Raw genomic sequence first — 56,569 nt, 5'->3', positions numbered from 1 at the left:
GTCTCCGGGGATCGTATCCAGGTCGGTACCGGCGGCTTGTGCCAGCGCGCGACGGAGGATGTGCTCCGCGTTTGTCGGAAGCGGCATTGCTGTCAGGTCCTTCCTTCGGCTATCCGGCGGCGGTGAAGCGGCGCATCAGGTCGGTGGCGAGGGCGACCGGCAGCGGCGTCGCGGCAATTCCGGACGGTTGCCCGCGGGCGGAACGAGTGCCGCGTATTCGTCTCCGGTATCTCCCCGGTCGTATTCCGGCGCATTCTCGGAAAATTCCGGTGGGCAGCCGGATCCTGACGGGCAACCGGAAGTACGGCGGCCTCGCCACCGCCACCTGCGACGCGGGTCGCGCTCCATCCGGTCCAGAAGGCACCCGGCACCGCGTAGCCGGGCCCGTCCGGGCGCGCCCGCTGGCACGCCCGGACGCCGCGCCGCAGGCTGGGCCGGGTACCCGGGACAGCCGGGCAGCCGGGCGGCGGAAGGTGGTCGTGGTGACGGTGGTGCGAGGGCTGCGTGTCGCGCTGGTGGGCCTGTTGACGCTGGCGCTCGGCGGGCCGGCGCCGGCGGCGGCCTCGCCGCCCGGGTGGGCGGTCGTGGTGGTGGACCAGGCGTCCCGGCGGGTCCTGGTGCTGCAGAGCGCCGAGGAGCTGATGGCCTACCAGGGGCCGGACCGCCTCCCGGTGGTGTGGTCGTGGAGCGCCGACCGGGACGCGCGGCTCGCGGACCTGGCCCCCGCCCGCAGCTGGTCGAATCCGTCCGAGGCGAAGAGCCGGGTCCGTCAGGGGCGCCGCTTCCTGCTGACCACGGCCTCCGGCGGCCTGGCGGCCGTCGTCGACACCGCGACCGGCGAGCCGTACTGGGCCACCGATACCGGTGGAGCCGCCAATCCGCACAGCGTGGAGCTGCTGCCGGACGGCAATGTCGCCGTCGCGGCCAGCACCGGCGGGTGGGTCCGCCTCTACCCCGCCTCGCAGGGCCCGCGCAGCGGTACCTGGGCGACGTACCCGCTCGGGGGAGCCCACGGCGTCCACTGGGACGCGGCCACCCGGCTGCTCTGGGCGGTGGGTGACGACGTGCTGACCGCTCTGCGGGTGGGCGGCACGGCGGCGGCACCGGTGCTCACCGCCGTCCGGACCACGCCGCTGCCCGAGCCCGGCGGACACGACCTCGCGCCCGTCCTCGCTGCGCCCGTCCGCGCGACGCCCGCACCCTCCGCGCCCGGCGGCCGCTTCTGGGTGAGCACGGCCGCGCACCTGTGGCGGTACGACCCGGCGACGGACCGGTTCGACCAGGTCCGCCTCGGCGACGAGGAGGCCGGGCGCGACCTCAAGAGCGTCGGCGACGAACCCGGCACCGGCCGACTCCTCACCGCGGCCCCCGACCACGCGGGCCCCTGCGACTGGTGCACCTCGGTGCTCACCCTGCACCGCCCGGACGGCACCCGCACGCTGCGCGGCACGCACCTCTACAAGGCGCGCTGGTGGACCGGCCGGTGACCGGCGGCTGTCGCGTGCGGGGCGCCGTCGGCCGGCGAACAGCCGTTCCACCGGGCTCTCCCCGGCCGGTGAGGACGACGGCCACCGGGTCTATATCGTCGGCCGTTATCACGACCGCTTCGTGCGTGCCGGGGACGGACACTGGCTGTTTGCCGCCCGAGAGGTCCTGACGATCGGTGAGGAGGCGGAAGTCCGGCCCGCAGAGAAGGAGTGAAGTCGCAGGTCAGAGGCGTTGCGCGGGGTGGCGGGACAGGCCGGGCCGGGCCGGTCGGCATTCGGGCGGCGGCGCGGATATTTATACCCCCGCACATACTCCGATAGAGGTCAGTTTCCCGTCGAGTTCCCCAAACGTGCGGAGCGCCGCCCGCGCTGGGATAGCGTCCTTTCCGCCGAGGGGCTTCGAACCACTCCGGCGGATTCGAACACATCCAACAATGCTGTAGTTGTTTTGGGAGAAGACTGTGCGCAATTGCCTTTCCGAGTTCCGGCCGGACACCGTCGACGATCTGCAGCTCGCTGTGGAATCGCTCGCGGCGTTCCCCGCCCGGGGCGGTGCCCGGGGGGCCGATGTCCGCGAACGCCTGGCAGCGGTCGCCGAACTCTGCCGTGCCGTTGACGGAGTGCTCGACAGCCTGGTCGTCGAAGCGGCCGCCGAGGCGGCCGAGGAGGGCTGGACGGTGGCCCGGATGGCGTCCGAACACGCCGTCTACTACGCCCGGTTGCGGCGGGCGCTGCTCCCCGTCGCGGTCGGCGGCCAGGGCGATGCCGGGCTGAGGCAGCGGTGAGCGCGCTGACCCGCACCGCGCATGTCCTGGCCTGCCCCACCCGGTGGAGCGACGTCGACGAGAACGGCCACATCAACAATGCCCGCCTGGTCGGCTATGTCCAGGAGGGGATTTACGACCTGTTCTGCCACCACCCCGTCGCCGCCCGGGAGAACCTTTTCCCGTCCGGATTCCTGATCGCCCGGCACGAGATCGACTATCTCGAACAGCTGTACCACCGGCCGGAGCCGCTGCTGGTCCGGCTGACGGTGGAGCGGCTGGGCCGCAGTTCCGCGCAGGTCGTGGTGGACGTCTGCCGCGATCCGCTGACCTACATGAGGGCGCGCACCGTGGTGGTGGCCCGGGACCGTGAGTCCGGTCGCTCCCGTGCGCTCAGCCCGTCCGAGCGGCGGTTCCTCTCGGCGTTCATGCCGGAAGGGCGGCCGGTCGAGCTGCGGCCCGCGGCTTCGCCGCAGCGGGTCCCGGTGCCCGCGGCGCGGACCGGGCCGCCCACCCAGGTCCCCCGCGCGCGCAGACGCTGCAACGCCCCGGCGCTCTAGGGTCGTTGGCCCCACCTGGGCCGGCCGGTCCCGCGTCGCGCGACCGGGGCGCCGGCGGTGGTCAGCCGACGGCGGGCCCGTCGCCGCTCCGGCCGCCGGTGGTGGCGCGGAACAGCTCCGCGCCCGGCCCGGTCAGGTGGACGGGCCCGGCGCCGGGGCGCGGATAGGCCGACCGGCCCCGCCGCAGCCGGGAGAGCCGGAACTCCTCGGCCGGTGAGGGGAATCGCTCCTCGATCCCCGCACCGGCCGGAGCCGCCGTGAGGACCTTCGGCTCGTCGGTGCGGAAGGCCGTCACCGCCACCAGCCCGTCCAGGTCGACGTGCTTGGCGGTGAGGCCGCAGTGCGGCACATTGTCCGGGTTGGCCGTCAACTCGACGCCCACGCCGTGCAGATAGGCGTGCGGCACGTCGGCGTCGAGGAAGAGGGCCTGGCCGGCGCGGAGCCGGACGTGATTGAGCAGCAGCGCGGCGACCAGGCCGGGGTCGCCGGGGCAGTCCTGGGCGGCCCGGGCGTACGCGGCGCAGGCCCCGGCGAACGGGCCGCCGCCGTCGGCCACCCGCCGCAGCGCCCCGGTGACGGCGGCGAGGTCGGCCGGGCCGGGGCGGACGTCGTCCAGGACGTGCCGCAGCAGGGCGGGCAGCACCTCCCCGGCGGGCCGGTGGCGCAGCGCGGCGGCCCAGGGGGCGAGCAGCGGGACGGCCGGCTCGTCCAGCAGCCGGGCGGTGGACCCGGCCGGGCGGAATCCGCAGAGCGCCTCGAAGTCGCCCAGGTCGCAGATCAGTTCGGGCTTGTGCCCGTGTCCTTGAAGGTGCGGTGCGGGGCGTTCAGCGGAATGCCGCGGGCCTCCTCGGCGGCGAACCCGGTCCGGGCCTGCGCACGGGTGGGGTGGACCTGGAGGGAGAGCGCCCGCTCGGCCGCCAGGACCTTGAAGAGGAACGGCAGTTCCGGGCCGAAGCGCTCCAGCGTCGCGGGCCCGAGTTCGGCCTCCGGGTCCTCGGCGATCAGCCGGTCCAGTGGGCGCGGGCCGTCGCCCTCGTCCAGGCAGGACGGCGCCGACGGGTGGGCGCCCATCCACGGTTCGGCCTGCGGGGCGCCGGTGGGCGCGGTGCCGGTGAGTTCGGGGATCGCGGTGACGGAGCCCCAGGCGTAGGGCTTGTCTGACACTTCGCGTCGCATCAGCGCGCGGCGGGAACTGTCAGACAAGCTCTAATCGCGGACCGGATTGGCGAGGTAGGCGAACGGGGGTCGGGTGGGGGCGGGCACGCCGTTCTCTCGTGACGATTCGTCAGATCGTGTTCAGGAGTTGTGCGGTGAATCGAGGTCGGGGTCAGGAAAGGCCGGCCGCGATCCCGGCGGCGCCGATCAGGCCGGCGTCCGTGCCGAGTTCGGCGCGGCGGACGTCGAGGCCGCGGATGTACGGAAGCGCCGCGTACCGGTCGAGATGGCGGGCGAGCGGGGCGAACAGCGCCTCTCCGGCCGCCGCGACGCCGCCGCCGACGACCACCCGGTCGAGGTCCACCAGGGCGGCGGTGGCGGCGATCCCGGCGGCCAGTGCCTGCGCCGCCCGGTCGAAGGAGGCCAGGGCGACCGGGTCGCCGGCCAGGGCGTCGGCCGCGACGGCGCGCGCCGAGCGGTCGTCCCCCGAGGGGCGCCAGCCCCGGGCGAGGGCGCGCCGGGCGATCGCCGTTCCGCTGGCGATGCCCTCCAGGCAGCCGCGCGAGCCGCACGGGCAGGGGTCGCCGTCGAGGTCGACGCTGATGTGGCCGAGGTGGCCGGCGTTGCCGCTGGGGCCGGGCCGGACGGCGCCGTCCAGGACGAGCCCGGCGCCGACGCCGGTGGAGACCACCAGGCAGAGCGCGTTGTCGGCGCCGCGCGCCGCGCCCCGCCAGTGCTCGGCCGCCGCCATGGCGACACCGTCCCCGGCCAGCGCCACCGGCACCCCGAGTGCCGCCACGGCCGGGTGGGCGGCGGCCTCGGCGGTGAGCGGAAAGGCCCGCCAGCCGGGGATGTTGACCGGGCTGACGGTGCCGTGCACGAGGTCCACCGGGCCCGCGCTGCCGATGCCGACCGCGCTCACCCGCGCCCAGTCGCCGTCCCCGGCGAGGTGGTCCAGGACCCGGTGCACCACGGCGAGCACCTGCCCGGCGGACTCCCGGGCCGGGGTGGGCAGTTGGATCCGTCGGCGGAGCTCCCCGCGGTCGTCGACGAGTGCTCCGGCGATCTTCGTGCCGCCGATGTCGAGGGCGGCGAACAGTGCGGGGCGGGGCGGGTTGACGGTCATCGCGGGGTACTCCAGGAGGGGGTGGGACGGGGGCGGCGCCCCTGCCGCGCGGGCAGGGGCGCCGTACGACGGAACCGGGAACGCCGGACGGCGCGACGGCGTCAGGCGGCCGTGCCGCCGGGGGTGAGGCGCAGCGTGACCAGCTCGAAGGGACGCAGGCCCAGCTCGATGCCGCCGTCCGTCATGGTGACCTCGCCGCGGGTGCCGTCCCACGGCCGCTCCAGCAGGTCGCAGGGCACCGCCCCGGCCGGCGGGAACGAGGTGGTCAGCCGGCCCCGGGCGCGGCCGCCGTTCGCCTCGTGGACCCGGACGATCAGGTCGCCGCTGCGGTCGTCGGCCGGCTTGACGGCGCTGACCACCAGCGCGTCGTCCAGACGCCGACCTCCAGCGGGACGGACTCGGGGTGCACCGCCGGGCGGATGCGCCCCTCCAGGACGCTCTTGAGGCGGGACTCGACCAGGGTGCGGTCATCGTGCATGGCAGCGGGCTCCGTTGCGTTACTGAGGGTGGTGGGTCACGGGGGAGTCGGACGTCAGCGTACGTCGTCGGGGCGGACGACCTCGGTGATCCCGCGGGCGGCCAGGTGCCCCTGGCCCGCCGCGCGTTCGGCGAGGACGGTGGCCGGCCGGGCGCCCGCCTCGGTGAGGCGCATGAATGCCTCGAAGACCGGGCCGGCACTCCTCCCGGGTACTCAGCGGGTCCCGGGTGCTCAGCGGGCGAGGCGTCCGAGCAGCGCGGAGGCGGTGGCGATGCCGACGAGTGCCGCGAACGTGAGCACGCCGAAGTCCAGCCCGAGGTGCGAGGGCGTCCCGACCAGCAGGCCGCGCAGCGCGTCCACCTCGTAGCTGAGCGGGTTGACCCGGCTGACGGCCCGCAGCCAGCCGGGCATGACGGCGACGGGGTAGAGGGCGTTGGAGGCGAAGAACAGCGGCATGGTGATGGCCTGCCCGATGCCCATCAGACGGTCCCGGGTGAGCACGATCCCGGCCACCGAGACCGAGAGGCAGGCGAAGAACGCGGACCCGAGCACCACGGCGAGCGCCACCCCGGCCAGCCGCAGCGGGTTCCAGGTCATCGAGACGCCGAGCAGGGCCGCGATCACCACCACGACCACCGCCTGCACCAGCGCCTTCACCCCGGCGGCGAAGGCCTTGCCGGTGACCAGGGCGGCCCGGGGCGTGGGGGTGACCAGCAGTTTGGTGAGCACCCCGGCGTCCCGCTCCCAGATGATCATGATGCCGTAGAAGATCGCGATGAACATCGCGGACTGCGCGATGATCCCGGGCGCGAGGAAGTCGAGATAGGGGATGCCGCCGGTGGGCACGGCCCGGATCCGGGTGAAGGTCTCACCGAAGATCAGCAGCCAGAGGGCGGGCTGGACGGCCCGGGTGTACAGCTCGGTGCGGTCGTGGCGGAGCTTCTGCAGCTCCACCGCGCAGAGCGCCAGCATCCGGGCCGGCACCACCCGCCAGGCCGGCCGGGCCTGCGGCGGGGTGAGCAGCAGATGCAGCCGTCCGGTGGCCGCGTCGGTGGCCTCGGCCGGGTCAGCCGACCCGGGACGCGGTGGTGCGGGTGCGTCGGACATCGCGGAACTCGCCTCCCTCTCCGGCGGCGTCGCCCAGACCGCTGCCGGCGTAGTGACGGAACACGTCCTCCAGGGACGGCAGACGCCCGCCCGCCCGGGCCAGCCCGGCGCGCAGCTCGTCCGGGGTGCCGACGGCCCGGACCCGGCCGCGGTGCATCAGGCCGATCCGGTCGCAGTGCTCGTCGGCCTCCTCCATGTAGTGGGTGGTGACCAGGACGGTCATCCCGGCGGCGGTCCGTACCTGGTGGATGCGGTCCCAGACGCTGTCCCTGGCGATCGGGTCGAGGCCGATCGTGGGCTCGTCCAGGATGAGCAGCCGGGGCGCGCTGACCAGCGCCTGGGCCAGCTCCAGCCGGCGGACCATGCCGCCCGAGTAGGTGCCCGCCAGCCGGTCGGCCGCCTCCGTCAGGTCGACCGCGGCGAGTGCCTCGGCGACCCGGGCGGCCCGCTCGCGGCGCCGGACGTCGTAGACCCGGGCGAACAGTTCGACGTTCTCCCGGCCTGTGATCGCCGCATCGGCGGACAACTGCTGGGGTACGTAGCCGAGCTGGCGGCGGACGGCCATCGGTTCGCGGGCGCAGTCGTGCCCGAGGACACGGATCATGCCCGGCCGGACCGGCAGCAGGGTGGTGATGGCGCGGATCGCGGTGGTCTTCCCGGCGCCGTTCGGGCCGAGGAGGCCGAACACCTCGCCGGTTCCGACCTCCAGATCGAACCGGTCCAGCGCGCGGGTGGCGCCGAAGGCGTACTCCACCCCGATGCAGGAGACAGCGGCCTCGGCGGTACCCGGACCGGTGGTCATGGTGGGTCTCCTTCCGTTCACAGCCCGTTCGTCCGCAGCCCGTCCGTTCGCAGCCCGTCCGCGAGCCTGCGCAGCGCGGGCAGTGCCGCGTGCAGGGCCTCCCGGTCGGCCTCGGGGAGCAGCGCCACCCGCTCCTCCAGCAGCGCCCGGCGGCGGGCGTCCCAGGCGCCCAGCCGGGCGGTGGCCTCGGCGGTGACGGCGAGGTGGACCGCCCGGCCGTCCTCCGGGTCGGCCTCCCGGGTCAGCAGCCCGGCCCGGACCAGCTGGTTGACCAGGGTGGAGACCGAATTGCCCGCGAGGCAGAGCTCCCTGGCCGCCGCGGACACCCTGATCCCGGGGCTGCCGGCGACCAGTCGCAGCAGTTCCACCTGTGCGCCGCGCAGCCTCGGCGTGGTCAGTCCGCGCCGCAGTCGCCGTCGCATCAGCCGTTGGACACCGGCCAGCAGATCACCGAGCTCACCGGTGAAGCCCTGCCCGTCGGCGACTCGGGAGAGTCCGGGTGGTCCGGGTGGTCCGCTTGGTCCGGTTGATCCGGGCGGTTCCGGGTACGTCACACCATCATTTTAGCTCTCAATGAGAGCTACCTCACAGCCCCCAGCGTGGCCGGGGTGGGCCCGTCGGGGCGGACGGTGATGCTGTAGGCCGCGCCCGTGGGCGTGTGCCGGAAGCGCGGGGTGTGCCGGGGCAGCAGGAGTTCGAGCAGCGCGGTGGTCTCGCGGAGGGCGAACTGGGCGCCCAGGCAGGCGCGGGCCCCGAGGCCGAACGGCAGATAGGCGCCCGGCCGGGCGGGGCGCCGGCCGGGGGTGGTGAAACGGCCGGGGTCGAAGTGCTCCGGGTCCGGCCAGAGACCGGGGTCGCGGTGGGTCAGGTACGGACAGACCAGGACGTCGGTGCCGGCCGCGATGCGGTGGCCCGCCAGGGTGTCGTCCTCGACGGCGTGCCGGGGGAGCAGCCAGGCCGACGGGTACAGCCTGAGCGTCTCGCTGACCAGGGCCTGGACGGCCTCCCGGCGCTCGGGCGAGCCCTCGGCGCCCGCCTCCAGCGCCCGGGCGCGGGCCTCGGGGTGCCGGTCGAGGAGGAGGAAGAGCCAGGTCAGCGTGGTGGCGGTGGTCTCGTGCCCGGCGACCAGCAGGGTGACCAGCTCGTCCCGGATCAGCCGGTCGGTGTACTCGGGGTGCTCGGCACCGGCGTCGAGCAGGACGCGCAGCACACCGGGGCCGTCGGGCCCGGCCGGCGCGCGGCGGGCGGTGTCGATGGCCTGCTGGGCGACGGCGTCGATCCTGGCGAGGTCGGCGGCGACGGCGTCCCGGGCGTCGGCGCCGTCGGCGGGCAGGGTCGGCAGCGCGGCCACCACCGTGGCCACGGAGGCGAGTTCACGCTCGGCGTGGTCGTCCAGGGGGTGGCCGGTGAGCGCGCGCCAGATGGTGTCCAGGGCGAAGCGCCGCATCTCCTCGCCCACGTCGAGGGGCCCGCCGGTGCGCGCGTACCCGGACCAGCGGTCGGCGGTGCGGCGGGCGGCGCCGGCGATCCGCTGCTCGTAGCGGCGCATCCCGGGCCCGGTGAACTGCGACTGCAGCAGCCGTCGTTGACGCTTCCAGGCGTCGCCGGTGGCGGAGAGGACGCCGTCGCCGACCAGCATCCGGGCGCGGTGGGAGCGTTTGACGTACCGGTCCGGGTGGCGGCCGAGCACGTGCTGGACCGCGTGCGGGTCGGTGACCAGGACGGTGGGTGCCGGTCCGAGCCGGAACGCCGAGACGCCGCCGAGCCGTTGCCGGGTCCGGGCCAGCAGCTCGACCAGTTCGGCCTCCTCCGCGCGCCACTGCTCGACGGCCTCGGCCGCCAGCTCGGGGACGGGCGGTGCGGCCGGGGTGCGCTGCGGTTCCGTGTCCACGGGCTTCTCCTCCTCCGGCCGGCGGCCGGTCCGCCTGGCGGTCCGCCGGACCGGGCCGCCCGCCGGAGTTCCGGAGAACCCCGCCTGACGGACCGTCGGTTCGGCGGACCGACTCTATGCCGGCCGGCCCCCGGCCGTGGCCCTGCGGCCCGGGGACCGGCCCGGCGGTGCCCGGCGGGTCCGGCCGCAGGGGTCTCGCGGCTACCTGTCGGCGGCCGCCGACAGCGGTGCGGGTGCGGCTTCCGGGGCGGGGTGGTTACCGGCTCCGGCCTTCGGTTCCTTGAGGAAGAAGGTGAGGACGAGGCCGACCAGGTAGATGCAGGCGAGCACCCAGACGGTGCCGCCGGCGCCGATCGGGCCGACCAGGGCCGCGACGGCCGAGCCGGCGAACTGGCTGAGCCCGGCGCCGAGGTTGAGGATGGCGACCGCGCTCGCGACGTGGCGGGGGGCGAGCATCGGCATGATCGCGGACAGCGGCACGAACGCCCCGAGGGCCAGCCCGTAGACGATCGCGATGCTGATGGTGACACCGAAGTTGGGGCCGGTCGCCTGCGGGACGTAGTAGAGCGCGAGCACCGTCACGAAGCAGCCGAGTCCGCCGCCCCAGGCGATGGTGTTGATGCCGCCGATCCAGTCCGCGACGTAGCCGGAGAGGAGGTTGGCCGCGACGTTGGCCAGCAGCATGGTGCCCCAGATGGTCTGCCACTGGGCCGTGGAGAAGCCGACGTCGCGGGTCATGTGGGTGGTCAGGAACACCACGAAGGCGTAGAAGGACAGGGTGTTGATCAGCCGGACGACACCGCCGATGCCCACCCGGGGGTGCGTCCTGACGATGGTCAGCGCGCTGAGCATCCTGGTCAGCGACTCCTTCGTCGAGGCCGCCGCCGGTGCGGCGGCGCGGGCGCGGACGAGGAAGACGACCATGGCGCCGCCGGCGCCGACGAAGGCCAGCGAGAGCCAGAGGGTGGCCATCTCGCCGATGGCGGGGATGACCGCGCCGGCGAAGTAGGAGCTGATGACGCCGAGGCCGGTGGTGGAGGCGAACCAGTACCAGCTGACGGCGCGGCTGAGCTTGTCCTCCGGCGTTTCCAGGGCGATCCACACCAGGAAGCCGTAGGCGAAGAACGGGTAGCCGAGTCCGCGGATGCCGAAGGTGAGGAGCATGAGCGGGTAGTTTCCGGCGGCCACGCCGACACTCAGGAAGAGCACTTCGAAGACGGCCCAGATGCCGAGGCCCAGCAGCATGACCTTGCGGGGCCCCCATGCCTCGGCGAGGGCGCCGGAGAGCCAGGCGGCGACGGCGACGACGAGGCCGTACACCGTCCACAGCAGGGCGACCTCGCTGCCGGAGAGCCCCCGGGACTCCAGGTAGGGGGAGAGGAAGCCGGACTCGATGCCGTCGCCGACCATGAACAGCATGACGGCGAGGTAGCCGAAGGCGAGCGGGCGGACGATCCCCTGTCTTTCGAGGAGTCCGGGGCGGGCCGCGGCGGTGTCGGCCGCGGTGTGAGAGGTGGGGGTCATGTGTCCTCCGGGGCACGTGACGAGCGCGTGAACATTTGATCAAAACTCGAACCAAAGTGCATGTAATATGAGCTCCACCCCTCCCGCTGTCAAGGCATCGGCGGGCTCTCTTTCGCTGGTCGGCGTGGTGCCCGCCCCCTGTTCGCCGCCCTCTTGACCGTCGGCCGGACTGAGGGCAGGATCTGAACGGAGGATCAATGGAGCGAACAAATGATCACAGGCAGCCACCGCTGGGCAAGATCGCGCGGTTGTACTACGAGCACGGCCTGACCCATCAGGAGATCGCCGATCTCTGCGGACTCTCCCGCATCAAGGTCACCCGGCTCCTGGCGGAGGCCCGCCGGGTGGGCATCGTCGAGATCACGGTGCACAGCGACGACCACCTGTTCGTGGGGCTGGAGTCGGCCCTGGGGCGCGCCTACCCGCTGCGCCAGGCGTGGGTGGGGCCGACCTTCGAGGACGAGGCCCGCGCCGCCCACTCCCTGGGGGCGGTGGCCGCCGAGTGCGTCAGCGCCCTCCTGGAGGACCGGGCGACCGTCGCCGTCGGACTGTCGGCGTCCGTCGCCACCATCCCCAGGCACCTGCGGCCGGGAGCGGCCCGGGACGTGAACTTCGTCCCGCTCACCGGGAGCGGCGGCGGAATCTCCCGCGCGGCCAGCTCCCACGAGCTGGCCCTCGCCTTCGCCGCCGGCGCGGGCGGGTACGCCTACCACCTGCCCGCCCCCCTGCTGGCGCGCACTCCGCAGGCGGCCCAGGTGTGGCGGGAGGACCCGGCCGTCCAGGAGACGCTGGAGCGGGCCGTCTCGGCCGATGTGCTGGTCGCGGGGATCGGCGGGAGGACCGGCCTGCTCGTGGAGAACCTGAGCGCGTCGGACCTGGCCGCCACGCGCGGCCGGGGCGCGGTGGGGGACATCTCGGGCCGGTTCTTCGACGCGAACGGCGCCGCCGTCCCGTGCGAGGTGGACGACCGGCTCATCGGTCTCAGCCTGGCGCAGCTGCGGGCGGTGCCGGTGCGGATCGGTGTGGCGCGCGGCGCCGCCAAGCTGCAGGCCCTCCGGGTCGCGCTGAGCCAGGGGCTGATCAACGTGCTGGTGACGGACAGCAGTACGGCCGAGGGCCTGCTGGCGGCCGCCGGGGCCGACGCCCCGGCCGGTGCGCCCGCCTCCGCCGAAGCGTCTTCGTGAGCACCCTCGCGAGCACCTTTGCGAGCACTTTCGTGCGGCCCCGAGCGGTCGTACGAGCGGTCATAGGAAAGGACATGATGTGAAGCCAGTTCATACCCGTGAGGACCTGTGCGAGCGGCTGGCCGAGGTCGGCCGGCTCGTCGTGGAGCGCGGGCTGGTCCTCGCCAGCGGGGGCAACCTGTCGGCGCGCCTGCCCGGCGGCGACGAGTTCGTGGTCACCGGGGCGGGGACGTGGCTGGACCGGCTGGAGGAGGCCGACTTCTCCGTCATGACCCTGGCCGGGGAGCGGACGGCGGGTGCGGCCCGGCCCTCCAGCGAGTGGAAGCTGCACCAGCGCACCTACCAGGTGCGGCCGGACGTGAACTGCGTGGTGCACCTGCACCCCCAGCACGCGGTCCTGCTGGACGCGCTCGGGGAGCCGATCCGGCTGATCAGCCTCGACCACGCCTACTACGTCCGCTCCGTCGGCACCGTGCCGTACTACCCGAACGGGTCGGACGAGCTGGCCGACGTCGCGGCCGAGCAGGCGCGGCAGCACGACTGCATGGTCCTCTCGCACCACGGCTGCTCGTCGCTCGGCGAGGACATCGGGATGGCCTTCCGGCGTGCGATGAACCTGGAGGAGGCCGCCACCGCGACGTACCGGGCACTGACCCTGGGCAACACCACCGCCGGTTTCCCGGCCGAGGAGCTGGCCGCCCTGCACCACGCGTGACCGGCTGACCTCGACGCCCCGTGGGCGGGCACCCCCTGACGCAGGAGGTGCCCGCCCACGGGGCGTTCCGCCGCCGGACCGACGCGGGCCCACCGCCGGGGCACCGACGGCACGGCGAGCCCGGTGAAGGGCACGGTGAAGGGCACGGCGAAGGCCGCCGACCGGTGGACGGTCGGCGGCCTTCGCCGGAGGGCCGGTCAGGAGGAGGCGAGTTCCCGCGCGTTCGCCACGGCGGCGGGCTGCCCGCCCGTGGCCCAGGCGCGCAGGGCCTGCTCGGCGATCCGGGAGTGCTCGGTGACGACGTCGTCGGACGCGCCGCCGATGTGCGGGGTGAGCGTGACGTTGTCGAGCCGGAAGAGCTCGCAGTCGGCGTCCGGCGGCTCGTTCCAGAACACGTCGAGGCCCGCCCCGGCGATCCGCTTCTCCCGCAGGGCCGTCATCAGCGCGGCCTCGTCCACGACGGCCGCGCGGCCGGCGTTGACGAAATAGGCGTCGGGGCGCATCAGGGCGATCTGCTCGCTGCCGATCAGGCCCACCGTCGAGGCGTTGAGGGGCACGTGCACGGTGACGACGTCGGAGCGGCTCATGAGGTCGTCGAGGGCGACCACCTCCGCGTCGTCCCCGAAGGCGCCCTGCGCCAGGAAGGGGTCGTGGACCAGGACCTTCATGCCGAAGGCCAGCGCCCGGCGCATCACCCGGCGCCCGATCGCGCCGCCGCCGAGGATGCCCAGGGTCCGCCCGCCCAGGCCGATGCCGCGGAAGCGGACGTAGGGCTCGAACAGGTCGTCGGCCTTCCAGTTGCCCTCCCGCATCCAGCGCTCGGCCTCGCCGGTGTGCCGGACGGTGGACAGGATCAGCGTGAAGGCGAGATCGGCGGTGATCTCGGCGTTGCGGGCCGGGGTCGCGGCGACCGGTATGCCGCGCCGGGTGCAGGCGGGCAGGTCGACGTTGACGGGGTTGGCCCGGCAGGAGACGACGAACTTCAACGCGGGTGCCGCCGCCAGGGCGGCCTCGTCGAGCTTGTCCACCTCGCAGACCACGGCGTCCGCCGCCGCGAGCCGTTCGGCGAGCTCCGGCCTGGCGAGGGAGTCGCCCGCCATGGACGGCTCCACGGTCTCGACGTCGAACAGGTCGGTCAGCCGTTCGGCGGCCGCCGGATCGAAGGGCGCGGTGATGAGCAGCCGCATACGGGGCGACGCGTTGGTCACGAGGTCTCCATTCCGTCGGCGCGGACCGCCGACGCTGAGGGGGCAGGGGTGGCTGAGGACGTGGGCGTGGGGGAGCGCAGCTCCCGCAGCGCGGGCCAGACCGGGCGCAGGGCGTCCCGGGCGGCGGCGAACGTGCGTGCCTGGCGGTCGTACAGGTCCCGCAGCGTGGGCTCGGGCCGGAACGTGGCGGCCGGGCAGGCCAGGGCGGCGAGTGCCGCGTCGAGGTCGTCGGCGAGGCCGCCGGCCACCATGGCCAGCGCGGCCACTCCGCGTGCTCCCAGCTCGGGCTCGGTGGAACGCTCCACCGGCTGTCCGGTGACGTCGGCGAGCACCTGGCAGAACAGGTCCGACGAGGCCGACCCGCCCGCGATCCGCAGCGCCCGCCCCCGGACGGGCTCCCCGAGGCACTCGCGCAGCGTGAAGGCGATCCCCTCGTAGACGGCTCGCAGCAGCTGCCCCGGCGTGGTCCGTACGCTCATGCCCAGCCAGGAGGCGGACGCCGCCCTGTCGACGAACGGGGCGCGCTCACCGCTGGGCGAACCGTAGGGGAGGTAGAGGACACCGCCCGCGCCGGGGCCGGCCGCCCGTGCGAGACGCTCCACCTCCGCCCAGTCGCTGGTCTCCAGCCCGGTCACCGTACGGACCCAGTCGAGGTTCGGCGCGCCCGTCATGGGGGCGAGGCATTCGATGACCTGGCGGCCGAAGCCGGTCGCCAGCGTGATCCGGCCCTCGGCGCGGCAGCCCCCGCTGTCCTGGTGGATCGTCCCGGCGAAGGCCGTGGTCCCCACGATGAGGTAGGCGTCCCGGGGCCGGACGGCCCCCAGGCCGACGCCCGCGGCGGCGCTGTCGACCAGGCCGGCCGCCACGGGGACGCCGACCGGAAGGCCGGTGGCGTCGGCGGCCTCGGCGCTGACCGTGCCCGCCGCGGCCTGCGGCGGTCGGACGGGCGCGAGCAGCCTCCGGAAGCGCTGGTGGCCGAGCCCGTCGATCAGCTCGTCGGAGTACGCGCCGGTGGCCACGTCCAGATAGGTGCGCGACGCCTCGGAGGCGTCGGTGGCCACCTCACCCGTCAGCCGGAAGCGGATCCAGTCCTTGCAGTTCAGCTGGTGTGCGGCCCGTTCGACCTGCTCGGGGCGCTCCTCCGCCAGCTGTTCGAGCAGGACCGGCAGGGCGCCGGGGAACAGGGCGGAGCCGGTGCTCCGGCGCACCAGCGCGGCGCGGCCGTCCCGTTCCCACCGGGCGACCCGGCCGGCGGCCCTGCCGTCCATCCAGATCACGGCCGGCCCGCACGGGTGGCCGGCCGCGTCCACCAGCCACGCGCCGTCGCCCTGCCCGGTCACCCCCACCGCGACGATCTCCACACCCTCGCCGGCCTGCCGGACGGACTCCCGCACGGTGGTACGGACGGCGGACCACACCTCGTCCATGTCCTGCTCCACCCGGTCGCCGTGGCGCGCGACCCGCAGGGGCACGCGTGACCAGCCGAGTTGTTCGCCGCTTCGCGCCAGGACGACAGCCTTGACCGCGGTGGTGCCGGCGTCGATGCCGACCACTGCCTGCCGAGTCACTGATGGACCTCCCACAGCCGAGCCCACCATCACTGAACAATAGTTCAAGAGATGATCTAAAGTACGGTGAACTTAGGCGTCCGGGCCGCGGTAGTCAACCGGCCCCGCCCGCCCGCCGCTCGCCGGGCCACGTGCGCCGTTCCCGGACGCACCAGGACCTGTCCGACGATTCGCGTGCGCGTGGCGGGAATTGTCGGACAAGCCCTAAAGTGGCCGGAGGGCCACGCAGACCGGTGGTCCGGCCGCACCGGCTGGGGTGACGGATGGCCTTCGCGCTCGATGTGACCAGCGGGTCCTCGCTGCTCGCCGCCTACGGCGCGCTGGCGGTCCTGGTGGTGACCTTCGTCGAGGCGGGGGTGCCGGTGGTCGGTTTCCTCGTCCCCGGTGACACGCTGCTCTTCCCGGCCGGGGTGCTCTGCGCCTCGGCGCCCACGGCGGCCGAGCACCACGGCCCCTACCTCACCCTCTGGCAGGTGCTGCTCTGCGCGGCGGTCGGCTCGGTGGCCGGTACCCAGCTGGGGTTCGTGCTCGGGCGGCACGGGGGCCGGGCGCTCACCGCGCGCGGCCGGGGCCCCCGGCTCAGGACCGCGGTGGACCGCTCGGAGGACCTGCTGCACCGCTACGGGCGGCGCCGGGCGATCGTGCTCGGGCGGTTCCTGCCGATGGTGCGCTCCGTGCTCGGGCCGCTGGCCGGCGCGCTGCGGGTGCCGACCCGCACGTTCGTGCTCTGGCAGGTGGTGGGCGGGCTGCTCTGGACCCAGGGCACGGTCCTGGCAGGCTTCGCGCTGGGCGCGTCCTTCCCGCAGGTGGGCGACTATCTGCTGCCGGTGGTCCTGGTTCTGGTGGTGGTCTCGGCGCTGCCGCTGCTGCTGTCCCGGCACAGGCGGGGCGGCCCCCCGGAGCCGACGGCGGGGCCCGGCCCTGGGCCGGGAACGAGGCCGGGAAAGGAACCGGAGCCGGAGTCACGGCCGGGTCCGGGTTCCAGGCCCCGGCCGGGGGAGTGACGGGCCCGCCGCCGACGGGCGGCCGGGCCGGTGTGAACGCGGCCGTGCCGCGGTTCGTCCCCCTCGACGAACCGCGGCACGGACCCCCTCTGTGTCAGAGACGCTGCCACAGGGCCGGGACGATGGGCGGCTCCCAGCCGACCTGGGCCTGGTGGCCCTGGAGGCATCGGTAGCTCACCCCGCCGTAGGTCACGACGTCGCCCGCCTGGTAGGTGGTGCCCGCGGCCCAGGTACCGCCCGGGTTACCGGGATCGGTGCCGACGACCAGCGAGTAGGTGGTGCTGTGGGCGACCGAGCCGGTGCCGGTCACCGTGATGCTGTACGTGCCGGCGGCGGCCGAGGCGCCGACCGAGACCGTCATGGTCGCGGACGAGCCGGACTGCACCGAGGACGGGCTGAACGAGACCGTGACGCCGGCCGGCGCGCCCGAGGCGGTGAGGTTCACCGTCTGGGCCGAACCGGCGGTGGTGGCGGTGGACACGGTCGCGGTGGTGGAGCCGCCCGGGGTGGCGTTGCCGGTCGCCGGGTTCACCGCGACGGAGAAGTCGTTGGTCGGCACGGTGCCGCCGACCGAGGTCTTCCACACGGTGTACGCGACGCCGTCCGCGCTGCGGTTGAGGACGGTGGCGTCGATGTTGCCGGTGGTGTCGCAGGACTGGTGGTAGCAGGAGTCGTAGGCCCGGTTGGCCGTGCCGCCCCACTTCGCCGCCTGGGCCGAGGTCTTGACGGCGCTGGCGCCGGCCGCGTAGCCGGAGGTGGGGATGCCGGCCTGCTGGAACGAGTAGTCGTCCGAGCGGCCCTGGCCCTCGACGTTCTCCTCCGGCTGGAGGTTCAGCGAGTCCCAGTACGCCTTCATCGGCGCGGAGGTGGTGGAGCCGATGTTGTTGATGAAGTAGCCGGCGTTGGGCGAGCCGACCATGTCGAAGTTGTAGTAGCCCTTGATCGCGGCGCGCTGGGCCGAGCTCAGCTGGCCGACGTAGGACTGGGAGCCCTGGAGGCCCTGCTCCTCACCGGTCCACCAGGCGAACCGGACGTGCCGGGTCAGGCTCGGGTTCTGCTGCGCCAGGACCAGCGCGTTCTCCAGCAGCACGGCCGAACCGGAGCCGTTGTCGTTGATGCCGGGCCCGGCCGCCACGCTGTCCAGGTGGGCGCCGAACATGGTCACCTGGTCGGCCGGGCCGCCAGGCCAGTCGGCGATCAGGTTGTTGGAGGTGTAGGTGCAGGAGGTGCAGGTCTGCTCGCTGACGGTGTAGCCGGCCGCCTGGAGCTTGCCCTTGATGTAGGCGAGCGACTGGGAGTGCCCGGCGCTGCCGGCCCGCCGGTTGCCGCCGTTCTGCGAGGCGATGGTGTTCAGCTGGGTCAGGTGCGCCTGCACCTTGGCCACGTCGATGTCGGGCGCGTTGCCGCCGGGGTTGCCGCCGCCGACCGTCAGCGTGTACTGCGCGGTGTGGGTGGCGCTCCCGGTGCCGGTCACCGTGATGGTGTACGTGCCGGCGGGCACCGCGGCGGACGTCGAGACGGTCATCGTGGCGGACGAACCCGCCTGCACCGAGGACGGGTTGAAGGAGACGGTGACGCCGCTGGGTGCGCCCGAGGCGGTCAGGTTGACCGTCTGCGCGGTGCCCTGGGTCACGGCCGTGGTGACCGTCGAGCTGGTCGAGGCGCCGGGCTGGACGGAACCGGAGGCCGGGCCGAGGGCCAGCGAGAAGTCGTTGGTGCCGTTGGTCGTGCAGGTCGGGTCACCGGTCTGCGCGGGCACGCCGACCGCGTCCCAGGCGGCCTTGGCCCGGTTGAAGAAGGTGCAGCTCGGGTCGAGGCTCTTGGCCGCGGTCAGGGTCGCGGTGCGGTACCGCTTGTACGTCATGCCGCTGGTCTTGAGCAGCATGCCGCCGTAGAAGATCCGCCCGGCGTCCCGGATGCCGACGCCGGTCACCGAGGAGTTGTTGCAGGTCGGGCTGGTCGGCTTGCCGCCGCCCGGGTTGGAGCCCTCGGCGAGCAGGTAGAACCAGTGGTTCAGCGGGCCGGCCGCGGCGTGCTCCTCGGTGTTCGGGATCGAGGAGGAGTAGCAGTTCGGGTTGTTGCCGACCAGCGAGGGGTTGTACATGTTCCGGATCGGCCCGTTGCCGACCAGGTTGATCATCTCGCCGACGGTGTAGTCCGGAGTGTCGTACGGGGCCGGCTCGTTGGCGTACGCCTCGGTGAGGGCGCCCATGATGTCGCCGGTCGCCTCGCCCAGGCCGGACTCGTTGTTGGCGCCGCCGGGCGTGTACTGGTCGAGGCCGTGGCCGAACTCGTGGCCGACCACGTCGATCGCGGCGATCCACTCGTTGGCGTTGTTGTGGCCGATCGAGACCGAGGAGCCGTCCCAGTAGGCGTTGACGTCGTTCAGGCCGACCTTGACCGGCCAGCTGCCGCCGTTGCCGTTGTGGCCGTTGCGGCCCAGCCAGTCGCGGAGCATGTCCCATTCCTTCTGCGCCGCGAACATGACGTCGGCGCAGCCGGTCTCCTTGCTGGTCGGGTTGCCGGTGCCCCAGGAGTCGCTGGACTTGCTGAACACCTGGCCGGTGCTGTAGTCGGCGCAGCTGAGCCCGGGCCGGCCGGGGTCGCGCAGCGAGTACGAGCCACCGGAGTTGGTGGTGCTGATGGTGACCGGGGCGGGGCCGTTCCACTTGCTGTTGGCGGTGCCGGCCCGGACGTCGTCGTAGCTGTCGACGACCTCGCCGGTGCGGGCGTCCACGAAGACGTGCAGCCGGCTGGGGGCGGTGGCGGTCCGGCCGGTGAGCACGGTCTCCCAGGAGAGCCGTCCGATGCCGTCCTTGACCCGGACGACCAGACGGCGCGACTCGACGCCGTCCACGGTCGCGAGCCTGGTCCGGGCGGTCTTCTCGGCGTCGGCGGCGCTCACCACGGGAGTGGTGGAGCCGCCGACCGGCCCGGAGGCGGCCGACTGGAGGCCGCGCACCCGGCCCTGGCCGTCGGCTATGACGACGGCGTCGCCGCCGACCACCGGCAGGCCGTGGTAACTGCGCTCGTACGCGACCGAGTACAGACCGCCGAGCCACGGGGTCACCGCGGTGCGCTCGTAGGTCTCGCCCGGGCCCTTGGCCAGGGCGTCCAGGCCTGCCGCGGCGGCCTGGTCGGCGGCGGAGACGGCCGCGGCCAGTGCGCTCGGTGGAGCGGCGGCCGGACCGGGGTCGGCGGCGGCCTGCCCGGCGCTGGTGGCGGCGAGCATTCCGGCCAGAACGGTCAGGGTGGTGGCTGCGGTCAGCAGCCTCCCTGCTGTCAGTCTGTGTTGCATCGAGGCTCCTCGAACGTGGGGGTCCTCGACCGCGGACGACGTGCCAGTGCCGCACCGCAGGCCGCATCGGGGGGCGGCCGTGCGGGCCGTCCGCGCTCGGGTGACCGGAACCCTCACACACCGTCATGTTCGGGTCAACGGAAGTCGCAGCAGTTCAGAGGGGTTGGCAAGTTCTGTCAAGTCTTCGATCCCGCACAGAGGTTGAGACCACCTTAAGGAAGAGGTTGAGACCACCTCATGTACGGATCGGGCGCTCGTCGAGTACCGTCCTCAGAGTCGGAAGACCGCGAAGGGCGGGGAGGACTCGGGGGAGGAAGCCCGTGCACCGGAACCGCGCAGACGCGCCGTCCGCGGCGTCCGCCGCCGACCTCTGGCGGGCCTTCGGCGCCCGGCTGCGCCACTGGCGCCGACGCGCCGGCCTCACCCAGGCCCAGCTCGGTGCCGAGATCGGCTACGACCACACCGCCGTCAGCAAACTCGAACACGGCATCCGCAGGGTCACGCCGAGGATCGCCGACCGGCTTGACGAACTGCTTGCCGCCGGAGGCGAGTTGCGTACCGCCTGCGACCGGGCCGAGGATGCCGAACAGCGGGCCGCCCAGCCCCCGCCGCCCGCCGCGGCCATCCCGTCCGGCCTCTTCCGCCCGCCGCTGCCCGGCGGCCCCCCGCCGGCGGCGCCGCTGCCGCCCCTCCCGCCCGGCCGTCCGCCGGGCCGGCTCCCCGACTACGGCCTGCTCTGCCCGCTGCACGGCGCCGCCGGCTGCGCCGTCCCCGACGCCGCCGACATCGCCGAACTGCACGCCGCCTTCTGCGCCGCCGACCCCGCCGCCCCGCCGCCCCTGGACGCCGACACCGCGCACGCCCTCACCGGGCTGCTCGCCGCCCACCTGCGCTCCGGCGAGGACCGCCCGCACCCAGGCCTCGCCGCCGCCGTCGAACGCACCCTGCACGCCGTCCTCGGCCGGCTGCCCGGCACCCCCGCCGACCGCCGCCGCCCGCTCGCCCTGCTCGCCGCCGAGTACGCGCACGCGGCCGGGGCGCTGCGCATGCAGCACGGCCGCAACGCCACCGCGATGGCCTGCTTCGACCGCGCGCTCGGCTGGTCCGAACTGGCCGACGACCCCGCCACCCAGGTCGCCGCGCTCAGCGACATGAGCACCCTCGCCCGCCTGGACGGCGACGCCGCCGCCGCCCTCGGCTACGCCCGCGAGATCGGCCGTGCCGCCCCCGGCCGGCACTGGGCCGGCGCCATGTCCCAGGTCGGCCAGGCCCGCGCGCACGGCCTCGCGGGCGACGTCCGGGAGACCGTCCGGCACATCGCCCGCGCCCGGCTGCACCTCGACCACATCGGCGAGCGCGACGAGTCCGACGCGCCCTGGCTCTCCATCGCCTCGATGCACCTGCGGGTGGAGTCCGGGGCCGCCGCCGCCCTGCGCGACGTCGCCGCCGCCGTCGGCGACCCGCGGCTCGCCCAGCGCGCCCTGGACGCCGCCCGGACGGCGCTGCGCCTGCTCGGCCCGGCCCAACTCCCCGCCACCCGGCTGCTGTTCACCGTCCGGGTCGCCGACTGCCACCTCTGCGCCCACGACCCCCAGGCCGCCGTCTCGCTGCTCGGGCCGGCTCTGGAGGGCGCCACCCCCGGCCTGCCCGCGCTGGTCGGCCACGAACTGCGCGGCCTGCGCGGCCGGCTGGTGGCCCAGCGCCACCGCCGGCCCGAACTCGCCGACACCGCACACCGCCTGGCCGAACTCGCCGGCTGAACGGCCCACCCCGCCCCCGCCCCGGCCGGGCGGGAGGGGCATTCCTCCCGCCAGGTGCCCGACGGGTCGTCACCGATGGTGCCCGGGGGAAAGAGGGGTGCGAGCGCCGGAGCGAGGAGTGTCGGCAGCGGGCCGGAGCGCCCGGAGGCGACCCGGGGGAAAGGAAGGGCCCACCCCGGCCCCGGTGACCCACCGCGACCGGCTTCCCGTACGCGGTGCCCACCTCGTCCGGGCCGGGTGTCGGCGGCCCGGGCCCGCCCTTCGGCCGGTGGTCTTCCGGTGGGCCCGGAGTACCGTGGAAGACATCGGGGACAGTGTCGCCGTCGGCTGCCGCCGCCGGTGTTCCCGAGAGTCGGAGAAGCCGGAGGTGTGGGCCTCCGGGAGGCGGTGTCGCCGCGTGACAGTGCACGGTCCGGCGCGACGGCGGCCGGAGACATTCCCGGTGCGAGGGCGTATGGACGAGATCGACGACTCCTCGCGGAGCCCGGTCGGGGCGGTCGGCAGGGTGACGGTGCCGATCCCGTCCGACGGACCGGGCGAGGTGCTGGTCGCGCTGCGGGGTGGATCGGAGGCGTTCGCGGCGTGGGCCGCACAACCGGTCGGCCGGGACGCCCGGGTGGTCGTGGTCGACATGATCTCGGCCCGTTCGGTGCTCGTCGAACTCCTGCCGTCCTGAACCGGGACGAGCCGGAACCGGGACGAGCCGGAACCCGTGCGGCCGGAACCCGCGCGGTAGGAAGCAGTACGAACCCGTGTAGTACACCAGGTGGTCAGTCATGTTGTTCTGGCACGTTCCCGCCCCCAACGAGGCGATGCTCATCTCCGGGTCCAAGCGGCAGTCGCAGGACACCCAGTTCCGGATCGTCACCGGGCACGGGAGCTTCGTGCTCCCCGTGAAGCAGAAGGCCCGGATGCTCTCCCTCGCCCTGCAGGAGGCGGAGATCGCGGAGGACTGCGTGACGCAGCAGGGGATCCGGCTCACCGTCCGCGCGGTCTGCGTGTTCAAGGTCGGCGACGACGCGGTGTCGATCGCCAACGCCGCCCGCCGCTTCCTGTCCGAGCAGAACCAGATGGAGGAGCTGGTCGGCCGGATCTTCGCCGGGCACCTGCGCTCGATCATCGGCGGGCTGACCGTGGAGCAGATCATCCGTGAGCGCAGCCGGGTCGCCCAGGAGGTCATGGCCGGCAGCCACGGCGAGATGGAGAAGCTCGGCATCGTGGTGGACGCCCTGCAGATCCAGGAGATCGAGGACGCCACCGGCTACATCGACAACCTCGCCGCGCCGCACGCCGCGGCGGTCGCCGGCCAGGCCCGGATCGCCCGGGCCAAGGCGGACCAGGAGGCCACCGAGCGCGAGCAGCAGGCCGCCGCGCTGAAGGCCGAGTACGAGCGTGACACCGCGATCAAGCGGGCGGGCTTCCTGGCGCAGACCGAGGAGTCCAACGCCCGCGCCGCCCAGGCCGGCCCGCTCGCCCAGGCCCGGGCGTCCCAGGAGGTCATCGAGCAGCAGACGGCCCTCGCCGAGCGCCAGGCCGCGCTGGCGGCCCAGCGTCTGGAGGCGGAGGTCCGCCGCCCGGCCGACGCCGAGGCGTACCGGCAGCGGACGCTCGCCGAGGCGAGCCGCGACCGGGCGAAGTTCGAGGCCGACGGCAACGCCTACACCGAGCGGACGATCGCCCAGGCCCAGGCCGATGCCAACAAGGCCCGGGCCGCCTCGCTCCGGGACGGCAACCAGGAGCTCATCGCGGCCAACCGGGTGGTGGAGAACCTGCCGGCGCTCGCCGAGGCGGCCGCCCGCGGCATGGCCGGAGCCAGCCTCACCGTGCTGAACGGCACCGACGGCGTCAACCAGCTGGCGGCCGGCATCGTCGGCGAGGGCCTGGCCATCCTGCACTCCCTCCAGCCGGGGGTGGCGGCCCCGGCCGTCAACGGAAGGCCCACTCCCCGCACGCCCGAGAAGACCTGACCGCCGGGTGCGGCCCGGCAGTCCGAATATTCCGGGCAGTTGATATTCCCGGATCTCGCGGATCTCGCGGACCTCGTGCGGGGTTTTCTCGCGCGAGGTCGATCAACAGTCCTCAATTAGGAATTATTGTCATACCCGCACGGAATTAATGCGCCGTGCGAAGTATTTCCTCCGTGTAACAGCCCCGGTGGTCACATTGCCGTGATCCGGTCTGCCAGAATCCACCGTGCTCGACTGCACCGAGCAGGGACTCCTGATTCCGTGGGCCGATTCGGCACGCCCAGGCGGATGACGGGCGAATCGACGGCGGGGTTGAAGATGACGCTCTCTGAGCATGGTTCCGCTGTTCTCCCCCCATCGGGTCCGGAGGGCCGCGATCGCCGGGCGGAGCGCCGCCCGTGGACGCTCATGTACCACTCGGTGGACACCGAACCCGAGGACCCCTACCTCGTCACGGTGCATCCCGACCGGCTCCGGGGCCAGCTGCGCTGGCTCTCGCACAGCGGCCTGCGCGGGGTCTCCGTCGGCGAGCTGGAGCGCGCCCACGCCGCCGGCACCGCGGCCGGGCTCGTCGGCCTCAGCTTCGACGACGGCTACCGGGACTTCCTCGACCAGGCCGTGCCACTCCTGGCGGACCACGGCTTCACGGCGACCGTCTACGTCGTGGCGCGGAAGATGGGCGCCGACAACGACTGGGACCGCGAAGGGCCGCGCAAGCCCCTGATGACCGCCCGGCAGGTCCGCGCCGTGGTCGACGCCGGGATGGAGGTCGGCTCGCACAGCCTCACGCATGTCGCCCTGGCCGGTCTCGCCCCCGAGCGGCTGACCGCCGAGGTCGCGGAGAGCCGCAGCATCCTCCAGGACGTCACCGGCTGCGCCGTCGAGGGCTTCTGCTACCCGTACGGGTCCTTCGACCCGGCCGCCGTCGGGGCCGTCGAAGCGGCCGGCTACACCCACGCCTGCGCCGTCAGCCCCGGGGCCGCGGCCGGCCCGCACACCCTCCCGCGCAGCTATGTGGGGGACCGCGACGGCCCGCTGCGCCTGACGGCCAAGTACCTGCGCCACCGCTGGACCCGCTGACGCGACCGGGCTGCCGCGACCGGGCGCCGGGCCGCAGCCGGCCCGGTGCCCGGCCGTGGGTCTCACTCGCCGGTCGCCGGCTCCAGGCGGAGCCAGGAGGCGTGCCACAGCAGGCCGCACTGGCGGTCGCAGCCCGTCTCCGGCAGCGGCTCGCCGCCGCACCGCAGGCTGTCCAGGACGTACCAGTCGCCGCCGACCGGCCGCTGCCACCAGGCCAGCGCCCGGTGGCCCACGTGGGTCGCGCCGTGGCGGGTGCCCGCGAACCTGGCCATGCCGGGGTGGAACGGCACCCCGTGCAGCCGGCCCGAGCCGTCCAGCGTGGCCTGGATCTCCGGGAGGCTGCGGACGGTGGCCCGGTAGTCGGACGGGATGACGTGGGCCGCCTCCGCCGTGGACGGCTCCAGCCACTCGTCCCGGAAGAGCAGGGCGCAGGCCAGCCCGCAGCCCCGCGTCCGGTCCGCGCCCAGACAGGTGGCGCCCGCCAGCGTCGTGGTGGAGGAGAGGCGGCGCATCCGGTAGTGGTCGTCGACCATCCGCCGGACGATGTGCTCGACCCGGTAGGTGCGGCCGCAGTACGACCACTGGCTGTCGGTGAACCAGAGACCGCGGTGGCGGTCCTGCTCGTCGAGGGTCGCCCGGACGGCATCGGCGTCCTTGACCCGCACCCAGTCGCCGACCGCGAACGCCGAGGGGCGGCCGGGCGCTGGCACCCCGGCGTGGCGCTCGCGGGCCTCCTCGCGCGCCATCCGGGCCTGGCGGACGAGGCCGAGCGGGGGGAGGTCCCGCAGCGGCAGGCTCTTGTACTGGCAGCGGGCGGCCGGCCCGGTGAATACGGGGCTGACAGAAATGGCCGGCTGGGAATCCTTGACCGTCACGTGTGAATCCCATCTTCTCGGATCGGGGGCACTGCACGCAGCAGGTTACCGCCGGGACGAGTGGCGCGCGGAAACGCCGGGCGGAGCGTGTGTCCGGAAAGGCCCGGGGAGGCGGCGCGGCGTTTTCCCGTGTGTCGGGGTGCGGGATTTCCGGAGCATTGCCCTAATGTTGCACACGTCGCCCGGTGGAGTGGCCGAGAGGCGAGGCAGCGGCTTGCAGGGCCGCGTACATGGGTTCGATTCCTATCTCCACCTCCAGCGCCCCGACCGGGGCCCGCTCACGCGGCGCCCGCCGGATCTCCTGCCGGCGGGCGCCGCCCGCCCGCGCTCCGGACGCGCCCCGCCCGGAGCGCGGGCGCGCTCAGGCCGGCGCGGCTCCGCGCAGCAGAAGCAGCGCCACGGCGGTCGCCGCCAGCCCCAGGGTCGCCAGGAACGGCAGCCGGCTGCGCGGATCCCGGCCGGTCGGCAGCACGGTGGCCGCGGCCAGCGCACCGGTGACGGCGAACGCGGCCCACCCGGCCCACCCGGCGCGTCCGGCCGGTCCGGCGGGCCCGAACGCCAGGACGGCCGACGCGGCCAGCAGCACGACGGGCGCGAGCGCCCGGACCCGGCGGCGGCCCAGCCGCTGGGGGAGTCCGCGCACGCCCGCGGCCAGGTCGGCCTCGATGTCCGGGAGCACGTTGGTGAGGTGCGCCCCGACACCCAGGAGCGCCCCCGCCGCGGCCGACCAGACGGGCGGCCACGGATGGCCGGGCAGCCCCAGCGTGACGAAGGCGGGCAGCGCGCCGAAGCCCACGGCGTAGGGCAGCCAGGAGGCGGCGGTGCGTTTGAGGCCGAGGTTGTAACCCCACGCCGCCGCGACACCGGACAGATGGGCGGCGGCGGCCCAGGGCCCGCTCGCCAGCGACAGCGGAACGCAGAGGCCCAGCGCGCCGCCCGCCGCGACGGACACCGTCGTCGGGCCGAGCGCGCCCGCGGCCAGGGGCTTGTCCCGCCGGCCCGCCGCGAGGTCACGCGCCAGGTCGACCCGGTCGTTGCACCAGCCCACCGACAGCTGACCGGTGAGCACGGCGGACGCCACCAGCAGGCAGCCGGCCGCGCTCCGCCCGGACACCGCGGCGAGCGCCGTCATCAGCACGGTGACCGCCGCCGTCGGCTCGGGGTGGCACGCCCGCAGCAGCGCGAGCGCCGACCGGCCTGCTCGACGGTGCGTCAACTCCACGGCTCCGCCGACCCGGTGGACATCGCTACGACCGCTTTCGGTGGTGGGCACACCGTGATGCTAGATCCGGCCGGGGCCGCAGGGCCGGATCGGCGCGGCCCTCGCGGCTGAGGGCGATTTGATGCTGTTCGTCCCTATGCTGGGGCAATGACGCGAATCGCAGCCGTCCACGGGGTGTTGCCGGAGCACCGGTACGAACAGCACGAGATCACGGACGCGCTGGCGGCCATGGGGGCGGTGGGGGAGGGGCGGCGCGAACTGCTCGACCGGCTGCACGCCGCGTCCACGGTGCGCGGCCGCCGACTGGCCATGCCGCTGGAGCGCTACGCGGCCCTGAGCGGGTTCGGCGAAGCCAACGACAGCTTCATCACGGTGGCCCTCGAACTGGGCGAACGGGCCCTGGCCGAGGCGCTCGACCAGGCCGGACTGCGCCCGCGCGACGTGGACCTGCTGATCTCCACCTCGGTGACCGGCATCGCCGTCCCGTCCGTCGAAGCCAGGCTCGCCACCCGCCTCGGGCTGCGCGCGGACGTGAAACGGGTACCGGTCTTCGGGCTCGGCTGCGTGGCCGGCGCCGCCGGAATCGCCCGGCTCCACGACTACCTGGAAGGCCGGCCCGCCGACGTCGCGGTCCTGCTCTCCGTCGAACTCTGCTCCCTGACGCTGCAACGGACCGACGCCTCGGCGGCGAACCTGGTGGCCGGCGCGCTGTTCGGCGACGGCGCGGCCGCCGTGGTCGCGGTCGGCCGCGACCACCCGAGCCGCCGCCCGGACGACGGGCCCGTCGTGGTGGCGACCCGCAGCCGGCTCTACCCGGACACCGAGCGCCTGCTCGGCTGGGACATCGGGGACGGCGGCTTCCGGATCCTGCTCGGCGGCGAACTGCCCGGGCTGGTCCGCCGTCACCTGGGGCCCGAGGTCCGCGCGTTCCTGGCCGACCACGACCTGAAGCTCCAGGACGTGACCGCCTGGGTCTGCCACCCCGGCGGCCCCAAGGTCCTGGACGCCCTTCGCGAGACCCTCGATCTACCCGCCCAGGCACTGGAGTTGACCTGGCGTTCGCTCGCCGAGGTGGGCAACCTCTCCTCGGCCTCCGTGCTGCACATCCTGCGCGACACCCTCGCGCTGCGCCCCCCGCTGGCCGGCACCCCGGGCCTGCTGCTCGCCATGGGGCCCGGCTTCTGCTCCGAACTCGTCCTGATCCGCTGGTAGGCCGACGATGACCCCCTACACCGCCCTCGTCCTGCTGGTGGCCGCCGAACGCCTGGCTGAGCTCCGCACCGCACGCCGCAACACCGCCTGGAGCCGGCGGCACGGCGCCACCGAGCACGGGCGCGGCCACTACCCCGTCATGGTCCTGCTCCACACCGCCCTGCTGGCCGGCTGCCTGGCCGAGACGGCCTGGGCGGACCGGCCGTTCCTGCCCGCGCTCGGGTGGCCGGCGCTGCTGCTCGCGCTCGCGGCGCAGGCCCTGCGCTGGTGGTGCGTCGGCACCCTCGGACCACGCTGGAACACCAGGGTGCTCGTGGTCCCCGGCCTGCCCCTGGTGGCCACCGGCCCGTACCGGGTGCTGAACCACCCCAACTACCTCGCGGTCGTGGCCGAGGGCGTCGCACTGCCCCTGGTCCACACCGCCTGGCTCACCGCGGCCGGCTTCACGCTCCTCAACCTCCCCCTCCTCGCGGTCCGGCTGCGCTGCGAGAACGCCGCCCTGCGCGCGGCCCCGGCCGCCGTGCCGGACCGCGCCCCGGCCCCGTCCGGTACGGCCCCGTGATCGACCTCCTGGTGGCCGGCGGCGGCCCGGCCGGACTCGCCACCGCGATCCACGCCGCCCGGGCCGGCCTGGAGGTGGTGGTCGCCGAGCCCCGCCGGACGCCGGTCGACAAGGCCTGCGGCGAGGGGCTGATGCCCGCCGGCCGGCGGGCGCTGGCCGAGCTCGGCGTCACCGTCGACGGACACGCCCTCCGGGGGATCCGCTACCTGGACGACCGCCACCAGGCCGAGGGGCTCTTCCGGGGGGACCCGGGCCTGGGCGTCCGGCGGACCGACCTGCACGCCGCGCTGGACCGCCGGGCCCGCGAACTCGGCGTGGCCGTCCTGCCGTTGCGGGTGACCGCCGTCCACCAGGGCCGCGACAGCGTCACGGCGGCCGGGATCACCGCCCGCTACCTCGCGGCCGCCGACGGCCTGCACTCACCGATCCGGCGCGGCCTGCGCCTGGAGGCCCGGTCCGGCCGGGCACCGGCCCGGTACGGGCTGCGCCGGCACTTCGCCGTACCGCCGTGGACGGACTGCGTCGAGGTGTACTGGTCGGCCCGGTCCGAGGCCTATGTCACCCCGGTCGGCCCCGGCCTGGTCGGGGTCGCCGTCCTGACCGGCGACCGCGGCCCGTTCGACGAGCAACTGGCCCGGTTCCCCCGGCTGGCCGCCCGCCTGCCGCGGGCCGCGGCGACGCCCGTCCTCGGCGCCGGACCGCTGCGCCAGCGGGTCCGCGCCCGGGTGGCCGGGCGCGTCCTGCTGGTCGGCGACGCCGCCGGCTACGTCGACGCGCTCACCGGCGAGGGCCTGTCGATCGCCCTCGGCGCGGCCGACCAACTGGTGCGCTGCGTCCGGGCCGACCGGCCGCAGGAGTACGAGTCGGCGTGGCGCCGGGTGTCCCGGCAGTACCGGCTGCTGACCGGCTCCCTGCTCTGGCTGCGTGGGCAGCCCCGGCTGGCACACCGGATCGTGCCCACCGCCGCCCGCTTCCCCGCCGCCTTCGCGGCCGCCGTCAACCGGCTCGGCTGACCGCCCCGGGAGGACCTTCCGGCCCCGGCCCTCAGCCCCAGAAGTCCCGGTGGACCTCGCGGGCACCGTCGGTGTCCACCGGGCCGACCACGGGCAGGTCCCGCTGTCCGGCGGCGAACACCCGGCGGCAGGGCAGTGCCAGGGTCGGGTTCTTCTCGTCGGCCCCGGTCATCGCGCGCAGCTCGTCCTCGCCGAGGGCGTAGACGACCCGGCCGATGCCGGACCAGTAGACGGCACCCGCGCACATCGCGCACGGCTCGGTACTCGTGTAGAGGCTGCACCGGCTCAGGAAGCCGGCGTCGTACCTCGCGGTCGACAGCCGGACCAGGTTGGTCTCGGCGTGGCCGGTGGCGTCGCGCCCGGTGACGACGGTGTTCTCCGCCTCCAGCAGCACGGCGCCGTCGGGTCCGACGAGCAGTGCGCCGAACGGGTGGTTGCCGGCCTCCCTGGCTCGGCGGGCGGCGGCCACGGCGGCCAGCAGCAGGGTCCGGTCGGCCTCGGTCGCGGCGGGGTCGGAGGGGGTTCCGGTGGCGGTCATACGGTGGTCTCCTCGGTCTCGCGGGCTCAGCGGCGTCCGATGCCGGTGGACCCCACGGTAGGGCGGCACGGCCGGACACAGGGGTGGCCGGGCGCTCTCATGACGGCGCTCCGACGGGGCGGCGCCACACGGTCGGTGCGGCCGGGCGTGGGACCCTCCCGCTCCACTCGCACCCGGTTGCGCCGGGGCGCACGATGGGAGAGCACCCGCCCGCAGCCACCGGGCGCCGACACGGGAGGTCCGTCATGGACATCGGACCGGTCGAGTACGCGGTCATCGCCTTCCCGGGCAACAGGTTCCGCGGTGACATCGTCCCCGAGCTCAAGCGTCTGACCTCGGAGGGCATCGTCCGCATCATCGATCTGACCTTCATCAAGCGGGACGCGGACGGAACCGCCCGGGTGCTGGAGCTGGACGCGCTGGAGGAGGACGAGGCCGCCGCCTTCTCCGAGGTGGACGGCGAGATCCAGGGGCTGCTCAGCGAGGAGGACCTCGCCTCGGTCTGCGAGGAGATCCCGCCGGACAGCTCCGCCGCGATCATCGTCTGGGAGAACAGCTGGGCCACCCCGCTCGTCCGGGTGCTGAAGGAGGCCGGCGGCCTGCTGGTGGCCCGGGAGCAGGTCCCGCTGAGCATCGTCGAGGCCGATCTCGTCGCGATCGGCCACAAGCCCTGACCGCCCCACCCGAGGAGGAGAAGCTCATGATCGGCCGTCGTCTCTCCCGAGGCGGGCGCCCGGGGCTGATCGGCACCGCCGCCCGCACCGCCGTCGTGGCGGGCACCGCGACCGCGGTCTCCGGCCGCGTCGCCGCCCGGCACCAGCAGGCCGCCGCGCCGCCGCCCGCCGCCGCGCCGCCGCCACCCGCTGCCGCACCTCCGCCGCCTCCACCGCCGCCTCCACCTCCTCCGCCGGACGACCAGGTGCTGGCCGGTCTGGAACGCCTCGCCGCGCTCCGGGCGCAGGGGATGCTCAGCGAGGAGGAGTTCGCCGCTGCCAAGCAGCGCGTCCTGGCCCCGTGACGCGCCGGCCCCGTGACGCGCCGGCCCCGTGATGCGCCGGCCCCGTGATGCGCCGGGCCCTCCGTGCCGGCGGTGGCACGGAGGGCCCGGCGCATGCCCGAGGGGGCGTCCGAGGGGGGTGTCAGGCCTGCTGGATGCCGGGGTGGCCGGCCTCCGAGACGAAGGAACCGGAGGTGCTGATCGTGCCGCCCGGCGTGGTGATGTGGGAGACGGTCCGGTAGTCGGCGCGCGCGTGCCGGCGGTCGAGGGTGAGCGTGGTGTAGCCGCGCCGCCCGTCGTAGAACTTCATGTGCGGGTTGGCCGCCAGGAGGGTGCTCCAGTTGGAGGGCCGCTCCTCGCCGTCCCCGTCACTGCTGATCGAGGTGCCGACGAACTCGACGCCCACCGTCCGGGACGCCGGGTCGTTGAAGTCCCGCTTGACGTCCAGGGCGTAGGCCACGTGGACGTCGCCGGTGAGGATCACCAGGTTCTTCACGCCCGCCCGCTCGACCCCGGTCAGGAGCCGCTCGCGCGCGGCCGGGTAGCCGTCCCAGGCGTCCATCGAGAGCTTGGACGTCGGGTTGGTGGTGTTCTTCCTCTGGCTGAACACCACCTGCTGCGGCAGCACGTTCCAGACCGCGCTGGAGCGGCGGAAGCCGTCCAGCAGCCACCGCTCCTGGGTGGCGCCGGTGAGCGTGCGCGCCGGGTCGGCGGACTCCGGGGTCGGGTACTGCCAGCCGTCGCCGTTGGCCTGGTCGGAGCGGTACTGGCGGGTGTCCAGGATGTCGAACTGCGCCAACTGGCCGTAGTGGACGCGGCGGTAGAGCTTCAGGTCGGTGCCGTCGGGCTTCGGCATGCGCAGCGGCATGTTCTCCCAGTAGGCCCGGTAGGCGGCGGCGCGGCGGGCCACGAACGCCTCGGGCGACTGGCCCTTCTCGGGGATGCCGGCCGCGTAGTTGTTCTCCACCTCGTGGTCGTCCCAGGTGACGTACCAGGGGAAGGCGGCGTGCGCGGCCTGGAGGTCCGGGTCGGTCTTGTAGAGGGAGTACCGGAGCCGGTAGTCCTCCAGCGTCGTGGTCTCGTGGTTGTAGAGCGCGGGCAGGGTGCGGTCGGTGTACTTCCGGTCGCCGCCGACCGCGTCGATCCCGTACTCGTAGATGTAGTCGCCGACGTGGAAGACGGCGTCCAGGTTCTCGTTCGCGAGGTGGCGGTACGCGGTGAAGTAGCCGTCCTCGTAGGCCTGGCAGGAGACCAGGCCGAGGCGGACCTCGTCGAGCTTCCGGCCCCGGGCGGGCGCGGTGCGGGTGCGCCCGGTCGGGCTGCTCCAGCTGCCGACGGTGAACCGGTACCAGTAGACCCGGTCGGCGTCGAGGTCGTCCACGTCGACGTGCACGCTGTAGTTGAACTCCGCGTGCGCCCTGGCCGTGCCGCGCCGGACGACCTTCCGGAAGCGCTCGTCCCGGGCGATCTCCCAGCCGACGCGCACCGTGCCGGTGGGCGGCAGCCCGTTGCCCGGCTCGTACGGGCGGGGGGCGAGCCTGGTCCACAGCACCACCGCGTCGGGGAGCGGGTCGCCGGAGGCCACGCCGAGGGTGAACGGGTTCTCGGTCAGCGAGCGGGGGGCCAGTTCGGCGTCGGCCGCCTGCGCGTCGGGCAGGTTGGTGGTGAACGCCAGCGCGGCGGCGGCCGAGGTGACGGTGAGGAACCGTCGGCGGCCGAGGCGGGTCGACGCCTCCCTGAGCTGCTGGTCGGGCGACAGGTGATCGGCGGTACGGGCCATGGGTCCAGTGCCTTTCGAATCTCGACGGTGTGCGAAGGAATTCGAGTGGACGGCGCCGTACGCCAGGAGTCCGATTGCTGGCAAATGAGTGATCATCAGATGAGAGCGGTGTCCGAAACGGTCAATTGCCGCAGAGCCGGGCCGGGGCCGGGGCCCGGCGGCGCGCACGCGCCGCCGGGCGGAGCGGGGGTCAGCCGGCCCGGTGGACGACCTCGCCGCCGACCACGGTGAGGTCGACCCGGGCGTCCAGCAGGGCCTTCGGGTCCAGGGCGAAGAGGTCCTCCGAGAGCAGCACCAGGTCGCCCAGCTTGCCGGGGGTGAGCGAACCCAGGCGGTCGTCCAGGAAGTTGGCGTAGGCGCTGCCCAGGGTGTAGCCGCGCAGCGCGTCCGCCAGCGAGACGGTCTCGCCGGGCACCCAGGCCTCGCCGCCGGCCAGGCCCTGGCGGGTGACGGCGGTGTAGAGGCCGACCAGCGGATCCATCTCGGCGACGTTCCAGTCGCTGGAGAACGCCAGCACCGCACCGGCCTCCTGGAGGCTGCGCATCGGCCAGGCCTTGGACCAGCGCTGCTCGCCGACGGCCTCGGCCCAGTCCCGGCCGGGGCCGGCGATGTCGGGGGAGCAGTGCCGGGGCTGCATGCAGGCGACCACGCCGAGTTCGGCGAAGCGGGGCACGTCGGCCGGGTCGAGGCACTCGACGTGGACCACCTGGTGGCGGGCGTCCCGGGCCCCGTTGACCCGGCGGGCGTGCTCGACCGCGTCGAGCACGGTCCGGATGCCCCGGTCTCCGGTGGCGTGCACAAAGGTCTGGAAGCCGGCCGCGTCGAGGCCGGCCAGCACCTCGGCGAACTCCTCGGCGGGGTAGAAGGTCTCGCCGCGGTGGCTGTGGTGGCCCGCGTAGGGCTCCAGCAGGGCGGCGGTGTGCGGCTCCACCACGTCGTCGATGTAGAGCTTGAGCGGCCCGACCCGGAAGCGGTCGCCGCTGTGCCGGCGGGCCGCCGCCGCGAACCCGGCGAGCTCCGCCGGGGTGGTGCCGCGCGGGTGGAAGAGCGCGGCGACCAGGCGTGAGCGGAGCCGGCCCTCGGCGATGGCCCGCTCGAACAGGGCCAGGTCGTCGAGGGAGTTCTGCGGTTCGACGACGGTGGTCAGGCCGTACCGGGCCGCCAGGTCGAGGCTCGCGCAGAGCCGGCCGTACTGCCGGTCGGGGGCGGCCCACGGGACGCCGGCGGCGCGCAGCGCCCGGTGCCCGTCCCGGGAGAGGCCGCGGACCGCGAAGTCGGTGAGGAATCCGGTGGGTTCGCCGGTGGCCGGGTCGGTCCGCACGGTGCCGAAGGGGAGTTCACGGGTGGCCGCGGTGATGCCCAGGCGGCGCAGGGCGGCGGTGTTCAGCCAGACGGTGTGCACGTCGTAGCTGAGCACGAAGGCGGGCCGGTCACCGGTGTACGGGTCGAGGTCGGCGGCGGTGGGCATCCGCCCGCCGGGGACGGCCGAGTAGTCGAAGGCCTCGGCCTCGACCCAGTCGGCGGACGGGTTGCGGTGCAGCCAGTCGGCGATCCGGCGGCCGATCTCGGGCAGGTCGGCCGCGCCGGCCAGCTGGACGCAGGCCGCGTCGGAGCCGAGCCGGACGTGGTTGTGGCTGTCCACGAAGCCGGGCACCAGTAGCCGTCCGCGGGCGTCGACCACCTCGGTGCCGGGGCCGGCCAGCTCGCGCCAGCCGTCTCCGTCGCCGACCCAGGCGATCCGGCCGTCGCGGACGGCGACCGCCTCGGCCCGGGGGCGCCGCTCGTCGACGGTGTGGACATGGGCGTTGTGGACGATCAGTTCGGCGGGGCGGTTCACGAGTTCTCCGAAGCGGTGGTGGCGGCGGTGGCGGTGGCGGCAGCGGTGACAGGGACGGCGGTGGCGGCCCGGGGTGCCGGGCCGGTCCCGGCGGTCTGGTCGGCGGGCAGGCTGAGCACCCAGTGCGTCGCGCTGCGCGGGCGCAGGTAGAGGAACCAGTAGAGGACCCCGACGAGCAGCACCGCGAGGGTGATCAGCAGATCGCGTCCGGCCTGCCGGGTGAGCGTGTAGCCGAGGACGACGGTGGTGAGGACGGGGGCGGCCGGCCAGAGCGGCATCCGCCAGGCGCCGGTGGCGCGGTGGCGGCCGCGCCGGGCGGCCAGGGCGGCGATGCCGAGCAGCAGGTAGATCACCGCGACGACCACGCCGGTGAAGCCGAGCAGCGCCTCGATCGGGACGGTGAGCGCCAGCACCGCGCCCGGCAGGCCGATCGCGAGGGTGGCGACCCAGGGGGAGCCCCAGCGCGGGTGCAGGGTGCCGAGGGCGCGGTTGACCCGGTCGGGCCAGGTGCGGTCGCGGGCGGAGGCGTAGAGCACCCGGCCGTTCTGGATCACCATCACGATGACGGCGTTGAGGATGGCGGCGGCGATGCAGAGGCTGACGAAGGTGCCGACCGCGCTGCCGGCCCAGGAGTCGACGATGGCGACCAGGTCGCCCGCCGCCAGCTGGTCCGGGGAGCTCACCCCCAGGCAGATCGCGATCACCGGGAGGGTGATGACGACGACCCCGGCCAGCAGCGACCAGAGGACGGTCCGGGCGACCGAGCGGCGCGGGTCGCGGAGGTCCTCGGAGAGGTAGATGCCGGTGCCGAAGCCGTTGTAGGTGAAGATCGCCACGGTCAGCCCGGAGATCAGCAGCCCGAGGGTGAAGGGGCTGGTGCCGCCCTGCCCGTCCGGCACGACCGCGTGCACCAGGGTCGAGGCCGGCTGCTGGATGTGCGTCAGGCCGAGCACGGTGACGACGGCGGCGGCGAGGACTTCGAGGCCCAGGAAGATCCCGGTGATCAGGGCGTTGGACTTGATGTCCAGGACGCCCACCGCGACGGCGAGCGCCATCACCGCGCCGCCCGCGACCGCCGGGTCCAGCGACAGCACCGAGCCGAGGTAGTCCGCGGTGCCGAGCGCGATGATCGGCGGGATCACCAGCAGCGAGACGATCGAGATCACGAACACCAGCCAGCCGGCCAGCCGGCCGAGCACCTGCCCCACGATCGAGTACTCGCCGCCGGCGCTGGGCACCAGGGTGCCGAGCTCGGCGTAGCACAGGCCCACCCCGAGCGAGAGCACGGCGGCCACCAGCAGGCTGATGACCGCGCCGCTGCCCTGGGACTGCAGCAGCGGGGGCACGACGATGAAGAGCGACGACGCGGGCGTCACGCACGACAGGGTCAGCAGGACTCCGCCGAAGACGCCCAGCGAGCGCGGCAGCGCCGCGACCGCGGGCGGAGGGGGAGGAGAAGACGTCATCGGTGACCGGACTCTCTCGCGGGGGAAGGTGTCCGGCCATTGAAGGCGAGGCGAAAAGAACGCGTCAAGAGTTCATTTATATCGTTTCGCCTATCAGAATCTGCTGGGTGGGCGGATCATACGCCTGGTGCTTTCCAGGAGAAGAAATCGCTTATCGGATGGGTAGATCGTAGGTGTAGGACTCCTTGACGATGTCCAGGTGCACCCAGGACTCCGAGCGGGCCACGCCCGGCAGGGCGCGCACCGCCTCCAGCCCGGCGAGCAGTGCCGAGCGGTCCGGGGCGTCCAGGCCGCACACCACGTCGAAGCGCCCGTAGCCGGTGGCCACGTAGTTCACCCCCGGCAGTCCGGCGGCCGCCTCGGCGACCGCCCGGACCGGCCCCCGCACGCCCAGGCCGACCCCGGCGGCCTCGCGCACGCCCAGCGCACGCGACTCCACCAGCCCGGTCACATGCACCGCGCCCAGCTCCAGCAGCCGCAGCACCCGCGCCCGGGTGGCCGGCTGGGAGAGCCCGATCCGCTCGGCCAGCGCGGCGAAGCTGGCCCGGCCGTCCAGCTGGAGCAGCCCGAGCAGCCGGCGGTCGGCCCCGTCCAGCGCGGGCGGCGGACCGGGCCGCCCGCCCGCGACCTCCGGCGCGTAGGCGTCCCGGACCAGCTCGGCGCAGCGGAACACCTCCAGCCGCCGCACCCCGGGTGTCGCCCGCAGCGCCGCGAACTCGCGCTCCAGGGCGGCCCCGTCGGCGACCCGGATCTCGGCGAGCACGCTCTGCGGCCCGGCCGTGCAGGAGACGAAGCTGGTCGCCCGCCGCGCGGCCGCCGCCGCCGCGACCGGTCCGCCCGGGCCCGACACGTCCAGCGACACATGGGCGACCGCCTCGATCCCGGCCACCGACGGGGGCACGATGCCGACGATCCGCACCTCGCCGCGCTGGAGCAGCCGCTGCACCCGCGCCCGCGCGGCCTCCCGCGAGATGCCGAGGAGTTCGGACAGCCGCTGGTAGCTGACCCGGCCGTCGCGCTGCAGTTCGCGCACCAGGGCGGCGTCGGTGGTGTCGAGCACGGGAAGCTCCTGAGGACGATGCGGGGAGTCCCGGCAATCTACCGCCCCGGCCGGCGGCCGCCGGGGGCGGAGCGCACCCGCCCGGTCGGGCCTCCGTATGGCGCGCGACGGCCGCCGCGTACCGGTGGGCGCTGCTCTTGGACGTCCGGACCACGGTGGCGTAGTCGGCAGGCTGTCCCCATCCCGCTGCAGGCGGCCCTCGCCCACCGCGGAGGCCTCCCCCGCGCGGTGAAGGAAACCGTCCTGGAGCAGCTGCAGCACCGCTCCCCGACCGAACTCCGGGAGCGGATCGAGCGCCGCTCAGACCACCGCCCCGTTGTGGTCGCGCGCCCGCGCCGCGCCCGCCGCGTGCGGCGTCCGTGCCTCCCGGGCCTCCCGCGGCCGGTCCGGGAACCGCCCCTGGAGCAGCACGACCACCGGCATCGCGGTGAACACCGTCGACGCCGTGCCCACCACGACCCCGGCCAGCAGCGCCACCGAGAAGTCGGCGAGCGAGTCGCCGCCGAGGACCGCCAGGGCCACCAGGACGAACAGCGCCCCCATGCCGGTGTTCACCGTCCGGGGGAGGGTCTGCGCCACGGCGCGGTCCGCGAGGTCCGCCCAGCTCGCCTTCGTCCCGGTCCGGCGCAGCTCGCGCAGCCGGTCCAGGACCACCACCGTGTCGTTGACCGAGTACCCGACGATGGTGAGCAGCGCGGCGAGGAAGACGCTGTCCACCGGCTTGCCCAGCCAGGCGAAGAGGCCGAGGACGAGCAGCAGGTCCTGCGCCATCGCGATCACCGCGGCGGCCGCGAAGGTCCACCGGAAGCGGATCGTGAGGTAGAGCAGCTGGGCGGCGACCGCGAGCCCGAGCGCGGCCAGCGCGTAGCCGCGCAGCTCGCTGCCGAGGCTCGGCCCGATCAGCTCGTCGCGCTCCACGGACAGCTCGCCGGTGACGCCGGTGAGCGCCTCCCGGATGCGCTGCTGCTGGTCGTCGCCGGTCTCCTTGGTGCGGACGGACACGCCGGTGTCGCCGGTGGTCTGCACCACGGCCTGCGGGAACCCGGCGTCGACCACCGCCGTGCGGGCGGCGTCCGCGTCGACCCGCTGTGCGGCGGTGTACTGCGCGACCCGGCCGCCGGTGAACTCGACGCCGAAGTCCAGGCCGCGCCCGCCGATCCCGGCCAGGGCGAGCAGCAGCAGGCCAGCGCTGGCAACCAGCCAGCGCCGCCGGTGGCGCATCAGCCGGGGCGGCCGCCGGGTCAGCCGGGTCCGGAGCCGGCCGACGGTGGCCATGCCGGTCAGGGCGGGCCGCCGGGCGACGGCCGGCCGGCGCACCGCCCACTCGGCGAGCAGCCGGGTGATCAGCATGGCCGAGAACATCGAGGCCAGCACGCCGATCGAGAGCGTCACCCCGAAGCCCTTGACCGGGCCGGTGGCGAACACGAAGAGCAGCCCGGCGGCGAGCAGCGTCGTCACGTTGGAGTCGGCCACCGCGCTCCACGCCTTCGCGAACCCGACGCGGAGCGGGCGCCGCAGGTCGCGCTCCTTGCCGGGGCCGGCCGCCCGGGGCGCGGTGTACTCCTCCCTGGCCCGTTCGAAGACCAGCACGTTGGCGTCCACCGCCATGCCGATGGCGAGCACGAAGCCGGCCAGCCCGGGCAGGGTGAGCGTCGTGCCGAGCGCGACCACGGCGGCGTACGAGATCAGTCCGTAGAGGGCCAGCGCGACGGTGGCCAGCACCCCGAGCAGGCGGTACACCGCGATGATGAAAGCCCCGGTGCAGAGCAGGCCGATGACCGCGGCCAGGGCGCTGGCCCGGATCGCCTCGGCGCCGAGGGTGGGGCCGACGGTGCTCTGCTCGATCACCGTCACCGGGACCGGCAGCGCGCCGCCCTTCACCAGGGCCGCGAGGTCGCGGGCCTCGTCGGCCGAGAAGCCGCCGGTGATCTGCGTCGAACCGCCGGTGATCCCCTGCCCGCAGGGCACGCTCTCCTGGACGCCGGGGGCGGACAGGACGCGGTCGTCGAGCACGATGGCGACCCGGCGGGCGGGGTCGGCCGGCGCGGCGCACGCCGCCTCCCCGGTGAGCCGGGCCCAGGCGTCGCCGGCCGAGCCGCGGAAGGAGAGGTCGATGCTCCAGCCGAGGCCCGTCCGGGTGTCGAGGACGGCCGAGGCGTCCTTGACGCCGTCGCCGGTCAGCACCGGCGGGCCCAGTCGCAGGTGGCCGCCGGGGAGGCCGGGGTCGGCGAGGACCCGGGAGCCGTCCGCCGCGGGGGGCCCGGCCGGGCCGTCGGCGGTCGCGGTGACGGGGTGGAAGGTGAGCTGGGCGGTGCGGCCGATGACCCCGGCGGCCTCGCGGGGGTCCTGGACGCCGGGGAGTTCGACGACGATGCGCCGCTCCCCGGCGCGGACGAGCGAGGGTTCGGCGACGCCGAGGCCGTCGACCCGGCGGCGCAGCACCTCCAGCGCCCGGTCGGTGGCGTCCGCGTCGGCGCGGACGGTGGGCGAGTTCTGGGTCTCCAGGACGATCCGGGTGCCGCCGCGCAGGTCGAGGCCGAGGCGGGGCGGGGTGGTCAGGGCGACGTAGAGCGAGACACCGACGACGGCGAGCGCGACGAGCGCGCGCCAGAACGTGGCACGGCGAGTAGGCATGGGTACTCCACGGGCGGTCCGCGGGAGCCGGGCGTCCGCAGGGGACGCCGCACCCGGGACGGGCGGACGCGAGGGGATGGCGCGTCGCCGGGAACGCTCCGGGCACGGTGGCCGGAGCCCTCCCGTCCGGGCCGCGGGCAGGCCGCGGCACCCGGGTCGGCGGGCGCGGTGGGACGTCAGCTGGACCGGGTGGAGGGGGGACCGCGGGTGTGGCGGGGGTCGTAGTGGTCGGACGGCGGCGCCCGCTCCTGGCGCGGCCCCGGGGTGTACATCCAGGGCCGGGGCCGGGGGGCGTCTGTCCGGGCGGCCGGGAGCGCGGCCGGCGGGAGCGCGGGCAGCCGGACGCCGGGCTCGGCGGCGGCCGTCCGCCGCTGGGCGACGTCGGAGTCGGGGCGGTCCGCGGTGCGCCGGACCTCCGCGCCCGCCGGGCCGAGCCGTACGGCGGCGGGGGCGGCCGGGGCGGCGACGGCGGGCGGCGCGTCGGGGGCCGGCTGCGCCGCGCCCGTCGCCGTGCCGAGGAGGACCTGGCAGACGGCCCAGGCCGCGAGGAACGCGCAGGACAGCGCGGCCGCCGCGGTCCGACGTACGCGTCGCTCCACTCCGGCCCCCTCCCCGCCCGTGCCGTCACCCGGTCCCGTCCGCAAGAAGCTCTCACTGTAGGCGACGGCGCCGCCGCGCGGGGAGGTTCGGGCGGCGGAGCGGACCGGCCGGGGCCGGAGTCACGGTCCGGCGGGGGCCGGCGCAGGTCGCGCGGCGGGCCGGACGGTGCTCAGCGGGCCGTCTCCCCGAACGCCCGCTGGAGCCGCTGGACCCCCTTGTCCACCCGGGCCGGGCTGTCCACCGCCGCGTAGCGTCTACTCCCGACCGGCGCGCACGGTGCGGTGGAGCGCGGGTCCTGGGTGCCCCGCACCCGGTGAAGGCCCTACCTGGCCCTGTGCGGACGGCGGGCCCGCCCCAGGCGGAGGCGACCTCCACGGGCGCCGAGGCCGCCCTGCACTGGTTCCCGGCCGGGTTCAACGCCGACACCCGCACCCTGCGCATCACCTGCGACTCCCCGGCCTGGGCCACCAAGCTCCGCCTGGAACAGCGCCAGCTCCTGACCAAGCTCAACGCGGCGCGGCCCGACACCGTCCGCGCCATCGACATCCGCGTCGGCCAGGCCACCCCCGCCCCGACACCCGACACCGAGCCGGTCGCCCCCGTCCGGCCGACGACGGACCCGGCCCCCGCGCCGACCGCGCCGCCGCCTGCCGACAGCGTGGCCTACCAGCAGCTCCGCCAACAGATGCGTGAGCAGACCCAGGCCCGGCAGGCCACGCTCGACGAAGAAGCCGCAGCCCGGGAGGAGATCCTGCGCCGGCACTACAACCGCCTGCGCAAGCCCGAACGGGATCACCGCCCGCCCATCCAGGACGAGCAGGCCCTGGCCGAAGCCGCCCGCGCCCGCGAGCTCCTCGCCCGCCACCACGCCGCCGTCGCCGTCGTCCGCGGCCACACTGTCCCGCTGCGCACCGCCCGCCAGTCGCAGCCGGCCCTCACCCGCGGTGCCGCGTGACCAGGACCGCGGCTCGGCAGCCTGGAATGATTGAATGATAGGAGCTGGGTATCATTGATTCATGCTGTATCAGACGCCCCGCCTCGAGTCCGTCGACCATCAGGTCCTGGAGCAGATCAACTCCATGCGCGACCAGCTGCGGTACGCGGTTCAGCAGGCCCCCATGAAATGGACCCTCGACCTGCGCAAGGCCCTCACGGCCAGTGCCATCGCGGCCTCGAACACCATCGAGGGCTATCAGGTCGACGCGAGGGATGTCGCCGACCTGATGGATGGCGAGCGCGAGGTCGAGGCCAGCGACGAGAACAAGACGGAGACCCTGGCCTACCAGCAGGCCATGACCTACATCCAGTCCCTCAACGATGCTGCTGACTTCCGCTACAGCAAGGAACTGCTCAACGCCCTGCACTGGATGCTCCAGGGCCACCACCACCCGCTCAAGACCGCCGGGCAGTGGCGCAGGACGGCCATTCGGATCACGGCCCCCGGCGACGACCTGGCCACGGACTACGAGGGACCGGACCACGAGCTGCTGCCCGGTCTGATGAGTGAGCTTGTCGACTGGCTCAACGATGACGACCTCGAAAGCCACGTCCTCGTGCGGGCCGCGATGGCGCACCTCAACCTGGTGAAGATCCACCCCTGGTCGGACGGCAACGGCCGGATGTCCCGCTCTCTGCAAACCCTCCTGATCGCCCGGGGTGGAGTCCTCGCCGCCGAGTTCTCCTCGATCGAGGAGTGGCTGGGGATGCCCGGCAACACCTGGGACTACTACAAGGTGCTGCGCGAGGTCGGCGGTCCGGTCTGGTCACCCCAGCGGGACGCACTGCCGTGGATCAAGTTCAATCTCCTCGCCTACCACCAGCAGACGCAGCGGGTCCAGCGTCGCGTCGACCGGTCCAATGACTGCTGGACACAGCTCATCGAGGTAGCCGGCAGCTACGGGATCACCGAGCGCCAGACGACCGCTCTGCACGAAGTGGCGATGGTGGGGCGGGTGCGCCGCTCGCGCTACGAGAAAGCCGAAGCGATCAACACCCAACAGGCGACGAGGGACCTGCAGGCCCTGACCAAGGCGGAACTTCTGACAGCGGTCGGGCAGACGAAGGGCCGTCACTACGTTGCCGGGCCCCGCTTTCCGCGGAAGGTCCTGGAAACCGCGCAACGGCACCACACCATCGTCAACCCGTATACCGCCGTATAGCAGGCGGTTCGCGATTGGTACGGAGGCCGGCCACCGGCTTGCCGGAGATCAACCCGAGCGTTCGTCTGCCGGTCCACGCCCCCGCCGGCACTCTGTTCCGTCGGCTTCACCAGTGCTTTGGTGGGACTTGCGCCGTTTCCCCGGTGCCCGGCACGGCGTGGTGGCACGATGAAACAGCCATGGTCAGGCCCGAGTTTGGGGGTTGTCGTTTCCGGGTGACAAGCGGCGGATTCAGACGGCGGTGTTGGGCAGCGCGGCATCGGAGGTGCCGCTGATCCTGCCGTTGGAGGCGATCGAGCTGGATGCCTTCCGCCAGGAGCACAGCGAGGACACCTTCTGGTGCGGGTCGCTGCTCGGCGGCCGCGGCGACCAGCTGACGACGAAGCTCTACACCGACCGGGTCTGCCACTTCGCGCACGTGCGCCGTGAGGCGCTTGTATTCGAGTGGTGGTGAAAGACCACCACCGCTGTTCTGTCGCAGCAGGATAGCGAAGCTGAGGGCAGTCTGACTCGGGAGGTGCCGAGAAAGGCGGGAGCAGCCCTGACAAAGCCGGGACGTCTTAGCACTGCCAGATAGGGCGGGTTCGGCAAGCGAGACGGAAAGGTATACGAGAGGAACCAGCGTCTTACGCTCCTACAAGTGGCACCGGCTCTAACCTGGCGGATTTGGGCCGGAGGCGACGCAGACCCGCTCCCGTTGTGGAGCGGAGAACTTCCCGGAGTTATATGTGTGCAGCGAAGGGGAGGCCGTGATGAAGTGCTGCGGGGTAGTCACGGCGATGTCGCGGGGGCAAAGTTGGGTGCCTAATCCGTCGATCGAATGCAAGTGAACACGGGAACCGTCCAGACCCTCGCCTTCGCCCGCACAACCAGTGCGGAACAGAGGCTGGGCACACCGTCAGTCGAACGGGTCTGGACGGGGCGGAGCCGCCGTAGTAGTCCGAGGCCGGGAAAGCCGGTCACATGGCGAAGGGCGGCAGCAGAATCAGGAAGGAGTGGAGACTGCAATGCCGAAAGATGCACCGCCGAATGGCGATGCCGTGCTGGAGGGACTCCCCGCGAGTTCAAACCAGCAGGTATCGGAGATGCAGGCCAAACTTCACCGTTGGGCGGCGGACGAGAAGGACCGCCGATTCGACGACCTGTTCAACCTCGTGCATGACCCAGCCACGCTGAAGATGGCGTGGTGGCGGGTCGAAGCCAACCGCGGAGCCCGCACTGCTGGGACGGACGGGCTGACGCCCGCACGCATCGAAGCAGAGATAGGGGTGTCGCGGTTCCTGGAGGACCTGCGCTCGGCTATCAAGTCGGGTGAGTTCCAGCCGCAACCGGTTAGGGAGCGCAAGATCCCCAAACCGGGCGGTTCGGGAAAGGTTCGCCGCCTGGGAATCCCCACGGTGACGGATCGGGTTGTCCAGGCAGCGCTGAAACTCGTGCTGGAGCCAATCTTTGAGACAGATTTCGAACCAGTCTCATATGGCTTCAGACCCGAGCGGCGTGCGCACGACGCGATTGCTGAGATCCACTTCTACGGCACCCGTGGATACCGGTGGGTGCTGGATGCCGATATCGAAGCATGCTTCGACTCCATCGACCATCCAGCCCTGATGGAACGGGTTCGGAGAAGGATCAAGGACAAGCGCGTACTGCGGCTCATCAAAGCGTTCCTGAAAGCCGGGGTTCTTACGGAGCTCGGCACAGTTTCAGAAACGCGGAGCGGAACGCCGCAGGGAGGCATTCTCTCGCCGCTACTGGCCAACATTGCACTGTCTGCGCTCGATGAGCATATGACGGCACCATGGAAGCCAGGAGAGGTAATGTCGACCGAGATGAGGCGCCGGCGTCGTGTCTGGAAGGGGCTCCCCGTTTGGCGATTCGTCCGCTACGCGGACGACTTCGTCGTCTTACTAAGGGGTGACTCCGCAGGCGATGTCGAGGTGCTGCGCGAGGAGATCAGCCAAGTGCTCAAACCTATGGGACTGCGGCTGTCCGAGGCCAAGACCAGGGTAGTGCACATGGAGGAGGGGTTCGACTTTCTTGGGTTCCACATCCGGTGGGGTCGCAAGAGAGGAACGGATAAGTGGTACGTCTACACCTTCGTCGCTGACCGGCCTCTCAAGTCTGTCAAGGCGAAGATCCGGGCTATGACCCCCAGGACGTCACAGCAAGGCCTGCGGGACGTGCTTGAGCGGATCAACCGACTCGTGCGCGGCTGGACCGCCTACTTCCGACATGCCGTGGCAAGCCGAACGTTCGCACATCTGCGCCAGTTCATCTGGTGGCGGATCGTTCGGATGATGCGCCATCGACATCGTTGGGCGTGGAAGGACGTCCGTCGTTGGCTCACCGGTCCCACCGGGGCCTGGAAGCCGATCGCGGCGGATGGGATCGAGATGTTCAACCCGGCCGCGGTGACCATCGTTCGGTACCGCTACCGGGGCGAACGCATCCCCAACCCTTGGGCTCAGGCTGCCTGAATCACGTCCACGGCGATTCTGTGGAGAGCCCGGTGCTCGGTAACGGGCACGCCGGGTTCGGCGAGCGGCCTGGAGAAACGGACAGCGGGCAACCGCTGCACCGCGCTCCAGGCCGACTCAACTTCCCCGACCCGACCGGCCAGCACGTGTGCGAGCGCCGTGCCCGGGACGTGGCCAGCGCCGACCACCTCTACGTCAAGTCCGCAGCCATCGCCTGGCTCCTCGACCAGGACCACCAGGGCGCCGTCCACCTGCGCGAGCCGCTCGGCTCCGTCGTCGACATCGCCTGGGAACACGGAACCCGCGGGCTGCGCCTGATCAGGTAGATCATGTCGCGTGACGCGAGTGCAACTGACGGATGAGGAATGGGAGTTCATCGAGCCGTACCTGCCGATCGGCGAGTACGGCCCGTACCCGGAGCGACTGCGGCAGCAGTTCGGGGGCGTGATCTGGCGGTTCAGGACCGGAGGGCAGTGGCGGGAGATGCCGGCGGAGTTCGGCGCGTGGTCAACCGTCTCCGATCGCTTCCGGCAATGGCGTGACGCGGGCGTCTTCGAAGCCCTGCTGGAGGGCGCGATCGCGGAGGCCGCGAGGCGGGGCGAGCGCCTGATCAACAAGTTGAAGGCCTGGCGGGGCATCGCCACCCGCTACGACAGGACGTCCGCCGGCTACCTCGCCGGCCTCCACCTTCGCGGCGCGATGATCTGGATCCAAAGACCTCAACAGCATCACCCCTTGATCGCGACCAAATACGCTCCTTGGGGCGGGCGGTAACTCAGGGTTAAGGCCTCGCTATGATGACAGCCTGTTCGACGGGCCTGGGCCCACCCGAAGTTGTCCAGCAGGGACCACAGGTAGTAGCCGCGGACATCGGCGCCCGCGGCGAGGGCCCGGGAGACCGCGCCCAGGTGCTGGGTCGAGGTAGCGGATGCGCCGGGGGTCGTCGACCGAGCCGTCGGGGGCGACGGTGTCCTCGAAGGCCGCCCCGTTCTCGGTGACCAGCAGGGGCAGGCCGTGGCGTCGGTGCAGGGAGACCGGCGAGTCGGACAGTCCGGTGGCGTCGATGGGCCAGCCCATCGCGGTGACGTCGTCGTTGGCGCGGTGGAAGCCGACGCCCTCGCAGCCGGGCCAGGGGCTGTGCGGGCCGTCGCCGTGGCCGTCCCCGCGGGGGCGCCGCACGCCCGGGACGGCGGCGGACACCACCGTCGGCGTGTAGTAGTTGAGGCCGAGCAGGTCGACCGGCTGGGCGATGTCGGCGAGGTCCCCGGCGCGGACGAGGGCGGCCCAGTCGATCAGGTGGCCGGTGTCGGCCAGCAGGTCGTCGGGGTACCCGCCGTCGAGCATCGGCCCGGTGAAGACCCGGTTGCCGACGGCGTCGACCCGGCGGGCCGCCTCCGTGTCGTCGGAGCCGGCGGTGAGCGGGCGGACGGCGTGCAGGTTGAGCGAGACGGCGACCTCCGCGGTGGCCGGCAGCGCCGCGCGCAGGGCCCGCACCGCCCGGCCGTGGCCCAGGTTGAGGTGGTGCGCGGCGCGGAGGGCGTCGGCGGGGCCGGTGCGTCCGGGGGCGTGGGCCCCCGATCCGTAGCCGAGGAAGGCGCTGCACCAGGGTTCGTTGAGGGTGATCCAGGTGGGGACCCGGTCGCCGAGCGCCCCGGCGGCCAGGGCGGCGTAGTCGGCGAAGTGGTTCGCCGTGTCCCGGTCGGGCCGGCCGCCGGCGTCCTCCAGCTCCTGGGGGAGGTCCCAGTGGTACAGCGTGGCGGCCGGAGTGATGCCGTGCTCCAGGAGCTCGTCGGTCAGCGCCCGGTAGGAGTCGAGGCCCCGGGGGTTCGCCGGGCCGCGGCCGGTGGGCTGGACACGGGGCCAGAAGAGGGAGAACCGGTAGGAGGTGAGGCCGAGGCGGGCCATCAGCCGGACGTCCTCGCGGAAGCGGTGGAAGTGGTCGACGGCGGTGTCGCCGTTCGCGGTCCGTCCGGGGGGGCTGAAGGCGTCCCAGATGGAGGGGGTACGGCCGGCCTCGGCGACCGCGCCCTCGATCTGGTAGGCGGCGGTGGCGGCGCCCCAGCGGAACCCCCGGGGGAACGCGGCAGCGGGGTGGCCGGGGGAGGCGGCGGCGAGGACGGCCCGGGGTGCGGTGTCGGTCACGGTCGGGTGCTCCTCGGTGGGCTCGGTCACCTGAAGAGGTGAGGTGATGCCGGCTTCGACGGCGCCGGTGGTGATGCCGCCGACACCATGCATGCCCAGGACGGCGCGGGCCAGCAGCGGAAGAGCACCGATGCGGGGGCCGAGAACGCGTCCGCACCGGGCCGCCGCCACCCGAATGCCCCCCTCCCGGCCCCGCGCTTTACCACGTCCGGGCCCGCTAGCCGGGCGCGGCACGCGGGATCTGTCACCTGGACGGCAGATCCCCGCGGTCCTACCGGGTGCACCCCAGTGGCGGTCACCGCGTTATCGACTGACGGTGAATAAGCATTCACTGCGAGCTAGCGAACTGGCGCCCGGTCGGTTCCGCGCGGTGGCACTGAAAGGAACACACGCTCATGCGTTCTGTACGCACCGTTGTTATCGGCGCGGCGCTCGCCGCGTCCTTCATCCTGGCCGCGCCCGGCGCCGCGTTCGCCGATGACGGCCACCGGTCCGACGGCAGGGGCAATTTTTCCTCCGAGAAGGGCGGCGGCCGTGGCGAGGAGGGCCGCGGCGAGGGCCGTGGTGACGAGGGCCGTGGTGACGAGGGTCGCGGCGGTGAGGGCCGTGGTGACGAGGGTCGCGGCGGTGAGGGCCGTGGTGACGAGGGCCGTGGCGGTGAGGGCCGTGGTGACGAGGGTCGCGGCGGTGAGGGCCGTGGTGACGAGGGTCGCGGCGGTGAGGGCCGTGGTGAGGGCGGTCGTCACGAGGGCGGTCGGGGCGGTGAGGGCCGTGGTGAGGGTGGCCGTCACGAGGGCCGGGGCGAGGGCGGTCGTCACGAGGGTGGCCGTCACGAGGGTGGCCGTGGGGGCGAGCGCGGTGAGCGTCCCCGTGGCGGGGTTCACGCGGGTGGCGGGTTCATGGCTTCCTTCGTGACCGCGGACCAGGGCCGGGAGGAGGGCCGTGGTGACGAGAAGGGCCGGGGCGAGGAAGGTCGCGGCGAGGGTGGCCGTGGCGAGGGCGGCCGTGGTGAGAGTGGCCGTGGTGAGGGCGGCCGTGGTGAGGGCGGCCGTGGCGAGGAGGGCCGGGGCGGCGAGCGCGGTGAGCGTCCGCACGGCGGTGTCCACGCGGGTGGCGGCTTCCTCGCCTCGCCCGGTTCCGACCTGCTGGGCGGCACCGCCCTGCTGCTGGGCGGAGCCGGCTTCAGCGCGTTCGCCCTGCGTCGTCGCGCGGCGAACCGCAGCGCGATCTGACCTGACCCCGCTCGGCGCTGCCGGTGCGGTCACCGTCCGCAGCGGCGACCGCACCGGCAGGCGCCGGGCCTCCGTACGATGACCGGCTTCCATGGAAGGGCATACACCCCATGAGGTCCCGTTCCGCACCACCGGACGCCAACCCCTGCCGGCGGGCACCCCGGAGCTTCGGCAGACGCTGGCTCCTCGGTCCTGGCATCGGAATGTTCGCTCTCGGCCTCTCCATGATCTATGGGGCCAACGACATCTCCCCCCGCGCCGCGTCCCTACCACCGGCCCCGGCCCCGGCCGTCGTCTCGTCGCTGGCGGTCACCACCGCTCCGGCACCGGAACCCAGCCCCCCGGCGGCCTCTTCTCCGGCCTCTTCCCCGGTGGTCTCTTCCCCGGAGGTCTCTCCTGGGGAGACCGTGACGGCGCTGCCGTACTCGCCGCCGACCCGCCTCAGCATCCCCGCCATCGGCGTGGACGCACCGTTCGGTGAACTCACCCTGGACGCCTCGGGTGCGCTCACCGCCCCGCCGCCGGAGGAGGAGAACCTTGTCGGCTGGTACCGCGACGGTGCCGCGCCGGGCGAGAACGGCACCGCCGTGGTCGTCGGCCACGTCGACACCACGACCGGACCGGCGGTGTTCCTGCTGCTCCGCAAGCTCGCACCGGGAAGCACCGTCGACGTCACCCGCGCGGACGGCGTGGTCGCGACGTTCTCCGTCGACGCCGTCCGTCGCTACTCCAAGGACCAGTTCCCCGACCAGGACGTGTACGGGGACAGCCCTGACGCCCAGCTGCGGCTGATCACCTGCGGGGGGACCTACGACAAGGCCCGCAACGACTACACGGACAACGTGGTCGCCTTCGCGCACCTCGTCTCCTCCAAGTAGCGGCCCTGCTACCGGGCCCCGTCGGCGATGGAGTCACGGACGGACCGTGACGTCGCCGTCGGGGCCGTCGGGGTGTCCTGGACCGGTTGCCGGCCGTCCGCCCAGGTCAGAGTGGAGACCAGGGACCGGAACGCGGTGCGGTAGGTGCGGGGGCTGGTGCCCGTGTGGTGCTGGAAGTGGTGGCGAAGGTTGGCGGGGGTGCCCAGCCCGGTGCGGGCGGCGATGCGCTCCACCGGCTCGTCTCCGCGTTCCAGCAGACGCTGCGCCAGCTGGATGCGGGCGCGCAGGAGGTACTGGAGCGGGGTGAGCCCGGTCTCGGCCCGGAACCGCCGGGTCAGGCCGCGGACGGTGAGTCCCGCGTGGTCGGCGATGTCGTTCAGGGTCAGCGGGCGGTCGAGGTGGGCCTCCATCCACCGGGTGGTGGGCCCGAGGCCGCTTCCGGGCCGGGTGACCGCGTGGTACGCCGCGTCCGCCCGGGCGGCAGGGACCGCGGCTTCCCCGGCGTCGGCGGGGCCGGCGGGCAGGTGGAGCTGCAGGAAGATCTGCCGCTCGGTCTCGACGGCGACCGGGTTGCCGTGATCCAGGGTGATCAGCCGCAGGCAGAGATCGAGACCGCCGAGCACCCCCGCCGCGCTGTAGTACGGATCCGCGTCCACGACCGAACCCTCCGGGTCGACCTCGACCAGGGGGTGGCGCCGCGCCAGCTCGGCGGCGTGCCGGCGGCTGGTGGTGGCCCGCCGGCCGTCCAGGAGACCGGTGGCGGCGAGGGTGAACGTCCCGGTGCCGATCGCGCCGATCCGGCTGCCCCGGTCCGCGGCGGCCCGCAGCGCGTCGACGACCTCGGCGGGCGGTTCGTCGCGGAACCCGTCGTGCCCGGGCAGCAGGACGGTGTCGGCGCCCTCCAGCCCCTCCAGGCCCCAGGGTGTGTCGATCCGGAACGGGGCCGGGGAGCCGGTCGCCCGAAGGCCGGGGGCGGTGCAGTACCGCAGCTCGTAGGCGACGTGGGGGTGGTGGCGCACGGCGGTGCCGAAGGAGAGCCCCGGACCGGTGAGCTGATGGCCCGGCACGCCGTCGAGCGCGAGGACAGCGATCACTGACATGTCCAGAATTTAGCCGAGGGTGACATCGGGACCGCTTTTTCCGGCCGGGCCGGCTGCGGAGGATGGGTCGTACGCGGATCCGGAGCGAGGGGACGCCCGGCAGCCGGCTTCGTCCTTTCCGTTTCAGGTATTTCCGTTTCATCCGAACGAAGGGTTTTCCGTGTTCAAGCCCAGCTCTCTGCCGCGCCGTGCCGCGCGCGTCGTCGCCGTCGCCCTGGCCGCCGGGACGGTGTGCGCCACCGCCATGACCGGCAGCGCCGGAGCCATCGTCAAGGGTCAGGACTCCACCGAGCGTTACCCGTTCATGGTGTCGATCCCGCTGAGCGCCCCGGACATCCACGTGTACGACGCCCCGTGCGGCGGAACGCTGATCGACCCGCAGTGGGTGCTGACGGCGGCCCACTGCGTCGACCCCGATCTGGTGAAGCTGGACGGGACCGTCCGCGTCGGCTCCGCGCAGCGCAAGTCCGGGGGCACCGTCCGCGCCATCGACCGGACGGTGATCCACCCCGGCTACCGGCTGGGCAGCCCCAACCAGAACGACCTCGCGCTCGTCCGGCTGGCCCGCCCGGTCGCGGAGAAGCCGATCAGGATCGCCGGGGAGCCGGGGCGGCCCGGCACCCCGACCCGGCTGCTCGGGTTCGGCACCGTCCTCGACACGACCGATCTCACGAAGGCGGAGTTCCCGGACCGGCTCCAGGAGCTGGACACCCGCAGGGGAGCCGACGACGAGTGCTCTCCCGGGCGTGCGGGAGCGACCAGGCTCTGCACGGTCAGCCGGACGCCGGGCAGCATGGCCTGCTTCGGGGACTCCGGCGGCCCGCAGATCCAGCAGGGCAGGGGCGGCCGCTGGGAGCTGATCGGGACCACCTCGGGTGACGGGGACACCGACCCGGCCTGCTCCACCGGCCCCGGCCTCTACACCAACGTTCCCGCCTACGCGAGCTGGATCTGGAAGACGGTCCACCAGCACGGCTGACGCGGGCCGGAATGTGGTCCGGGCCCGGCTCTCGGTTAGGTTCCAGGCATGTCGGTGATCGCCGTTCTCGTACTCGACGGGGTGCCCGGACACCACCTCACCACCCCGGGGCTGGTGTTCGGCGCGGCGGCCCGCGACCGCCCGGGCGTCGCCTACGAGGTGCGGCTCTGCGCCGGTCCCGGGCTCACCGGGGTGGGGCTGCCGGCCCCGCTGCGGATCACCGTTCCCTGGGGGCTGGAGGGTCTCGCCGACGCGGACATCGTGCTGGTGCCCGGTCACGACGGCTACCACGGCGAGCCCGCGGCGGCGGTGCTCACCGCACTGCGGGCCGCCGCCGCGCGGGGGAGCCGGATCGGGGCGGTGGGGACGGGTGTGTTCACCCTGGCGGCCACCGGCCTGCTCGACGCCCGGCGTGCCACCACCGGCTGGCGCCACACCGGGGAACTGGCCCGGCGCCACCCCCGGATCGAGGTCGACCCGGTCGGTTCGGCCGTGGCCGACGGCCCCTTCCTGACCTCGGCCGGGATCTTCGGCGGCATGGACGTCTGCCTGCGCCTGCTGGCCCAGGACCACGGGGAGCGGACCGCCGGTGAGACGTCCCGGGAACTCCTCACCCCACTGCTGTCGTACGCGGACCGTGTCCAGGAGGACATCGACCGGGAGATCGCGGACAGCGTCGGCATCGAGCCGACCCTGCGGTGGCTGGAGACCCGTCTGCACCTCCCGCTGACCCCCGCGGACATCGCCGCGCACGCCGGGATCAGCGTCAGCAGCCTCGTCCGCCGCTTCCGCGCGCACGCCGGCGTCAGCCCGCCGCAGTACCTGCTGCGACGGCGGCTGGAGCGGGCGTGTGAGCTGCTGGAGGGCACCGACGAACCGGTGGAGCGGGTGGCGGCCCTCGCCGGGTTCACGTCCCCGGCGAGCCTGCGGCAGCACTTCTCCCGGCTGACGGGCACCACGCCCCGGTCCTACCGCTCCCGGCGCAGGGCGGCCCGCGCGGCGGCGGACGGTCCGGTCGGGGCCGGGCCGGGGCCGGATGTGAGGATCGGGGGATGAACCACATCATCAGGGCCGTGCGGCACGAGGACTGGAGCAGGGTCAAGGCGATCAGGCTGGAAGCACTGCGGGACCCGCTCGCGCATCTCGCCTTCCTCGAAACCCACGAGCAGGCCGCGGCGAAGCCCGACGCCTTCTGGCAGGAGCGCGCCGCCGGAGCCGCCGAGGGGAGGACGGCCCGGCAGTTCGTCGCCGAGTCGGCGGACGGGCGCTGGCTCGGCACGGTCTCGGTGCTCGTCGAGCGGGCGGGCGTCGAGACGTTCTTCGACGATGTCCCGGAGCAGGCGCAGACCCACTTCGTGGGGGTGTTCGTCCAGCCGGAGGCGCGCGGTACCGGCCTCGCGGAGGAGCTTTTCCGGGCCGCGCTCGCGTGGTCGTGGTCACTCCCCGAGCCACGGATCGAACGCGTCCGGCTCTTCGTGCACGAGGACAACCCCCGCGCGGAGGCGCTGTACGCCAAGGTCGGTTTCCGGCGCACGGGCTTCTCGGTGCCCGCCGCCGCGGACCCGGCGCGCCGGGACAACGAGCTCGTCCTGCTTCGCGGTTGAGAAAAGCGGCTTGCCTGGTCCCGGGCGGGGCGGGCGCGGTCGTCCTTCGGTGACCGCGCCCGCTCGCGCCTGGCGGCGGCGCACCGGTAGGAGACGGAGGGGGCGCCGTCGCGCTCAGCCGGTGCCGGGAATTCTCCCAGGGTTCACCCAGCGGGGTGTGGCACGCTCTTACGGTTCGCGCTCTTACGGTCCGATTTCTTTTACCCGTGCCCGGGCCGTTGCGGTGGTTTGCCCCCCCCCGGGAGTCTTCGTTCCGTGTCCATTCGTCACGCCGTTCCCCATTCCGTGCGACGCCCGCTCGCCGCGCTGGCCCGCCGATGGGCTGTAGCGCGTCCCGAGACGGGCACCGCGGCCGAGCCCGAGCAGCCCGAGCCGGGGACCGGTCCGGACGGACCGGCGGTGGACGGACGGCGGATACGGGAGGACGAGCTGCTCGCCGGTCTTCCCGGGACGGTTCGGCACGGCGACCACCTGGCGGTGGTGCGGGAGGGGCTCATGCCGGCCGCGTGCCGGGACGGGAACCTCGCCGACGTCGCCGATGTGCTGGAGGCGGCGGGCATCGCCTACGGGGTGGTGCCCGACCCGCTGCCGCGCCACCGCCTGGCGATCGCCCCCGGCGACCGGGCGGCCGTGCTGGAGGCGGTGTCCGCCGCCTTCGGCGGACAGGCCGTCTATGTCGATCTCCTCGAACACGGCCGGACCCTCGCCACCGCCCTGGCCGAGCAGCTCGTCGAGACGGTCGCGGCCGTCGAAGGCCCCGAAGCCGTTGAGGTCGCTGAAGCCGGCGAGGCCGTCGAGGCCCCCGGGTCCGAGCTCCCGGCCGAGCCGGACCCGGCCGGCCCGCCGCCGGACCGGGTCAAGGGCATCCGCGTCTACCGGCCCGCCGTGGTCGGCGACCTCCTGTACGGGGCGCAGGAGGGCTGCGACGTCGAGTTCTGGGACTCGGCCGCGCCGTCCCCGGGTGCGATCGCCTCGATCGACCAGACCTCCTTCGGATGGTGGCTGCCGTCGCTGGCCGCCACCGCCACCACCAGCGTCTCCGGCCGCGACTACCCGCTGGTCGACGCGTTCGCCACCGTGTTCCCCGACGATGTCGACTTCCCCGTCGACGCCGTCATCACCTGGGTCGACGGCGACGACCCGGACTGGCGCCGGCGCCGGGACGCGGCCCGCGGGGACCACCCCGGCCGGTCGCGGGGCCTGGCCGACGACACCGAGCAGCGCTACCGGAGCCGCGACGAACTGCGCTACTGCCTGCGCTCGATAGCGGCGTACGCCCCGTGGATCCGCCAGGTCTTCCTCGTCACCGACGACCAGGTCCCCGCCTGGCTGGACGCCACCGGGCCGGGCCTGACCGTCGTCTCGCACCGTGAGCTGTTCGCCGGAACGGGCGCCGGGCCGGTGTTCAACTCCCGCGCCATCGAGAGCCGCCTGCACCTCGTCCCCGGCCTCGCCGAGCACTTCCTCTACCTCAACGACGACATGTTCCTCGCCCGCCCGCTCGCCCCGCAGCAGTTCTTCCTCGGCAACGGCCTGCCGCTCTGCTTCCCCGACAGCCGGGTGATACCGCCCGGCCGGAGTCTGCCCGACGGCGGCGATCTCAGCGACACCGTCTACGCCAGCGCGCAGTACAATACCCGTGCCGTGCTGACCGAGGCCACCGGCCGTACCTACCCCCGCACGCTCAAGCACGTCCCGTACCCGCTGCGGCGCAGCGTCCTGGCGGAGGCCGGCGAACGCTTCGCCGCCGAGCTCGCGGCGACCGTCACCTCGCCCTTCCGCTCGGCCGCCGACCTCGCGCCGGTCACCCTGGGCACCTACTACGCCCACGCCACCGGCCGCGCGGTGGAGGGGGAGCTGGTCGACGGCTACTTCGTCACCGACAGCACCGAGGACCTCGCCCGCCTGCCCGAGCTGCACGGCCACCGGTGGGCCGATGTGCTGTGCCTGGCCGACGGCGTGCGCGACAACGTGCCCGCCGACGAGCAGGACCGGGCCGTCACCGCCTTCCTCCGGGCGTACTTCCCCGCCCCCTCGCCGTTCGAGCACCCCGGGGCCGGACCGGCGTAGCGGCCCCGCGGCACCCGAGGCCCGGCCCGCCGCTTCATGGACTGCCGCGCTTCGAGCACCTCTTCGACGGAGGGAAAGGCGTAGCCGTCAGATATCCGGGCCTGGCGAAGACCGGCGGACCCTCCGGCGAGGAGGTGCGCCGGAAGGTCCGCCGCCGACCGGACCGAGGTCGTGCTCAGCCGGGCTGTGCGGAGTCGGGGGTGCGGGAGCCGGCGGACGCCAGATCCGCGACCAGGAGGGCCAGCAGTTCCCCCGGCGCCTCGATGAAGCGGTAGTGGCCTCCGTCCAGGAGCTCGAAGGCCGTTTGGCCGCAGGCCGACCAGCCGGCCATGAGCGACGGGGGAATGCCCGTGTCCCCGGTCCACCCGATGGCGGTGACGGGGCACGGCAGCCGGACCGGCTCGGCCACGTGATACCGCTTGTTCATGTCGACGTCGTTGCGCAGCACGCCGAGGTAGAGCTCCAGCAGGCTCGGCTCCAGGGTGCCGCCCAACTCCGCGACGAGCTGGCGCAGTTCGGCGGCCAGCTCGTCGTCGGTCAGGTCGAGGAAGCGGCCGTAGGGGCCGTCCTGCGGCGCCACCTCGGCGGAGACGAACACCCGGGCCGGGGCGGGGCAGCCCCGCTGGACAAGCCGTACGGCCGTCTCGTACGCGGCCAGCGCGGAGCCGCAGTGCCCGAACAGCGCGTAGGGGCGGTCCAGGTAGGGCCGCAGCGCTTCGCCGAGGTCGTCGGCCATCGCCTCGTAGGTGGAGTAGGCGGGCTCGCGCATCCGGTTCTCCCGGCCGGGCAGTTGCACGGGGCAGATCTCGACGCCGTCGACCGTCGACGGCCAGTGGCGGTACATGCTCGCTCCGCACCCGGAGTAGGGCAGGCAGAACAGTCTCGCCGGTGCCACCGGTGAGGGCTCGCGCAGGAACCACTTGTTGCGGGTACGGGCCGTTGGGGCGTCCACTGATGACCTTCCGTGAGGGGGGCTTCTTCCCGGTGCTCGCTGTGCCGGTGCCGACAGAGGTGAGCCGACAGCGGTGAGCCGGCAGCGGTGGAGCCGGCCGGGGTTGGGGCGGCCGGGGTTGGGGCGGCGGCGCCTACCGGGCTCGCGCGGTGATCGGCAGGTGGGTGAAGCCGGCGATGATGTTCGACCGCATGCGCCGGGGCGTCCCGGCGAGTTCGAAACCGGTGAACCGGCCGAGCAGTTCGGTGAACAGGATCCGCAAGGTCACCCGTGCCACGGTGTGGCCGATGCAGTAGTGCGCGCCCACACCGAACGCGATGTGCTTGTTGGGCCGGCGCCGGATGTCGAAGGTGTCCGGGTCGGCGAACACGGTCTCGTCGCGGTTGGCCGACGCCAGCCACACGACGACCGCGTCCCCCGCCGGGATCGGCACCCCCAGGACCTCGACGTCGCGGGTGGTGTGGCGCATGAAGTGCTGGGTGGGCGAGGCCCATCGCAGTGC

Annotated in this window: 53 protein-coding genes, 1 tRNA gene and 3 pseudogenes (2 of these 57 only partly in view); 27 read left to right on the top strand and 30 right to left on the bottom strand. The window is 73.8% G+C overall.

The window, feature by feature from the left end; all coding sequences use genetic code 11:
* On the bottom strand, positions 1-87 hold the start of the coding sequence (locus tag ACIO5D_RS32275) for a hypothetical protein (protein ID WP_400799492.1). The gene continues 120 nt to the left of window position 1, outside the view; the window shows 87 of its 207 coding nt (coding positions 1-87); the start codon lies at positions 85-87; its stop codon lies off the left edge, out of view.
* Positions 88-482: 395 nt separating this feature from the next.
* Between ACIO5D_RS32275 and ACIO5D_RS32270 the strand changes: the two genes are divergently transcribed.
* The 3 genes from ACIO5D_RS32270 (at position 483) to ACIO5D_RS32260 (ending at position 2,811) form a co-directional block, all read left to right on the top strand.
* Positions 483-1,487, top strand: a complete 1,005-nt coding sequence (locus ACIO5D_RS32270; RefSeq protein ID WP_400763943.1) for a DUF6528 family protein — start codon at positions 483-485, stop codon at positions 1,485-1,487.
* 461 nt (positions 1,488-1,948) lie between these two features.
* The gene (locus ACIO5D_RS32265; RefSeq protein ID WP_363609355.1) at positions 1,949-2,272 is read left to right on the top strand and encodes a hypothetical protein; all 324 of its coding nucleotides are present in this window, start codon (positions 1,949-1,951) and stop codon (positions 2,270-2,272) included.
* Positions 2,269-2,811 carry a thioesterase family protein gene (locus ACIO5D_RS32260; protein WP_363609357.1) on the top strand — a complete coding sequence of 181 codons (543 nt, stop codon included), beginning with the start codon at positions 2,269-2,271 and terminating at the stop codon, positions 2,809-2,811. The genes ACIO5D_RS32265 and ACIO5D_RS32260 overlap by 4 nt, the downstream gene beginning before the upstream one ends.
* Before the next feature lie 61 nt (positions 2,812-2,872).
* Here ACIO5D_RS32260 and ACIO5D_RS32255 read toward each other — a convergent pair whose 3' ends face one another.
* The 11 genes and pseudogenes from ACIO5D_RS32255 to ACIO5D_RS32205 form a co-directional block, all read right to left on the bottom strand.
* Positions 2,873-3,454 (bottom strand): hypothetical protein, encoded by a 582-nt coding sequence (locus tag ACIO5D_RS32255; protein WP_400799490.1) that lies wholly within the window; start codon positions 3,452-3,454, stop codon positions 2,873-2,875.
* A 134-nt stretch (positions 3,455-3,588) separates the two neighbouring features.
* Positions 3,589-3,975, bottom strand: coding sequence for a type I phosphomannose isomerase catalytic subunit (locus ACIO5D_RS32250; protein ID WP_400799487.1), 387 nt, complete (start codon positions 3,973-3,975; stop codon positions 3,589-3,591).
* A gap of 163 nt (positions 3,976-4,138) precedes the next feature.
* Positions 4,139-5,092 carry an ROK family protein gene (locus ACIO5D_RS32245; protein ID WP_400799485.1) on the bottom strand — a complete coding sequence of 318 codons (954 nt, stop codon included), beginning with the start codon at positions 5,090-5,092 and terminating at the stop codon, positions 4,139-4,141.
* Positions 5,093-5,193: 101 nt separating this feature from the next.
* Positions 5,194-5,451 (bottom strand): glycosyl hydrolase-related protein, encoded by a 258-nt coding sequence (locus ACIO5D_RS32240; protein WP_400659578.1) that lies wholly within the window; start codon positions 5,449-5,451, stop codon positions 5,194-5,196.
* The gene (locus ACIO5D_RS32235) at positions 5,406-5,570 is read right to left on the bottom strand and encodes a hypothetical protein (protein WP_400799501.1); all 165 of its coding nucleotides are present in this window, start codon (positions 5,568-5,570) and stop codon (positions 5,406-5,408) included. The genes ACIO5D_RS32240 and ACIO5D_RS32235 overlap by 46 nt, the downstream gene beginning before the upstream one ends.
* Before the next feature lie 54 nt (positions 5,571-5,624).
* A pseudogene (locus ACIO5D_RS32230) lies at positions 5,625-5,765 on the bottom strand (glycosyl hydrolase); the annotation flags it as partial.
* Positions 5,766-5,801: 36 nt separating this feature from the next.
* The gene (locus ACIO5D_RS32225; RefSeq protein ID WP_363609367.1) at positions 5,802-6,677 is read right to left on the bottom strand and encodes an ABC transporter permease; all 876 of its coding nucleotides are present in this window, start codon (positions 6,675-6,677) and stop codon (positions 5,802-5,804) included.
* Positions 6,637-7,479, bottom strand: coding sequence for an ABC transporter ATP-binding protein (locus tag ACIO5D_RS32220; RefSeq protein ID WP_400659576.1), 843 nt, complete (start codon positions 7,477-7,479; stop codon positions 6,637-6,639). The genes ACIO5D_RS32225 and ACIO5D_RS32220 overlap by 41 nt, the downstream gene beginning before the upstream one ends.
* 17 nt (positions 7,480-7,496) lie before the next feature.
* On the bottom strand, positions 7,497-7,901 hold the full coding sequence (locus ACIO5D_RS32215; protein ID WP_400799495.1) for a MarR family winged helix-turn-helix transcriptional regulator: 405 nt from the start codon (positions 7,899-7,901) through the stop codon (positions 7,497-7,499).
* A gap of 158 nt (positions 7,902-8,059) precedes the next feature.
* On the bottom strand, positions 8,060-9,370 hold the full coding sequence (locus ACIO5D_RS32210; protein ID WP_400763928.1) for a cytochrome P450: 1,311 nt from the start codon (positions 9,368-9,370) through the stop codon (positions 8,060-8,062).
* 201 nt (positions 9,371-9,571) lie between these two features.
* Entirely contained in the window at positions 9,572-10,894 is a 1,323-nt protein-coding gene (locus tag ACIO5D_RS32205; protein ID WP_363609375.1) for an MFS transporter, read from the bottom strand.
* Between the two features lie 197 nt (positions 10,895-11,091).
* On the opposite strand from ACIO5D_RS32205, the gene ACIO5D_RS32200 reads away from it, so the two are divergent.
* Both ACIO5D_RS32200 and ACIO5D_RS32195 read left to right on the top strand, forming a co-directional pair.
* On the top strand, positions 11,092-12,078 hold the full coding sequence (locus ACIO5D_RS32200; RefSeq protein WP_400799482.1) for a sugar-binding transcriptional regulator: 987 nt from the start codon (positions 11,092-11,094) through the stop codon (positions 12,076-12,078).
* 79 nt (positions 12,079-12,157) lie between these two features.
* Positions 12,158-12,793, top strand: coding sequence for a class II aldolase/adducin family protein (locus tag ACIO5D_RS32195; RefSeq protein WP_363609378.1), 636 nt, complete (start codon positions 12,158-12,160; stop codon positions 12,791-12,793).
* Positions 12,794-12,990: 197 nt separating this feature from the next.
* Here the strand turns inward: ACIO5D_RS32195 and ACIO5D_RS32190 are convergent, their stop codons facing one another.
* Together ACIO5D_RS32190 and ACIO5D_RS32185 are read right to left on the bottom strand one after the other, a co-directional pair.
* The gene (locus ACIO5D_RS32190) at positions 12,991-14,001 is read right to left on the bottom strand and encodes an NAD(P)-dependent oxidoreductase (RefSeq protein ID WP_363609380.1); all 1,011 of its coding nucleotides are present in this window, start codon (positions 13,999-14,001) and stop codon (positions 12,991-12,993) included.
* Positions 13,998-15,569, bottom strand: coding sequence for an FGGY-family carbohydrate kinase (locus ACIO5D_RS32185; RefSeq protein ID WP_363609382.1), 1,572 nt, complete (start codon positions 15,567-15,569; stop codon positions 13,998-14,000). Before ACIO5D_RS32185 ends, ACIO5D_RS32190 begins: the two co-directional genes overlap by 4 nt.
* Before the next feature lie 263 nt (positions 15,570-15,832).
* On the opposite strand from ACIO5D_RS32185, the gene ACIO5D_RS32180 reads away from it, so the two are divergent.
* Positions 15,833-16,573, top strand: coding sequence for a DedA family protein (locus ACIO5D_RS32180; protein ID WP_400799478.1), 741 nt, complete (start codon positions 15,833-15,835; stop codon positions 16,571-16,573).
* A 94-nt stretch (positions 16,574-16,667) separates the two neighbouring features.
* On the opposite strand, the gene ACIO5D_RS32175 is transcribed toward ACIO5D_RS32180, so the two are convergent.
* Positions 16,668-19,871: a M28 family peptidase gene (locus ACIO5D_RS32175; protein WP_400799475.1), complete on the bottom strand. Its 3,204-nt coding sequence runs from the start codon at positions 19,869-19,871 to the stop codon at positions 16,668-16,670.
* A 320-nt stretch (positions 19,872-20,191) separates the two neighbouring features.
* Between ACIO5D_RS32175 and ACIO5D_RS32170 the strand changes: the two genes are divergently transcribed.
* The 4 genes from ACIO5D_RS32170 (at position 20,192) to ACIO5D_RS32155 (ending at position 24,678) form a co-directional block, all read left to right on the top strand.
* Positions 20,192-21,631: a helix-turn-helix domain-containing protein gene (locus ACIO5D_RS32170; protein ID WP_400799472.1), complete on the top strand. Its 1,440-nt coding sequence runs from the start codon at positions 20,192-20,194 to the stop codon at positions 21,629-21,631.
* 454 nt (positions 21,632-22,085) lie between these two features.
* Positions 22,086-22,307, top strand: a complete 222-nt coding sequence (locus tag ACIO5D_RS32165; RefSeq protein ID WP_363609389.1) for a hypothetical protein — start codon at positions 22,086-22,088, stop codon at positions 22,305-22,307.
* A gap of 100 nt (positions 22,308-22,407) precedes the next feature.
* A complete protein-coding gene (locus ACIO5D_RS32160) occupies positions 22,408-23,598 on the top strand; it encodes an SPFH domain-containing protein (protein ID WP_363609391.1) in 1,191 nt (396 codons plus the stop codon).
* 420 nt (positions 23,599-24,018) lie between these two features.
* On the top strand, positions 24,019-24,678 hold the full coding sequence (locus ACIO5D_RS32155; protein WP_363609393.1) for a polysaccharide deacetylase family protein: 660 nt from the start codon (positions 24,019-24,021) through the stop codon (positions 24,676-24,678).
* 62 nt (positions 24,679-24,740) lie between these two features.
* On the opposite strand, the gene ACIO5D_RS32150 is transcribed toward ACIO5D_RS32155, so the two are convergent.
* Entirely contained in the window at positions 24,741-25,553 is an 813-nt protein-coding gene (locus ACIO5D_RS32150; RefSeq protein ID WP_400799469.1) for a hypothetical protein, read from the bottom strand.
* A 184-nt stretch (positions 25,554-25,737) separates the two neighbouring features.
* Between ACIO5D_RS32150 and ACIO5D_RS32145 the strand changes: the two genes are divergently transcribed.
* Positions 25,738-25,811 (top strand) — tRNA-Cys (locus ACIO5D_RS32145).
* Between the two features lie 103 nt (positions 25,812-25,914).
* Here the strand turns inward: ACIO5D_RS32145 and ACIO5D_RS32140 are convergent.
* Positions 25,915-26,826 (bottom strand): UbiA family prenyltransferase, encoded by a 912-nt coding sequence (locus tag ACIO5D_RS32140; protein ID WP_400799466.1) that lies wholly within the window; start codon positions 26,824-26,826, stop codon positions 25,915-25,917.
* Between the two features lie 96 nt (positions 26,827-26,922).
* On the opposite strand from ACIO5D_RS32140, the gene ACIO5D_RS32135 reads away from it, so the two are divergent.
* The 3 genes from ACIO5D_RS32135 to ACIO5D_RS32125 are packed head-to-tail and all read left to right on the top strand — an operon-like array spanning position 26,923 to position 29,562.
* Positions 26,923-27,987 (top strand): 3-oxoacyl-[acyl-carrier-protein] synthase III C-terminal domain-containing protein, encoded by a 1,065-nt coding sequence (locus tag ACIO5D_RS32135; RefSeq protein ID WP_363609399.1) that lies wholly within the window; start codon positions 26,923-26,925, stop codon positions 27,985-27,987.
* A 7-nt stretch (positions 27,988-27,994) separates the two neighbouring features.
* Positions 27,995-28,549: an isoprenylcysteine carboxyl methyltransferase family protein gene (locus ACIO5D_RS32130; protein ID WP_400799463.1), complete on the top strand. Its 555-nt coding sequence runs from the start codon at positions 27,995-27,997 to the stop codon at positions 28,547-28,549.
* Entirely contained in the window at positions 28,546-29,562 is a 1,017-nt protein-coding gene (locus ACIO5D_RS32125) for an NAD(P)/FAD-dependent oxidoreductase (RefSeq protein WP_400659540.1), read from the top strand. Before ACIO5D_RS32130 ends, ACIO5D_RS32125 begins: the two co-directional genes overlap by 4 nt.
* A gap of 31 nt (positions 29,563-29,593) precedes the next feature.
* Here ACIO5D_RS32125 and ACIO5D_RS32120 read toward each other — a convergent pair whose 3' ends face one another.
* Positions 29,594-30,100 carry a nucleoside deaminase gene (locus ACIO5D_RS32120; protein WP_363609405.1) on the bottom strand — a complete coding sequence of 169 codons (507 nt, stop codon included), beginning with the start codon at positions 30,098-30,100 and terminating at the stop codon, positions 29,594-29,596.
* 245 nt (positions 30,101-30,345) lie between these two features.
* Here ACIO5D_RS32120 and ACIO5D_RS32115 point away from each other — a divergent pair, with 245 nt between their 5' ends.
* Positions 30,346-30,774 carry a DUF6325 family protein gene (locus tag ACIO5D_RS32115; RefSeq protein WP_363609407.1) on the top strand — a complete coding sequence of 143 codons (429 nt, stop codon included), beginning with the start codon at positions 30,346-30,348 and terminating at the stop codon, positions 30,772-30,774.
* 26 nt (positions 30,775-30,800) lie between these two features.
* Positions 30,801-31,118, top strand: coding sequence for an SHOCT domain-containing protein (locus tag ACIO5D_RS32110; RefSeq protein ID WP_400659532.1), 318 nt, complete (start codon positions 30,801-30,803; stop codon positions 31,116-31,118).
* Between the two features lie 121 nt (positions 31,119-31,239).
* Here ACIO5D_RS32110 and ACIO5D_RS32105 read toward each other — a convergent pair whose 3' ends face one another.
* From ACIO5D_RS32105 to ACIO5D_RS32075, 7 genes are all read right to left on the bottom strand, one after another.
* Entirely contained in the window at positions 31,240-32,877 is a 1,638-nt protein-coding gene (locus ACIO5D_RS32105; RefSeq protein WP_400799460.1) for an alkaline phosphatase D family protein, read from the bottom strand.
* Positions 32,878-33,067: 190 nt separating this feature from the next.
* Positions 33,068-34,714, bottom strand: coding sequence for an amidohydrolase (locus ACIO5D_RS32100; RefSeq protein WP_400659529.1), 1,647 nt, complete (start codon positions 34,712-34,714; stop codon positions 33,068-33,070).
* Positions 34,711-36,180: an APC family permease gene (locus ACIO5D_RS32095; protein WP_400799457.1), complete on the bottom strand. Its 1,470-nt coding sequence runs from the start codon at positions 36,178-36,180 to the stop codon at positions 34,711-34,713. Before ACIO5D_RS32095 ends, ACIO5D_RS32100 begins: the two co-directional genes overlap by 4 nt.
* Before the next feature lie 151 nt (positions 36,181-36,331).
* The gene (locus tag ACIO5D_RS32090; protein WP_363609417.1) at positions 36,332-37,240 is read right to left on the bottom strand and encodes an Lrp/AsnC family transcriptional regulator; all 909 of its coding nucleotides are present in this window, start codon (positions 37,238-37,240) and stop codon (positions 36,332-36,334) included.
* A gap of 300 nt (positions 37,241-37,540) precedes the next feature.
* Positions 37,541-39,874, bottom strand: a complete 2,334-nt coding sequence (gene secD / locus ACIO5D_RS32085) for a protein translocase subunit SecD (RefSeq protein ID WP_400762091.1) — start codon at positions 39,872-39,874, stop codon at positions 37,541-37,543.
* 176 nt (positions 39,875-40,050) lie between these two features.
* The gene (locus tag ACIO5D_RS32080) at positions 40,051-40,473 is read right to left on the bottom strand and encodes a hypothetical protein (protein WP_400799455.1); all 423 of its coding nucleotides are present in this window, start codon (positions 40,471-40,473) and stop codon (positions 40,051-40,053) included.
* Positions 40,474-40,643: 170 nt separating this feature from the next.
* Positions 40,644-40,784 (bottom strand): hypothetical protein, encoded by a 141-nt coding sequence (locus ACIO5D_RS32075; protein WP_400799452.1) that lies wholly within the window; start codon positions 40,782-40,784, stop codon positions 40,644-40,646.
* Positions 40,785-40,808: 24 nt separating this feature from the next.
* Between ACIO5D_RS32075 and ACIO5D_RS32070 the strand changes: the two genes are divergently transcribed.
* The 6 genes and pseudogenes from ACIO5D_RS32070 to ACIO5D_RS32045 form a co-directional block, all read left to right on the top strand.
* The gene (locus tag ACIO5D_RS32070) at positions 40,809-41,429 is read left to right on the top strand and encodes a DciA family protein (RefSeq protein ID WP_400799449.1); all 621 of its coding nucleotides are present in this window, start codon (positions 40,809-40,811) and stop codon (positions 41,427-41,429) included.
* A 61-nt stretch (positions 41,430-41,490) separates the two neighbouring features.
* On the top strand, positions 41,491-42,633 hold the full coding sequence (locus ACIO5D_RS32065) for a Fic family protein (RefSeq protein ID WP_400762085.1): 1,143 nt from the start codon (positions 41,491-41,493) through the stop codon (positions 42,631-42,633).
* 244 nt (positions 42,634-42,877) lie between these two features.
* Positions 42,878-43,087, top strand: a complete 210-nt coding sequence (locus ACIO5D_RS32060; protein WP_400659516.1) for a hypothetical protein — start codon at positions 42,878-42,880, stop codon at positions 43,085-43,087.
* A gap of 553 nt (positions 43,088-43,640) precedes the next feature.
* Entirely contained in the window at positions 43,641-45,110 is a 1,470-nt protein-coding gene (gene ltrA / locus ACIO5D_RS32055) for a group II intron reverse transcriptase/maturase (RefSeq protein ID WP_400799446.1), read from the top strand.
* 32 nt (positions 45,111-45,142) lie between these two features.
* The gene (locus tag ACIO5D_RS32050) at positions 45,143-45,436 is read left to right on the top strand and encodes a hypothetical protein (protein WP_400659213.1); all 294 of its coding nucleotides are present in this window, start codon (positions 45,143-45,145) and stop codon (positions 45,434-45,436) included.
* Between the two features lie 10 nt (positions 45,437-45,446).
* Positions 45,447-45,717 (top strand): annotated as a pseudogene (locus ACIO5D_RS32045) (transposase); the annotation flags it as partial.
* A gap of 121 nt (positions 45,718-45,838) precedes the next feature.
* Here ACIO5D_RS32045 and ACIO5D_RS32040 read toward each other — a convergent pair.
* A pseudogene (locus tag ACIO5D_RS32040) lies at positions 45,839-47,345 on the bottom strand (glycoside hydrolase family 1 protein).
* Between the two features lie 245 nt (positions 47,346-47,590).
* The gene (locus tag ACIO5D_RS32035; RefSeq protein WP_400799443.1) at positions 47,591-48,358 is read right to left on the bottom strand and encodes a hypothetical protein; all 768 of its coding nucleotides are present in this window, start codon (positions 48,356-48,358) and stop codon (positions 47,591-47,593) included.
* 533 nt (positions 48,359-48,891) lie between these two features.
* Here ACIO5D_RS32035 and ACIO5D_RS32030 point away from each other — a divergent pair.
* A complete protein-coding gene (locus ACIO5D_RS32030; protein WP_400762081.1) occupies positions 48,892-49,362 on the top strand; it encodes a class F sortase in 471 nt (156 codons plus the stop codon).
* A gap of 8 nt (positions 49,363-49,370) precedes the next feature.
* Here the strand turns inward: ACIO5D_RS32030 and ACIO5D_RS32025 are convergent, their stop codons facing one another.
* The gene (locus tag ACIO5D_RS32025; protein WP_400762079.1) at positions 49,371-50,462 is read right to left on the bottom strand and encodes a GlxA family transcriptional regulator; all 1,092 of its coding nucleotides are present in this window, start codon (positions 50,460-50,462) and stop codon (positions 49,371-49,373) included.
* 160 nt (positions 50,463-50,622) lie between these two features.
* On the opposite strand from ACIO5D_RS32025, the gene ACIO5D_RS32020 reads away from it, so the two are divergent.
* The 4 genes from ACIO5D_RS32020 (at position 50,623) to ACIO5D_RS32005 (ending at position 55,115) form a co-directional block, all read left to right on the top strand.
* Positions 50,623-51,441, top strand: coding sequence for a S1 family peptidase (locus ACIO5D_RS32020; RefSeq protein ID WP_400762077.1), 819 nt, complete (start codon positions 50,623-50,625; stop codon positions 51,439-51,441).
* A gap of 48 nt (positions 51,442-51,489) precedes the next feature.
* The gene (locus tag ACIO5D_RS32015) at positions 51,490-52,497 is read left to right on the top strand and encodes a helix-turn-helix domain-containing protein (protein ID WP_363609435.1); all 1,008 of its coding nucleotides are present in this window, start codon (positions 51,490-51,492) and stop codon (positions 52,495-52,497) included.
* Positions 52,494-53,045 carry a GNAT family protein gene (locus ACIO5D_RS32010; protein WP_363609437.1) on the top strand — a complete coding sequence of 184 codons (552 nt, stop codon included), beginning with the start codon at positions 52,494-52,496 and terminating at the stop codon, positions 53,043-53,045. The genes ACIO5D_RS32015 and ACIO5D_RS32010 overlap by 4 nt, the downstream gene beginning before the upstream one ends.
* A 255-nt stretch (positions 53,046-53,300) precedes the next feature.
* Entirely contained in the window at positions 53,301-55,115 is a 1,815-nt protein-coding gene (locus tag ACIO5D_RS32005; protein WP_400799439.1) for a stealth conserved region 3 domain-containing protein, read from the top strand.
* 175 nt (positions 55,116-55,290) lie between these two features.
* Here the strand turns inward: ACIO5D_RS32005 and ACIO5D_RS32000 are convergent, their stop codons facing one another.
* Together ACIO5D_RS32000 and ACIO5D_RS31995 are read right to left on the bottom strand one after the other, a co-directional pair.
* Positions 55,291-56,067 (bottom strand): thioesterase domain-containing protein, encoded by a 777-nt coding sequence (locus tag ACIO5D_RS32000; RefSeq protein ID WP_363609441.1) that lies wholly within the window; start codon positions 56,065-56,067, stop codon positions 55,291-55,293.
* Between the two features lie 133 nt (positions 56,068-56,200).
* Positions 56,201-56,569 carry the 3' portion of a cytochrome P450 gene (locus tag ACIO5D_RS31995; protein WP_400799436.1) on the bottom strand. It continues 867 nt past the right edge of the window, so 369 of the gene's 1,236 nt are visible here — the last part of the coding sequence; its start codon lies beyond the right edge, outside the window; its stop codon occupies positions 56,201-56,203.

It is taken from the genome of Kitasatospora sp. NPDC087315 (assembly GCF_044744345.1).
Classification (GTDB): Bacteria; Actinomycetota; Actinomycetes; order Streptomycetales; family Streptomycetaceae; genus Kitasatospora.
Note: the sequence above shows the minus strand (reverse complement) of the source record. Positions and strands in the feature narration are given on the sequence as shown.

Coding starts and splice junctions, on each gene's coding strand:
- ACIO5D_RS32235 (WP_400799501.1), bottom strand. CDS start 5,570: ATGCACGATGACCGCACCCTGGTCGAGTCCCGCCTCAAGAGCGTCCTG.
- ACIO5D_RS32180 (WP_400799478.1), top strand. CDS start 15,833: ATGGCCTTCGCGCTCGATGTGACCAGCGGGTCCTCGCTGCTCGCCGCC.
- ACIO5D_RS32200 (WP_400799482.1), top strand. CDS start 11,092: ATGGAGCGAACAAATGATCACAGGCAGCCACCGCTGGGCAAGATCGCG.
- ACIO5D_RS32160 (WP_363609391.1), top strand. CDS start 22,408: ATGTTGTTCTGGCACGTTCCCGCCCCCAACGAGGCGATGCTCATCTCC.
- ACIO5D_RS32215 (WP_400799495.1), bottom strand. CDS start 7,901: ATGCGACGGCGACTGCGGCGCGGACTGACCACGCCGAGGCTGCGCGGC.
- ACIO5D_RS32010 (WP_363609437.1), top strand. CDS start 52,494: ATGAACCACATCATCAGGGCCGTGCGGCACGAGGACTGGAGCAGGGTC.
- ltrA (WP_400799446.1), top strand. CDS start 43,641: ATGCCGAAAGATGCACCGCCGAATGGCGATGCCGTGCTGGAGGGACTC.
- secD (WP_400762091.1), bottom strand. CDS start 39,874: ATGCCTACTCGCCGTGCCACGTTCTGGCGCGCGCTCGTCGCGCTCGCC.
- ACIO5D_RS32205 (WP_363609375.1), bottom strand. CDS start 10,894: ATGACCCCCACCTCTCACACCGCGGCCGACACCGCCGCGGCCCGCCCC.
- ACIO5D_RS32175 (WP_400799475.1), bottom strand. CDS start 19,871: ATGCAACACAGACTGACAGCAGGGAGGCTGCTGACCGCAGCCACCACC.
- ACIO5D_RS32025 (WP_400762079.1), bottom strand. CDS start 50,462: ATGTCAGTGATCGCTGTCCTCGCGCTCGACGGCGTGCCGGGCCATCAG.
- ACIO5D_RS32110 (WP_400659532.1), top strand. CDS start 30,801: ATGATCGGCCGTCGTCTCTCCCGAGGCGGGCGCCCGGGGCTGATCGGC.
- ACIO5D_RS32120 (WP_363609405.1), bottom strand. CDS start 30,100: ATGACCGCCACCGGAACCCCCTCCGACCCCGCCGCGACCGAGGCCGAC.
- ACIO5D_RS32115 (WP_363609407.1), top strand. CDS start 30,346: ATGGACATCGGACCGGTCGAGTACGCGGTCATCGCCTTCCCGGGCAAC.
- ACIO5D_RS32225 (WP_363609367.1), bottom strand. CDS start 6,677: ATGTCCGACGCACCCGCACCACCGCGTCCCGGGTCGGCTGACCCGGCC.
- ACIO5D_RS32105 (WP_400799460.1), bottom strand. CDS start 32,877: ATGGCCCGTACCGCCGATCACCTGTCGCCCGACCAGCAGCTCAGGGAG.
- ACIO5D_RS32015 (WP_363609435.1), top strand. CDS start 51,490: ATGTCGGTGATCGCCGTTCTCGTACTCGACGGGGTGCCCGGACACCAC.
- ACIO5D_RS32095 (WP_400799457.1), bottom strand. CDS start 36,180: ATGACGTCTTCTCCTCCCCCTCCGCCCGCGGTCGCGGCGCTGCCGCGC.
- ACIO5D_RS32130 (WP_400799463.1), top strand. CDS start 27,995: ATGACCCCCTACACCGCCCTCGTCCTGCTGGTGGCCGCCGAACGCCTG.
- ACIO5D_RS32135 (WP_363609399.1), top strand. CDS start 26,923: ATGACGCGAATCGCAGCCGTCCACGGGGTGTTGCCGGAGCACCGGTAC.
- ACIO5D_RS32065 (WP_400762085.1), top strand. CDS start 41,491: ATGCTGTATCAGACGCCCCGCCTCGAGTCCGTCGACCATCAGGTCCTG.
- ACIO5D_RS32220 (WP_400659576.1), bottom strand. CDS start 7,479: ATGACCACCGGTCCGGGTACCGCCGAGGCCGCTGTCTCCTGCATCGGG.
- ACIO5D_RS32165 (WP_363609389.1), top strand. CDS start 22,086: ATGGACGAGATCGACGACTCCTCGCGGAGCCCGGTCGGGGCGGTCGGC.
- ACIO5D_RS32245 (WP_400799485.1), bottom strand. CDS start 5,092: ATGACCGTCAACCCGCCCCGCCCCGCACTGTTCGCCGCCCTCGACATC.